Origin of the sequence: Ekhidna lutea (assembly GCF_900188325.1) — a bacterium.
GTDB classification, from domain to species: domain Bacteria; phylum Bacteroidota; class Bacteroidia; order Cytophagales; family Cyclobacteriaceae; genus Ekhidna; species Ekhidna lutea.
The window spans coordinates 192,501-250,171 of the sequence record NZ_FZPD01000004.1; the positions used below are offsets into that span (position 1 = coordinate 192,501).

Here is a 57,671-nt window from a genome sequence, read left to right on the forward strand (position 1 = left end):
GAAGAATACCATTGTTTATTTCTTGTGTGTACTTCATTCTGCACTTTTATAATTATGATGCCATTTTATTTTCGCAATTTTCTTTCTCACAACTACCATAAAGTATTAACGAGTGGTGCATAACCTTGAACTGTAATAGTTGACCAACGGTAGTTTGAATGTTTTGAATGCGCGGGTCACAGAACTCATGTACTTTATTACATTCGGTACATATAAGATGGTCATGCTGCCTAAAACCGTAAGCTTTCTCAAATTGCGCTAAGTTCTTACCGAATTGATGCTTTGTTACTAAATCACAATCCACAAGAAGATCCAACGTATTATAAACTGTGGCTCTACTAACTCTATAGTTTTTATCCTTCATGCTTACATATAGGGACTCTACATCGAAATGTCCTTCTTTAATGTAGATTTCTTCTAAGATTGCGAATCTTTCGGGTGTTTTTCGTAAGTTTTTATTCTCAAGGTGTGCCTGAAAAATTTTCTTTACCTCTTCCATTATGTTATGTCCCTGCATATCGCAAATATAATTTAAGCGGATCGATCAATTAGACCTGCTAACCTTTACAACACCATTCACTTTTTCAAGTTTCTTTGCTAAAATATCTAAGTGTGATGTGTCCTCAACATAAAGCCTGATTATTCCTTCGAAAATTCCTCCCTCTGTATTGATAGAGAGCGAACGCATGTTCACTTTGAGTTCTTCTGAAATAATATTTGATACGTCACTAACAAGACCCATTCGATCTGTGCCTATTATAGATAGTGTTGCTTCAAATGAATGTTTTCTAGATGACGCCCATTTTGCTTTAATTATTCTATAACCGTAATTGGATAAAAGCTCTGCTGCGTTAGGGCATGTAGTTCTATGTATTTTAATACCCTCGCTAACTGTCACAAAACCAAACACGTCATCCCCTGCGATTGGATTGCAACATTTTGCGAATTTGTAATCTATAATATCTAGATCTTCTCCCAATAATAGCAGGTCACTATCTGTCTTGCGTACTCTGCTTAGTTTTTCCTCAACTTCCTTTGCTCCTTTAACAGGCTTTTGCTCTACAACCTGCTTATCAGATTTTGCAAAGGACTTAATAAGCGAGTGATCAATCTTACCTGTGCCTATTAAGTAAAGCAAATCAGAGACACTTTTTACATTAAAGTAATTTGATATACTCTCGAGTACCGATTGCTTATAGACAATCTTTAGCTGTTTTAATTTTCTCTTAACGATCTCGCGTCCTTCATCAATAAATACTTTTCTCTCCTCCTTGAGTGCGTCTTTTATTTTAGACTTTGCCTTAGAGCTTACCACATATTGAAGCCAGCTTTCATTTGGTTTTTGCTTGCTTGAGGTTAAAATTTCAACCTGATCTCCATTTTTTAATTCAAAATTGAGTGGTACAAGCTTTTGGTTCACTTTCGCACCTAGGCAGTGCTCTCCTATCTCTGTGTGAATGTCAAACGCAAAGTCCAGAGCAGTTGCCCCTTGAGGGAGCGTTCTTAGATCGCCTTTTGGGGTAAAGACAAAGACTTCATCGCTATATAAGTTTGACCGAAAGTCATCTACGAATTCTATTGCATTGCCATCATTCTGCTCCAATATTTCCCTAACCTTAGATATCCACATTTCAAGGCCTGTTTCGTCTGTGGTTTTACCGTCTTTGTATTTCCAATGTGCTGCATATCCTTTCTCAGCAATTTCATCCATTCTTGTTGTCCTAACCTGAACTTCTACCCACTTGCCAGTATCGCTCATTACAGTTGTATGAAGTGACTCGTATCCATTGGCTTTGGGAATACTGATCCAATCTCTTAGTCTGTCTGGGTTTGGTTGATAATAATCAGTCACCAATGAATAAACCTGCCAACACAATGCCTTTTCATCTCTATACGGAACATCAAGAATTATCCTAATTGCAAATAAGTCATACACTTCCTCAAAAGGAACTCCTTGCTTTTTCATCTTATTCCAAATGGAATGAATAGATTTTGGTCTTCCTTTTATTTCGTATTCGACCTCTAACGAATTGAGTTTATCTTTTATGGGCCTAATGAAATTCCGGATAAACTTGTTTCGGGAATCTTTGGTCTCGTTAATCTTTCCTGCGATATCGTCGTAAACTTCCGGCTCACTGTATTTGAGGTACAAGTCTTCTAACTCTGATTTAAATGCATAGAGTCCAAGGCGATGTGCAAGGGGTGCATATAAGTAAATGGTTTCATTCGCGATTTTCAGCTGCTTATTTCTAGGCATGCTTTCGAGCGTTCTCATATTATGAAGCCTATCTGCAAGCTTTATAAGTATTACCCTTACATCGTCAGATAATGTAAGGAGCATCTTTCTGAAATTCTCTGCTTGCTGCGAGCTTCCATGATCAAATACTCCAGCAATTTTGGTAAGTCCATCAATAATAACAGCGACTTTCTTTCCAAATAATCTTTCGATATCTTCTAGCTCATAGTCTGTATCCTCAACAACATCGTGAAGAAGGGCTGCAACAATGGAGGTGGTTCCAAGTCCAATTTCAGATATACATATCTCTGCCACTTCCAAAGGATGGAATATATACGGTTCTCCTGATTTCCGACGCATACCACTATGTGCTTCCAAGGAGGTGTTAAATGCTTTTTTAATAATTTTTGCATCCCCGTCCTTAAGCACTGGCTTGGCTTTTCTCAGTAGCCGCCTGTATCGTCGTATAATCTCTTTTTTTTCTGATTCTAAATCTTCCTCTACTACCATAATAATTTTACAAAATTAAACCCTTGTTGAATCAAAAATATTACCTACTTTTGCCATCCGATTTTCAGAGCAAGAAAAAGTTCGAGCAATGAAATCTGCGGATGTGGCGAAATTGGTAGACGCACTAGACTTAGGATCTAGCGCCGCGAGGCATGGGGGTTCGAGTCCCTCCATCCGCACTGAAAAACAACCCTCTTTCCGGTACCCGATAAACGGGACGAGTAAGAGGGTTTTTATTTTATAAATACCAAACAATAGTAAGTTGGATATAACTTTTGACAAAACAGAAAAAACACAAGGTGTTATTAAAATTAGCGTAAACAAAGCTGATTTTCAACCAGGTGTTGATCAAAAAATCAAAGAGTACAGCAAGACTGCAAACATTAAAGGATTCCGAAAAGGAAAAGTACCTGAGGGAATGATCCGAAAAATGTATGGTAATGCGCTTATTGTTGAAGAAATCAACAAATTGGTGTCCGATAAGCTGAACTCCTACCTAAAAGAAAGTGACACTCAGTTTTTAGGTGAGCCCTTGCCTGTTCAAAAAGATGAGGAATTTGACTGGGAAAATCAGGAATCGTTTTTGTTTGAATATGAAATTGGATTTGCTGAGCCATTCGAAGTGAAAGTGGATAAGAAGGTGAAGTTGGATAAGCACTTTATTAAAGTAGATGATAAAGTGATTGACGAAACGATAGAAAATCTTCAGCGTCAGTTTGGAGAAATGGAAAATCCGGAAGTTTCGTCTGAAAAGGATACCCTTTACGGTCAGATAAAATCAAAAGATGGCGAGATCGATCAGGAAATCAGCATTGACCTAAGGGATGTTGAAAAAGCTTCATTGAAGAAGCTTGTGGGTATCAAAAACGGCACTGAGGTGGATATTGATCCAAAAAAGAGTTTCAAACATGATAATGTCTTGAAAAGCCAACTCAGGATTGATGATGAAGAGTTTAAAAAGCTTAAAAAATTAACTTTTACTCTGAAAGCAGTAAATCATCATAAACTTGCTCCAGTAAATCAAGAATTATTTGATAAGACCTTTGGTCAAGGTACTATTAAAGATGAAGCTGGCTTCAGGGATCGTGTTAAGGAGATTGTGTCTCAAAATTATAAGGGAGAGTCTGAGCAATTTTTTGATCATCAGGTGAGAGAAAAGCTTACAGAGTCAGCGAAAATCAACCTTCCAGATGAATTCCTTAAGAAGTGGTTAATTAGGACTAATGATAACATCACTCCTGAATTGATGGAACTTGAATACACTTCTTACGCTAAAGAATTAAAGTGGTCACTAATTCGAAATCAGATTGTAAAGAATCAGGAAATTAAGGTTGAGCACGAGGATGTTATTGCCGAAGCAAAAGAATTGATCAAGAAACAATTTGCGGGTTCTGGCATTGGGAACCAGATGGATGACCAGCTGGATACTTTCGCTAATAATTACTTACAAGGTGAGAATGGTGAAAACTATATGAAAGTTTTCAACCAAGTTCAATCTCAAAAGGTACTTGACCACATCAAAAGTGAGGTTACAGTGAAGGAAAAGACTGTTTCATTGGATGAATTCAGAAAACTATAGCAGTTAACTAAGTTTACAACTTTTCTATTACATTGAGGTTAAGATGATTGGAAAGAGTAAGCAAGAAAAACTAAGTGTGAGGATTGTTATCTTCTCCGCAGCTTATATATGCCATTTATTGCTCTTTGCACAGGGAAATCAGAGGACTCAAGCTACGATTACCCAAGCTGACACCTTGATTGAATTTGGTGTCACCAGCAAAGAAGTCAAGGTTGATCAATTAAAGTTTTATCAAAGTTTTAAAAACTTCAAAATCCACAACCTACAAGGAGAATACCTAGGAAAACTCCTTGATGGCAAATACCAACTTATTGTTAAGAACCAGCTTTTAGAGCAAGGACAGTTTAGTGACGGTTTAAAAGATGGAGAGTGGAAATATTGGTATGACAATGGTTTGATTAGAAGGCTGGAGGAATTCGAAAATGGCCTTCTCAATGGAGATTTTTCAGAATACGATCAAAATGGACAACACATCATGTCTGGAACATATAAGAATGGTACTTTGCACGGAAAAGTCCTTAGAGGAAAAACAAAAAGTATTATTCGTTTCTTTTGGCTAGGGCAAGAAGTAACAGAAAAGGAATTCAAAGAAAAAGATAGAAGCAGCTTATCTCTTTTTTTATTTAAAATCACAAAATCTCTTAAAGGATCAGGAAAAACCTCTGAGGACAAGGAAGAGACTGATCAAAACGGAAAGAAGGGGAAGTCCTAAATTCATTGGTGATGAAGCGCGTAAAAGCTGGTGCACTGTCCTTTGTCGTTGGCATTTCAATTGTTCTTTCCCTCTTAATTTCTGGTTTTATATTAATAAAAATCTATTCTGATAGGGAGTCTAAATTAGCACGAATTCGGCAGGATTTGCTAATTAACCTTAATTCAGGTTTTGAACTTGTTAAGGCCAAGCCTGAGGTAATTCAAAACAAAATAAATGAACTGGATCTTTTTGGAAGGGGCAAAGATTCCATCATCATAAAAAGTTCACCCTGGGGGTTTACAAACGTTGTTCAAATAACAGCCAAACGGGGGAAGTTTTTTGAACAAAAAGAAGCATTCATTAACAAGGTTAATCAGTTTGATGAAAGCACTATGTTTTTGGCAGATCATGGGGAACCTTTGACCTTATTAGGGAGATCTAAGATTGATGGCATCATTCAAGTGCCGGGTGGAAGGGTTTCAACAAGCAGTATTGGTGATCTATACTTTACAGGCACTCTCCCTAAAGAGAGTCAGACATTTCGAAGTAATCCAACTTTACCACAAATTGATCAATCGTTATTAGAGAATCTAACGAAGTTCGATTCAGAAACTGTTCCAATTAAAGAAATTCAAAAAAATAATGAGTTCAGTTTCAAAAACAATTCTGCCTTAAAGCTTCATTCGATTGATCCAATCATTTTGACTCAAAATTTTAAAGGTAAAATTATTATCGAATCAGAAAGTGAGATTGAAGTCCTTCTTACATCCAAACTTGAAGATGTCATTTTAATCGCTCCTAAAATTGTGCTACAAGATTTTGTAAGTGGATCGTTTCAGGCGATAGCGAGAGATACAATTCTTGTTGGAAGAGGTGTAAAGCTAAATTACCCATCTGCTTTGGCCGTAATTGGAAATAACAAAGGATATATCGATGTAAAATCTGGCTACTTAGAAGGGAGTCTGTTTATGCATAATTTTAAAGATGGAGATCTTAATTTAATGCGGATACAAAACACGGATATTTACGGCTCAATCTATACTAACGGCTATTTAGATTTTCAAGGTTCATTATATGGTTGTGTCACTTCCAATAAATTTGTTTTCAGTCGATTTGGTGAGATAAGGGAAAATACTATTTATAATGCAGAGATAAATTCTTTAACGCAGAATAGCTATTACAAAAATTTTGATTTTTTTAGTAATGATAGCCCAGCATCAGTGATAAAATGGTTAAAGTAAAGTCTTCCTCTATTATTGAAGTTGTTATTGCAATGATTATTCTTTCAATTGTATTTTCAGCAACACTTATATCAATAATTCATATAACCTCCTCATCAAGTAAAGAAATTGATTTAAAGATATGGCATGAATTAAAGTACAGCGCTGAACTTCTAAAGAATGGCAATATACCAACAAAGAATATCGAGGGCCTTTCAATTAATTGGAGTATTTCAAATTATGATAATCATGCTGGTTTAAAAAGAATTCATTTGACGGCTAGTCGGGATTCCACGATTGTAGACGAGTACTATGAGATTTGGTATGAGAAAGAATAAACTTTTGTCGTTTACAATTGGGGAATTGCTCATTGTAATGATCATAACCTCAATTATTTCTATTTCACTGTACTATTCTTATCTAGCAGTGTATCGACAGTTTATTTTGTTTGATCAAAAACAAACAATGCTTAATGATCTCTCTGGGTTTCACGATCAACTAAGCTATGATTTCAACTTGTCTGAAAAAGCAATTATCAATGGAGGTATACTAATGTTATTTTTTGAAGAAAAAGAAATTTCATATTCAATTAACAGCAATTCAATTGTTAGGACTCAGTCTTCTTTAAAAGAAGAGATTAAACTCGATATACACTCCAGAGGCTATAAGTTTAAAGGAGAAGCAGTTAATGGAAGCGGGTTAATCGATCGGCTAGAATTAAAATTTGACTACTTAAACCATGAATACAGATGGATTATATTGAAAGAATATGATGCACATACATTGGTTGATTATCATAAATCTTTATGAGCGGGCTGGATTTAAATAGAATCAATAAACAGGTTAGTCCAAAATCTAAGACTCAATCGAAAAACATATTAGACCTTCTCAATAAGGAAATTTCCTTGAGTAAGCCAATCACTGATAAAATAAAAGAAGCGTTTTATTCAGAATTAAATAGTATGCTGGTCGCTGGGATTGACCTAAAAAGTTGCATTGACCTTATTGCAGATGAAACTAAAAAAGAAAAGCAGAAAGATGTATTCAAGTTGATAAGTCAAGAAATGATCAAGGGCAACACATTAGCTCAAGCACTAAGAAAAACGAATAGTTTTGGGCCCTATGAGTATTTTAGCATTAAAATTGGTGAAGAAACGGGACAATTACCAAAAGTAACCCATGACTTAAGTATTTATTTTAAGAGAAAGCTTGATCAAAAAAGGCAACTTGTAACCGCACTCTCCTATCCTCTTTTAATATTGATTACTTCCTTGGGAGCAGTGAGTTTCATGATGTTTTTCATGGTTCCAATGTTTAGTGATGTATTCACAAGGTTTGGAGGCGAGCTACCTGCAGTAACTCAGCTAGTAATTGATTTTTCTGCTTTTCTTTCATCTCACTGGCTTATTCTATTATTTATAATAGTGCTATTAACAGCCATTCTAATTGCAATTAGAAAAAATGAAAAGTTCGTCCTTATTAAGGATAGGCTAATAATAAAACTCCCCTTCTTTGGTAAACTGTATTCGAGTTTGTACATGGCCCAGTTTTGCAACTCTATGGCCCTATTGATAAGCTCCAAAGTTTCATTAACTAATGCGATAGAGCTTATGGAGTCAATGATTAACTTTTCATTATTAAAAGAAGTAATGCCAGTAGTTAAGGATGATTTAATGAATGGTGAAAGTCTTCATAATAGTCTCTCTAAAAACTCCCTTTTTGATAAAAAAATGATCACAATGATCAAGATTGGCGAGGAAGTAACACAGCTTGACTCATTTTTTCAAAAACTAGGTGACCAATATTCTGAGGAAGTGAAATATCGAACTACACAGCTCAACACTTTTATGGAGCCAATGCTAATCATATTTCTTGGGGTTGTAGTTGGGTTTATTTTGATTACAATGTATTTGCCCATGTTCCAAATTTCAACGAATTTAGGGCTTTAAATGAGATGCAATGGGGCTGAAGAATAAGAAAGTAAAAGCATTTACATTATCCGAGCTATTGGTTGTTTTAGTAATAGTTGGTATCCTAATACTGATAGCACTACCGCAATTAATGCCACTAATTACACGTGCCAGAAGTGTTGAAGCTAAGCAAGCGCTAAAACACTTGCATACATTACAACGAACTCATTTTTTTGAGTATTCACGATACTCTAATAATATCCAGCAAATAGGTTTTGAACAAGAACCGTTGGTAACCTCTCAAGAAGGGGGCAATGCAAACTACATTGTTGAAATCATCAATGCCAGTCCTCAAACTTTTCAAGCTCGTGCTACTGCGGTGGTTGACTTTGATGGAGACGGTCAATTCAACGTTTGGGAAATAGATGAAAAAGGCCAATTAATTGAGGTCGTACCGGATTGATCTCAAGTTTCATATTATACCTCCTGGTTTTTATTTCTTTCCTATTGATTTTTTATCAGGATTTAAGAAATAGAGAGGTTGACTTATTTTTATTTCTAGTCTTAATAGGAGCTTCATTGACAATCAAGTGGGGATTCATTTTAAACAATTACTGGCACCTGATTTTTAATACCGTATTTATTTTAATAAATTTTGCCGCACTTTTTTTCTACTGTAGGGTCAGGTTTCCTAATAAGAAACTTTTTAAAAGTTTAATTGGACAAGGAGATATCCTGATGTGGTTTAGTTTAGTAGCTTTATTTGAATTTGAAAAATTTATTCTGCTATTTGTGTTGAGCCTGATATTCTCATTTTTGTGTCATTATCTATTGATTCAATTTAGATTTTATAATAACTCAACCGTACCTTTAGCGGGCTTTCAGTCCATATTTTTTTCTGCCGTTTTTGTTATCGAAACATTCATCCCTGCCAGTTAATGGACACATTAGAAGTAAATAAAGAATACCTTCAGGCTGTCGACCCTTCCATCGCATGGCATTACCAGATAATTCCCATTGAAATTCATAATGGCATTGAGGAATATGCCATAAATAAAGAAGCAGACTTAGAAGCAGCTAAACAGGAGCTTCAACTTATTTCCGGAAATGAGGTGAGACTAACTCCCTACCCCTCTGAAGTAATTGAGAAGGCTCTTAACAAGTACTATTTCAAATCAAAAAAAGAGAGCATTTCAGTCTTGGCTGAAGAAAATTTTGTGATGAAATTGATCGAAGATGCAAAGGAATTAAGTTGCAGTGATATTCATATTGAAAGATATGAAGACAACCGTCGAGTTAGATTTAGACTTGATGGACAGCTGGTAACCCGCTATACGATTCCAGCTGAGGATTACCCATCCATTATCAACAAGATTAAAATTTTAGCAAAACTTGATATTGCTGAAAAAAGATTGCCTCAAGATGGTCGAGTACTTTATCACACAGATCAATATCGTTTCGACATTCGAGTAAGCTCCTTACCAACACTACATGGTGAAAAAATAGTATTAAGATTACTAGGAAGCGATGCATCAGATCTTGACATTAATAAACTTGGATTTAACACAACAAATCTAAATTCTTATTTAGAAAGTGTTAAAAAACCCCATGGAATAGTGCTCATAAGCGGCCCTACAGGATCCGGTAAAACCACAACTCTTTATGCCACACTTGGACTATTAAATCAAGAACACAAAAACATCATAACCATAGAGGATCCAATCGAATACACCCTCGATGGTATTAATCAGGTACAGCTTAGAGAAAATATAGGGCTGGATTTTAGTAAAGCACTCCGCACATTTTTGCGACAAGACCCTGATATTATCATGGTCGGTGAGATTCGGGATCCGGACACTGCAAATATGGCGATCAGAGCTGCATTAACCGGGCATCTGGTGCTCTCAACAATCCATACAAATTCAGCATGGGGGATTGTCTCCAGGTTGATAGATATGGGGATACCTCCATATTTATTAGCCACCACCTTGAATGCTACTATTGCTCAAAGATTATTGAGAAAGTTATGCACTCATTGTAAGGAGAAGCGCAAATTCAATCAGCCGATTAAGAATCCTAATCTAAATCCACCTATCTATGAATATTTACCCAAGGGTTGTAGCCACTGCTTCCATACAGGGTACTCCGGAAGAATCGCCATTTATGAGGTAATTGCAATTGATGATGAGTTATCTTTGAGGATTAAAAACCGAGATCTAGAAATTAATAACCTACTTAAAAGTAAAGGAATCGGAACCTTAGCAAATAATGCCTATTATCTCTTCGAAAGTGGTGAAACCTCATACGAGGAAGTTTACCCAATTCTCAACTAATCATCAGATCGTGAGTCCAACAAAGCCTATTCTTCTTGCTCTTATATCGTTATTTTGTTCAATTAAAGCCAGCGGCCAGCAGAGCTTTCAAGAAAGACTTGAAGAAATAAGAATAGAGCTGGATGAAAAAAGTGATTCGAGTATTACTCAACTAAATGATCCGGTTACATTCGATATTTTCAATGCTCCAATCCAAGAGTTTCTTGGGATCATTGCAACCAATCATGAATTAAATCTGAGTGTAGATCCAAACATTAACATTATTGTTTCGAATCGCTTTTCCAATGCTATAGTAAAGGATGTATTCTACTTTTTATGTCAAACCTATGAGTTGGATATCACATTCATTAATAACATTATTTCCTTCAAAAAATTTATTCCGCCTGCATTACCCAAAAAACCATACAGTGAAAAACAACTTGATATTATTTTCAATGAGGCTGAGTCTCTTGTAAGTATTAATTTGATTGAGGACAGTCTTAAACATTTTACACGGCAGTTTACAAATAAAACCTCTGTGAATGTTGTATATAGCCCGGATCTTAAAAATGTCAGGATCAGTGGTTTCTTAAAAAATATTGAGCCTGAAGAGGCTCTTGAACAAATCGCATTTGCCAACAACCTAGAAATAGAATCTTCGGGCAAGGATTTTTATATGTTTCAAAAGCCAGGCGCAAATAAGTCAGGAGATAGAAAAACAGGAGTAGCCCGAACTTCAGATCGATTGGGTGGTGACTTTACTCTTGAAATTCAACGGGTTGGAGTTGATGAGATGGTTACCATCAATGCTGTTAATACACCTATTATTGAAATAATTAGTGAAATTTCAAACGAGTCAGATCAGGAATATATTCTGTTTTCTGAACCAGAGGGTATTATAACACTTAATGTAAGAGATATTCCCTTATTAGAATTCTTTGACTTTTTATTTAATGCCTCAGACCACACTTATAGAGAAGAAAGTGGAGTTTTTGTGATTGGGAGAAGAAACCTAGAAGGACTTAGAACTTCAAAGATTGTTAAGTTGAACAACCGATCTGTAGATGAAATAGATGCATACATCCCGCAGGAGCTAAAGGAAGGAGTGAATATTTCTATTTTCAAAGAGCTTAATGCCCTTATTCTTTCAGGAAATGCACCTCAAATAAAAGAGATTGAGTTATTCATTAAAGAGATTGATGAACTAGTACCCAATATTCTCATTGAAGTGATTGTGGTGGATGTGAGGAAAGGCTATAACCTACAAACAGGACTTCAGGCATTCCTGTCAGATTCTTCAAATTCAACTAAAACCACAGGTTCTGTTTTTCCAAGAGTTGATCTTTCTCTAGGAACCAATGCAATCAATGAAGCATTGGGAGCTGTCAATCTGGGTAAGGTGACACCTCGGTTTTACGCTCAGCTTAAAGCAATTGAAGATAATAATAACATCAATATCCGATCAACACCACAATTGGCAACCTTAAACGGTCATGAAGCGACCTTAACTATAGGCCAGTCAGTATTTTTTGTTCAACGAACACAGAATGTAAACCCCGGTGTTAATCCGGTTACGACTGTATCCGAGCAATACAGACAGGTTGAGGCAAACCTTTCAATATTAATTAACCCTATTGTTTCAGGAAATGAGCATGTGACGCTCTCTATTGATGCTGAGTTCTCCAGCTTTGTGCCACCTGAGATTGAGAATGCTCCTCCCGGAAATGCCACCAGAAGATTTACTTCTAAGATTCGTGTTAGAAATGAGGAAATGATTGTTTTAGGTGGTCTTGAAGAAATTACAAAATCGGAGACAAGCTCTGGTGTTCCTTTATTGTCAAGGATACCCGTACTTAGCTGGCTATTCAGTGCCAAGGGAAAGGAAACAGATAATGATAAGTTAATGGTATTTATCAAGCCCACTATCGTTTTTTAATGCGCTCGTTGATAAACCAAATTGCCACCAGGTTTTCGGACCGTGAGTCACTTGGCGTATTTATCCGATTGAAAGATGGTCATATTGGCAACATCGACTATGTGACATTAAAAAGTCACAAAAACCTTCTGGACATCACTGATTCATACCAGAATGTAGATGTTAAAGCTGTGGAATTTAGAAGACAGCCAATCTACTTATCTATTGATGGAGATGGGGTGATTCATAAGCTTGTTGAGAATCCTAATGACTCATCGCCCGAAGAATTAGTCAAGTCAAACTTGCCAAAAATTGATTTGAATAGTGTTTACTTTCAGTATAACCCTATTTCCAAAGATCAAGGGTATTTATCAATTATCCGAAGAACTGTATTTAAAGAAGTAATGGATCACTTTGATTCGTTTGACTCGTTCATAATAAACGTTACTTTAGGTCCATTTGCAACCAACATATTATTTACAATTCAGCCTGAAATTACCAGTGTTTCAGGTTCCGGCTACCAATTAGTTGCAGAAAACAGCTTGCTTACATCATTTAATTATACAGGTGTTAGTTCTGATGAATCCATCAATTTTGGAGAGCAAAATCTGAACCCTGAAATCCTTTTACCATATTTCTCTGCGATACAACATTTTATTCCAAGCCAAAATAATAACTCAGCTGAATGGGTAGAAATAGAAGAACAGCGGAAAGAGTTCCGATTCTATAATCTCTACAGAAAGATCATATTGTTTGCACCCACAAGTCTGTTTCTGGTACTCCTTATAAACTTTGCAATCTTTTCTTACTTTCAGTCAGCAAATAGTGAGCTTACCATAAGACACAGTATCCAGCTTTCAGAAGGAAATGAGTTTAAAAAACTGTCTAATGAAGTTAGTCAAAAGGAAAAAATGCTCAACTTATCAGAAACTAATTATGCACGTACAATAACCTATTATGCAGATCAATTGGGACTCAGCATAGTAGATGGAGTAAAATTAACAGAGCTAGAAATTTACCCTCTTGATCAAAAGAGTTTAACGAATAATCAGGAATACGTTTTTCTCACTGGTAAAATCCAGGTTAGAGGCTTATGCAATGAGCCCGAAAATTTAACTGAATGGATAAATCAATTAAATAAACTGAGCTGGATACAAAATATAAGCAGTCCAAAATATTCCTGGGATGTATTACTGAATAAGGGTGAGTTTGAGTTTGAAATTGAGATTATCTGATTATGCATAAGCTAAAGTCATATATCAAAAGTTATCGTAATAGATTTTACATCCTAAGCTTAATTCTTCTTTTAATCAGCATAGTTGCGTTTAAAATTGCCATCAAACCAAGCATAGCTGGGTACACCATTTATAACAACCTCAATCGTAACATAAGTGAGGCTGGAAGTATTACAGACATCTCGCAGCTTGAAGAATTGTCTCAGTTTTATAATGACTTCATATACCCTGGATCACAGGTGTCTTTCCAAAATGACCTGATCAACAAAACAGCTAAAATAACTTCCAGAAATGGCTCCAGACTGGTTTCATTTTCTGTAGTTGATGAGGTACAACATGAAGCCTGGCTGGAGAAAAATTACAAAATACGACTCTCTGGCACGTACACTGACATGCTGAAAACGGTCGATGAACTGCAAGATCAAATAGAAGGTGGGTTGCTCAAGAATCTAAAATTCGAAATGATCCTGGACCGACATACACGTAGAAACACACTTTTCTGCGAAGTGTATGTTCAATCGATAAGTCAATTATTAAACTGAAAGGCAGTGAAGGGAAAAAAGAATATCTACATTCTGCTACCTGCCGTGATAGTTGTTTGGGGACTAATTTTGTACAGGGTTATAAGTTCGCTATCAGGACCAGAACTCACTATTTCAAAAAAATACGATACGAACTATGAAGCTGTAACGAGAGACACAACCTCTTACACACTTTCTTATAATTATAGGGATCCATTCTTTACCTATCAGAAGAGAAAATACACCCCGAATAAGGTCAGTGAAACAAAAGAAGACAAAAAGAGACCCTCGAAATCTAAAAACAAATTAGTCTCAAAAATTGATTGGTCTCAAATAAAATATTTTGGTCTGATTGAGAATCAAAAAACAAATAATATAAAAGCATTGGTGTTGATAAAAGGAAACTACCATTATGTTGAAAAAAACGAAGACATTGAAAACTACAACGTCTTTTTTATATCCAAAGACTCAATTGGATTGCTGTCCGAAGGAGAAAAAAAATATTTTAAAAGATGATCTTGATGAAATCTAAACTTTCAAAAAAAACACTTTACTTCATCATTCCGGCATTGGTTTGGATGGGTATTTCATGCGATGAATTTATAGAGCCTGACATTTCCAACAAACAGGTAAACCTGATTGCGCCTGGTGATAATATCACTATAGATTCAAGTAGGGTTGTGTTCTTTTGGGATCATTTACCGGAAGCTCTTGATTACTCTTTTCAAATTGTAACAGGCAACTTTGACTCACCAGATATTTTAATTTTCGACACATTGATCGTAAACAATAAAATCACGCTCAATTTGGATTCTGGCACCTACCAATGGGGTGTGAGTGCTCTGAATAGCAACTATCAGACAGCCTATTCAGTCAGATCTTTGACGATAAATAATAAAAGTGCTGCAAAAGGGTCTATTAATCTATTATTCCCACAAAATCAGCAAACATTAGCTGACACCACTTTCCAATTTAACTGGAATACGAGTGCTAATATTGAGGAGTATGTATTTAAGATTTTGGAACTGCCTGAAAAAAATGCAGTCACTTCCAATTCTTTTATCCTAAGAAGCTTTCCTAAACAGAATGCTAGCTACCAATGGCAGGTGATCGGCTTGCTAGAAGGAAGAAACGAAACGATTGAATCACCAATTTATACGTTTACAATTGATCCCAATTAAAAAAGAGGATCCATAAATGGATCCTCTTTTTTAAACTACAGATAGATTAATACTAATCCTGCTTCAGTTCTTCCAATTGCTTTTGAAGCTCTATGTTTTGCTTCATTAGCTCATTCATCTGCTTTTGCATTTCTATTTGATGCAATACCAATTCCTCCACGGTTCGTAAAAGTCCCATTTGATTTTCACCAACGCTTATCCCCTCCTCTTCCATCTTTTTAGCTGACGGGATATATGGTAAGTGCTTATTCTTATTGATATATTTCTCTAAATCCTCCAGGCTAGGCAGCTTATAACTAGGTTCAAATACATAATCCGGACCAGGCACATTCAGATCAACTCTCACCTCTCTTGCATGCACTTCTCCGTTTACTGTTAAGAGTTCGTCTGGGTTAGATGTCCCAATACCCACTTTGCCATCTTCGTCGATTACCATCAAATTGTTAATTTCAGTATTTGTCTTTTGAAAAGTAATGCCATCATTATTTGCAGAGACAGAAAAGGTTCTTTGATTTTCTTCGTTTAACAAAACAAACCAATCTCTATATAATCCCTCTCCATTATTATCAGGAAGACCTGATAAGTCGGATTCAAAAAATATTTTTATTTGTGAATTTGAAGGAACAAATCTTATCGTATCAGTTCCCGTTCCTCCAGGACCTACAGAAATTTGTCCCAAAACTTCTTCAGTTGATCTATCTCTGATGCTAAATGTTGCCGTTCTATAAGTATAAATCCAGTCAAAAACATATAGATATTCTTCATTTAAAGGACCAACTAAATCAATTTCCCGAAAACTTTCCCCCGAAATAAGTCTAACCTTTTCACTATCTGATTGCTCTGGTCCTGTACTGCCTGTTCGTTCTCCGTTTCTATATCCGGAATAAATCCATCCAGCTGGATTGTTGGCGTAGTTAGTTTCCAGTACAATATCACCCGCTAACTCATCATTGTCTGCTGATTGAATTTTTGATGGAATACCCATCTCAGGCGATAAAGAGGATTGCGGAAGATAATTCACTGATCCATCAGCACTCATGACTAATAGGCTATCTGAAGGATTTCCTTCATCAAGTCCGCCATTCTTGCCTCGACCAAGTTTTAGTTTTGGCAAATACACCGTGTGAGATTCTGCATCTGCTTTGATAGCTTCACCACCCAGAATCACAGAAAAATCTGCTCCTTCTGGCATGTTATGATCAACACCTCCGATGACGGTTGAAAAATCAGCATGTATACCATGGCCATCTGTCTGAGCTGTAGAATTAGCGGTGAAAACCACATTGTGCCTTCCGGTTGATACAACAGTATCAGCATCAGAGTGATACGCCGGCCCTACAGGAGTTGTATAATTACCATCCAATTCAGTACCCGCATCACGTCCATACACAATGGAGCCAAATCCTTCATTTCTCACGTTGGTTCCCATTACTAAAGATCGTGAGGCTTTATTAACCGCTCTGTTACCTGCTATAATCCTGGAATCAGTAAGGTCATTACCTTGAATGGTAGCAAATGAGGATCCAACAATTGCAGCTCCAAAGATTCCAAATGATCCTCCAGGATTCTTGATGATCGAGTTTTTATACCCACCTGTAATTAAAAAATTATTTATCGTGTCATCTCCATTGGGATCGTTATTAATGATCGAGTGCTCTTCACCGGTCATGGTTCCCCATCTGACAGATCCGCCTGCAGCTCTGTTGATGGTGTGATTATTTCCTACGATGAAGTTGTGATCAAAACGTCCTGTCGCATTATCAATGATATTGATACCTGTACCATAAATAAAATTGTTGTCAGAATTGGCGTTTACCTGATTAAAAGTAGCTCCAGCTCCTTTATAGTTTCGATTCGCTATATCATAAGACATGTCTGAAGCAGCAAAACCGCCTAACCCATCTGATACATTTACATTACCCGCAGCACCAACAGAAGCGGATATCGAAGTTAAAATAGACGACTGAGGAACATAATTAACTGCTCCTTCCGAGTTCATCACCAACAAACTATCAGCAGACGTTCCCTGAGCAATTAACGCATCATTACCCTGACCTATTTTCAATTTCGGAATGTATACGGTGTTTGGATCCGTATTAGCAATCACCGTGTTACCACCAATGATAGCAGAGTTGTTGGCTCCAGTGGGGATATGATGATTAAGTCCCCCTAAAATGGCCGACCGAACAGCCATGGCACCATAACCGTCTATTTGGGCACTTGTATTTTCAGAAACGTTAAATGCCTGTGTACCTGCAGTTACATAAGGAACATTCGCAGGTTTTGTTGCGTCATTTGATCCCGGGAAGAAGGCATGCGCAAACGAACCTCCTCGTGGGCCATTCGAAATAGTTCTTGCTCCAATACCCCCTGCATAACTACCAAATGCACCGTTGGAGTTGTCACTACCCCAGGTAAGAGATGATGACCCGGAACCGAATACCCCTGGAATTCCTATTTCGTGTATGAAACCAAATGCCACGATGTGACCTCCTCGATTTATAGTGATATTATTACCATGAATCAATGAGTTATTCAAATTTGCTTCCGGAAGAACATGATTGTTACCCATGATAATGTTGTTTTGCATATTATCAGTAGGCAAGGATATTCCTGAAGAAGCACCTGATATTATGTTTCCTTCAAACGATGAAGGTGATCCACTAACTCCTGCTGGATTAACTAAAATGTTGTTGTTATTAACATCAACTTGAGTTGATGTTAACCCTCCGACTCCATCGGAAACATTCAGATTATTGGCAGGTCCCTGGCTAAGAGCCCCTGAGTTGCCATCCACTAAGTCATCTACATACTTTTTGGTGATTAAAGAGGTACCAACCAAGCCTGAATAATCTGCACCAATCCCGGTATCATCACTTTCGCCAAAACCTCTTAGCCTAAAACCAGAATCATTCGATGTATAATTATTAGAAGCTGAGGCTTCAATGTACTTTGGATTTGATCCTCCCGAACCTAGAATCTTCAACGCGGCATTACTGCTTGCATCGCCTGTTACCTGCAATCCTAACGCCGGCTGAAATCCTGCATCCGTGAGATATAAGCTTGCCTCTGTTCCAGTTCCACCTAGGTTTAATATGGATTGATAATCAGTACTTCCGTTATCAATAATACTAAATGAATGAGCACCATCTAAGTCAATAGCTACATTGGAAGATAACCTTCCACCAAGATCCACACCGGACCCATTGGCAGTTGTTCCATTTCCATTTGACAAATTAAATGAATTAGCTGCCACCTGGCTATCCACATATCCCTTAGTAGAGGCGTCCTGTGGATTCACCGGATCAGCAAGTCCTTGCAGCGAACTATTAGGGAAAACAAAATTACCTGCACCCGTAAATAACACGTCACTGGTAAGCTCGCCTCCAAGGTCAAGATTGCCTCCATTAGGTGTTAATCCATTTCCGGCTCCTGCCTGAGCTTGTAGACTTTGGAATGTCAGGTTTCCAGCACCGTCGGTTCCAATAACCTGACCTGCAATACCATCTGTAGCAGGATAGCTTAACCCATTTACATTCATGCTGTTGGTGATAACACCCTCGGAACGGATGTTTCCTTCTACATCAAGCTTTTCCCGTGCATCAGACCTTCCAATACCTACATTACCATCACCATCAAAGGCCAATTCCAAACGGGAATCTGTGACGTTTCTAAATCTTAAACCACCAGTTTCTCCTAAGAAAAGCTGATAAGTATCCAGGCCATCACGTGATATTCGCATAGCCCTATTTCCAAACTGGTTTATATGAAGTTGAGCGGAAGGGTTGTTAATGCCAATTCCTATATTTCCGTCACCATCAAAAGACATCTCATTCCTATCATCTGTGTTATTTCGAATTCTTAACCCTCTTTGAGAAAGGAATATTCTATAATCGTCTACTCCATCGCGAGTTAGCTTGATCGCCTGGCCATTTGTTTGATTGATGTGGAACAATGACGTTGGATTGTCTGTGCCAATACCCACATTGCCATTGTTATAGGAGATTTTATCTCCATTCTGTTGCCAGACACCAATGGGCAGCCCGTTGAAATAGTAGCTGGAAGCATTGATGCCGCCATTTACATCAAATGGGAAGGTTGGTGTACTGGTACGAATACCAACAAACACATCCGGATCGGTGTAAACAAAACTGCCGTCTGTACTCCAGCCAAATGGTTTATTTCCGTTACCGTTCCCATTTCCTCCCCCATTGCCGTTTCCATTCCCATTACCCTGGGAAAAGGCTACCAGCGAGAAACACGCCAGTATGGTGATTAGTAATACTTGCTTCTTCATGATTTGGTATTTATATCTTCGGTTTGGTTTCTAATATTTTTGGTTCTTATAGTTTTTTCTTATGTGAACACTAGTTGAAAAGACTAGCGCTATAAAGGTTTTTATTTCTTACTATTTTATGGTTTAAGTCTTTTGGACTTAAACCTCCTACTACATCTATTTCTTTTCTACAATTCATTTTCTCTTCTCTCTCTCTTCTCAAAGCACAAGTCAAAAAGACTTGCGCTATATTATGTTTACTAAATATGGCTTCAGTATTTTCACTTAAGCTTATATTATTCCTATATCTCCACTCCATCATAGATAGATTCAATTTTTAACGGACTAAATAATCCCGCATAGTTTCGTGCACTGGAATACCAATAATCCTCAGGTTCAGCCACTATTCCCATTTCTGCCGGGTTGTTGTGTATGTAAGCAAGCTTTTGATCGATCCACTCGCCGCTCAGTTCTATTGGATGATTATCCTGCTGCCAAAACTGGAATTGTGTGTTGTTTCCATTTTCTCTTCCTGCTCTCCTAAATAGATCGAGCATCCAGCTACTTCTGCTTTCCTGAATATTTTCTTTGATAGCCTTGATGACCTGCATCGCCGTATATTTCTTGAAATCTCTTAGTATCTCCGAAAAAGACATACCGTCTGCTTTGCGACTAATTATAAGATGGAGATGATTGGTCATAATGACATAGCCATGGACATTTAAGCCTTTTTCTTTCACGCAGTATTTTAAGCTATCAATAATAAGGTCTTTGTAGAGCGGTCTTGTAAATACATCTATCCAATAGACTACCGCTGTGCTGATGAAGTACAGGCCATCCGGGCTATGAAATTTGTATTTACTACTCATTTTTATTCTAATTATGGCTTAAGGCTTTTTCACTTAAGCGTCATTTTCTTATTCTATTATTTTATTCAATTTCCTTTCTTACTTTTTTATGGTTTAAGTCTTTTGGACTTAAACCTGTCAGCTTCTATTCTTTCTTTTCCAAAGCACAAGTCAAAAAGACTTGCGCTATAAGGGTTCTTATTTCTTACTATTTTATGGTTTAAGTCTTTTGGACTTAAACCTCCTACTACATCTATTTTCTTTTCTACAATTCATTTTCTCTTCTCTCTCTCTTCTCAAAGCACAAGTCAAAAAGACTTGCGCTATAAGGGCTATAAGGGAACTAGACTAACTCGACAATCATTTTTTTACCTAAAATGTATATTTCGTCAGATTGCATTTCTAACTGGTACAATTTGTTAGCGCCGTTATTATATTGCTTTAATAATTTGATCTCAAACAAATAAAGGCCATTAAATCTTCCATCTAAGCTCTCATAAACTTCAATCAACTCATGACCACCTCTTCTGATTAATCTAAATTTTGCTGTTAGTTTTTCTTTTACAGGTAATTGAAAAATGTTATCCTGAAATATCATAGTATTGGCTACATATGATCCTCCGGATTTATCTATACCAGAAATATCAGTTCCGTTCATATAAACACTTACTACAGTCCACGACCCTTCTAACAAGCTCTCCTTTGAGCCACATGAGATTAAAAAAAATAAAAGAATGATTTTCAACTTATTTTTCATCTTCCTGTTTATTCGAAATCTCTTCTATAACCTTATTACCGACTGATTTAAGTTCTTCAGATTCATTACCCTCACCTCCAAATAATACGATATTGATAATGGCACTTAAATCTCTGGTATTCATAAATTTTTCAGGAATAAATCCTTGAATTGACATTGCATCCTGAACATCACGTAATGCTAAATTTAAGGGTGACGGGGTTGTTATCAACTTTGGTCTCCATGCCCAAACATCATCTATTTTTTGTCTATCCCTTACTTGCAAGCTTAATTTATCTAGATCATCTCTTATAGTCATTGATAAATTAGTTTCCATTATAAAGTTTGCTGTGTTAAGAATAAATATAAATGATGCACCACCTCTACCTTTAGCGGGAGATGGGTGGGAAACCAATTCTTGATAATTTCTCTGACTAAACCTTTTATCTGTTTCGCCCGATTTAGTAACTGGGACCATTCTTATAACATTCGGTTCAGAATACTTTCTATAATTTGATTTAGATGGTCTATCCCATAAAATAATATCACTTGGACGACCAAAGCTGGCTTCTTTCCTGTCTGGCAAGTATTCAACACTTAAAACTTGACTTATCATTCCCTGACCATATCCAAAGCCGTTTTCATCCTGATATACTAAACCATAATAAGGGAATTTTTGCCTGAATCTACTCTTAAATACATCGCTAAAAGTTTCAAGCCTAATAAAAGCAGTTCCGTTTACGATACTTACTCTAGCTTCATCTTTACTTAAATATTCCAGTCCGTCTAAATCAATTCCATCAATTGGGCTATTGCTGGCAAATTGATATGGTGTTAACTCAGGATAACTCTTTGTCAAGGGATCCTCACTCAAAAACTTGCCTATTCCCGGATTGTAAATTCGGAAGCCATAGTCGTAGTTGGTGATGCTACCCCACTCACCACTCTGGTCTTTTTCTTTTCCATTGAAGCCGTAGCGATAGTTTCTACTGTTATAGTTCATGCCCGGTAGCTCCATTCCAAACGGATAGAAGAAGGATGCATGCATCACCTCCGGCCGGATGTTGCTAAACGTACCGGTACCAAAATCTACATCCGCCAGCTTCTTGTCAGAAACCACTCCTCTTACGTTACCCAGGTGATCTTTTAGTTCGTACTGCTTTCGGTTGGTCACCCGCACATGGGTCGCATCAGCAGGAGCCGGAGCAGCCTGCGATTCCGGTGGTACGTCATTCGGATCAGGTCCGGCATAGAATGTTTCACCTTCGGTAACAGTAAACCCTGGACCCAGGATAACTACATCCGTCGGCTCATCTATCAGGTAGCTGGTACCATCATTAAATATGACATCCTCTGTTCCATCTACCATCACCACCATCTGAATGGACGGCCTGAATTGACCTATCCTGTCGCTACCGTAAATCGGTAGTTCCCGAAGGGCGGTCTCAGCGCCATCACCTTCGTAGACCGCCATGATGTTACCGCCGGCATCACGCACGTAGTAGGTGTCTTTTATCGTACCATCTGCCTTTGCAAACTGTTTTCTTATACGGTTTCCGGCAGCATCGTAATGGAAGTTTACTACGTCTCCATTTGCATGTGTGATTTGATTTACTTTACCATATACCGTCCAGTCGATATCGGTAATATCGCTTTGTGTATCGGCTACCAGGTTACCAATCTCATCGTAAGTGTAATTTCCTGCTTCCTGGTCTTCCACATCGCTCAACCATGGAGAGCTCGCTACTGCATCATCCACTGAGGTTAATTGATTGTTTGCAGGATCGTAATTGTAGGTCAGCTCATCCATTGCACGCTCTGCCGGCGTGTCGCCATACGCCTGTCGGGTCAGGCTCATCAGGTTTCCATTCGGATCGTAGGTGTAAGCACTGGAATAATCCTCTGTGCTACTCCATGCGCTTCCAGTGAATGGAAGGAGTTCACTGGTTTTTATTCTATTTAGCTCATCATATTCAAACTGGTAACCGGTTAAATCTGAATAGGTTAGCGCCGTAGTAGGACTCAGGATATTATTGGTCCAGGTGCTAATGTTTCCATTGAATAGTTCCTTGCCTGGCTTAGCTGCTAAGTGATATGAAGATCCTGTATCGAATATAGAATTCTCATTCGTAAAGTCTCCTTCATAATAGCCCAGCTCCATACCAAAGGCATCTCTCGCCACAGTGGAAGCACCGTTTCCATCCTGCCCCGGATCGATAGAAGGATCCAGACTACCGTGGTTGATCCCTTTCAGCCACCCATGAATGGTATAGGCATAATCCACTCCCTGTACTTTGTCTTTACCCAGCTCCATGCGCTTAAGCGGACCGTGATTGAAATAATCGTATCGGGCGTCTTCTTCCCAGATATATCCATTGTTGGAGGTAAGTACACTAAGTATTCGATTGTCCTCATCATAGCTATACCGGTGGAAAAATGGTGAAGCTGCTCCCTGATTGAAGTTTACCTGCTTTACGTTTCCGCTGATCAGGTCATACTCATATCCGATGTAGTTTTTGTTTAGATCAGGAATATCCTGCACCAGCCATTTTACATTTCCGTGAGGATCATAACTGTAATGGGTCGTTGCAACTTTACCATCTTCATTGGTGATCCGGGCATAACTCACTCGGTTTCTCAAGTGCGTTTGCTCTTCTCCATAGTAGACTTCTCCTGAAGCTTCAGAATAAAACGTCCTGGTTTGTTCTGTTAAAGTTTCTGCAGCAGTTGGAAACTGATCATCAATCGGAAGATTGTTCCGGTCCTGATCCAGTAAAGTTTCATCGGTAAGGTCTCCAAATGACGTAGCTCCACCTCCTATTTCCGCTTGTCCGACCTCAGCCACTCTACCCAGCCTATCGTACTTGGTATAGGAGAAATGGTTTTCATTTAGTTGCTTCTCGTTTTGCGAGAATCGTAGCTGTCCCTGGTTATTATAAGCAAAATAGGTTTCCCCTCCGTCCGGGCTTTCCTGCCGAGTGAGCTGTCTCCAGTTGTCATAATCGTATTGCGTTACCAGGCTATGTGCTGGAGTCAACGATCGATCCATTGATCCTCCAAAATCGCCTGGCTCCAGGAAGTCTACTCCTTTTGGAGGTATGGTGCGGGTAAGATTACCAGCCCTGTCATAATAATATAGTGTGTAATGATATTGGTGAATATTGTAGCTTAAAGTGACTTCATCCTCCAGCAGCTCACCGGTACGGCAGTAGGCCTCAAACTCATCATTCAATACGGCGACATTGTTTTCGACACATATCTCCGCGGCTTGCCTCACTGCTCCTCCCATGGATTTACTGGCGATACTTGCCGTGCTCACAGTAATTGGCTCCTCCGGCTCCACTTCCTCTGCAAAGGTTTTCCACCTGAAGGCGATGTGATACTCTCGGGTAACTTCCGGTTGCTCTACCTCCTGTATTGGTCCCTCAATGAAGCATCCGTTAGCGTCTACCACTCTGATTTTATACGTACCGGGTTTGGCTTCATTTGAAGTGGTCATAGAAATAGCTTCACCCGCTGTAGCCTGAATGTTCCGATCAACGAACATGACTTCTTCTACTACCGGGCCGGGCACTTCTTCATACACTGGCTCACCAAACTCATTGACGGTGTACTGTACTTCAGTTGTTTGCTCCAGCCTGATCCACTCAAATCTATACGGTGGGGTACCTCCGGCATTGGAGAGCGTTGCAACCACATCACAGCTTAAATTGGTTGGGAATTGTGTGATAGCGACATCACCCAGAGGGTCCGGTTCTGTAATGGTATACGGAATTACATAAGGATCTCCACATCTGCTATCGAAAACTTCCAACACATAATCCCCTGCTGTGAGTCCAAATACACTAGACAAAGTTGAAATTTCCGAGCCACTATCATTTAGCCAGCTATATCGGTATGGTGGCACACCACCGGAAGCTAATGCCGAGGCTCTTCCATTATCTCCACCCGGGCAAGACACATTGGTGGTTTGGATGCTTGCATCCAAATCTGTTTGCTGGATATTAAATGCAATCCCTGAACGAGTACATGAAACATAATCAGGATTCGAACTTGTAATGGTTGCTTCGTAAAATCCTCCTTCCGCATCGATTGTAATTGGGCTGGTCAGGTTTGTCTCATTTATATAGGATGTACGCGTACCGTCAATTACATCAATTTGCTCTATTAAAATATCAAATTGACTAAAATCACCTGGAGTAATATTTGTTACAAGCATGGAAGCGTCAATGAAGATTTCGGCCGTCTGACCTTCCCCGCAAACAACAAAATCATTGGTTACACGAGCTCCTTCACTATTGATTTGATATGGCGCAGAGGTGGTGATTCTAGCTCTTTCATTTTCGAGATTAATGATAAATGATTTGTCACATTCGTTTGCCGTGGACGCATCCTCCAAAATTTGGAGCTCATATGCTGCTTGCGTATAATCAAGGATAAGATCACTGCCTGAACCATCTGTGGTGACCAGCTCTCCAAAATCTCCAGTGCCTGTTAGATATTCCAGCCCGTCATCAACTCCGATAATTCTAAAATTGAATGAACCGCCATCCTGCGGAAATAACCTGTTTAACGTAAACTGTACCAGGGCACTCTCACCACTGGCAACAGTAGCCCCACAGCTGATACTGCTTACTTGTATAGAGGCAAACGGACTTCCATCAATGACTTCAAATTCATCGGTGGTTACGCAGTTGGTCTCTGGATGAGTGGCACTAACTGTATATGTGCCCTGTCCAAAGATTGCCGGCAGGTCTTCAAATGTATTATTATTCACTGTCCCACTGAATACCACCATATTTGTTGAAGACAGTACCTCAAAATCAATTGGTGTTCCACTATTTGAGCCAGTCAATCTGATTGTGGCGGTTCCATCCGTGGCACCCGGACAGGTGATCCCTTCAACATCCGAAATAGCGATCGTTATAAACTCTTTGTGTGAAAGGTCAATAGCTGCTACAATATCTTCACAGTTTGTGTCATCTCTCAGCATCACACTGTAGGAGCCCGGCTGGCTGGCTGTAAAGCTTGCACTATTAGCAGATGATATGTTAGAGCCATTTCTTCGCCACTGATAATAGGTGAAATTATCAGGGATGCGAAGGATACGTGTGTCTCCTGGACAGAATGTCGGGTCTCCCCCATCAACGGTAATCGTTTCTGCGTCAGCGAAATTGTTTTCAATTACTTGTACTGTTGTGGTTCGTGCACAACCCAGTCCTGCAATTTCAACTTCATAGGTGCCAACTTCAGAAGTGGCATAAACCTTTCCAACATGCACCTCAGTTCCATCTTTGGACCATCGGTATGTCAGACCACCAGTCAATTCCGGTTTGGACGGGTGGAGTAATTGAGCTGTAAGATTTACGGTAGTTCCCGGACAAATGGTGGCTACATTATTCTCTTCATCGTAGGACCCAACCGTAGCAATTCCTGATACATCTGCAAAGTAGTCTGTATCATATTCTACCAATACGATATCCTGGGCATTGTAATCATCGGGACAGTTTCCAAATGTTTGCCACAAAAACTCATAGGTTCCTGCTACAGGCAAATCCACTGTTGTATTTTCATCATTGGGATTTCCAACGGTTACATTTATCGGGTCTATGCCATCGGGAACCGAATGAACAGACCATTCACCAGTGACAAACCCTGTTCCTGAAGCTGACAATGTGGTAGTTGCATCGCAAATCAGTTGATCCTGACCCGCATTTGCTGTCACACTTTCGGAAATGATCGATACCTCGATTTCGTTGGATACATATGTACAACCTTTATCTGTAGTGACCCGCACACTGAAAGTACCAGACTCAGTGGCAGTAAAAATATCGCTATTATTATTTGGTGGAAAAGGTGTTCCATCTTTTAACCATTCATAACTCACATAACCAGGATCATCTGCAAGTACAAAAGTGTTGTTTATTGAACTTGAAGGACAATATTCCGTCTCGTCGGTGGTGGAGATTACAGGGAAAATATGAGCATCTACATTGAATTCGAAATCCAGCAGGCAGTTTCCATTACTGGCTTCTACCCTGTATGTGTCCGTTCTGTCTTCGGGATTAAAGGTTGCTGAAGTGGCACCACTAATTAACCCTGAAGATTCTGAATACCACTGATACGTAAATCCAGCAGCATCAGGGGTGATGTTGGCTGTTAGTGTATAGTCTGTATTGGCACATGTCAAATCGCCAGAAATTGAATAATTGTTATAGGATATAATGACATTATCCGAATTAGAAACACAGTCATCTGATCCCGTGAAACGAAATTCGTATGTACCAAATACACCCTCCGTAAGAATGACTTCTGTTACATTTTGATCTGCATTGACAATATTGGCTGAGCCACCACCGGGTGAATTTATTAGTTGCCACAAAGCATCTACATGATCACCAGTTGCTGAGAGTGTAAGGGTATTAGCACATATCAGCTGATCCGCTCCTGCATCCACATTAATCACTCCATCATTTATAGTAATACTTAGAGCATCAGATTCATAGGTACAATTTGATTCAGATATGGCGCGAATGGTGTATTGACCTGCTGCATCGGCGGTAATCTGAGGGTCCGGATCACCTGAACTGTAGACGATTACACCAGAAATGGAAGTTCCATCCAAAAACCATTGATAACTAACATGATCGGCACTCATAGATGCTGTAATAACCGAGCTTATTGTTTCACCAATACAATATTCTGTTCTTCCATTGGTAGAAATAGTAGGTATGCTTTCACTTAAATTGGCTGGTATTTCAAATGATGAAAGTAGCGTTGTAGCTATCAACGGACAGGTTTGTGCATCTACCACACAGGTTGCCTGACCATTTTGAATCATCTCTACATTTCCAAGGAGTGGACCCGAAACCGCAGATGGGTTGCTCAGCAATACGACAATACCTATTTCGGTTGACCCGGATGCTGGCACATAATCAGGTGGAATTGAATAGGTAAGCGTCTGTACTCCACCTTGATTCGCTACAGTAGGCTCAGCAAGTCCACTGGCTGGCGTAGTAGACTGATATGTTACGTTTGAAGGAAGGGTGACAATCAGTTCATCAGTCATAGAAGAAGTCTCCAAAAGGTTGTCAACTGTAAGACTTATAGTACTTATTGGAGAGCAACTGGTAAATTCATCTGCGCTGATTGTTGATTGAAATTCATCAAACTCAAAGCCTTCAATGAACATCTTGCGTTGCTCTTTTAACTGCGCCAGTCCACCGCAGTTTGTTACCCCTTCAATGTAAAATTCAATTGGGATACCCGGATTAAAATCACATGTGTTTGAGAGTCTGAATCGGATTTTTACATTGTTGTTTGGGTCATATGATCCGGGAAGGATTGGGCCTATTACTTCTGTCATATCCCACCCAATTTGATCTCCATTAGAAAAGAACGCAGAGCTAGGGACATCCTGATATGTTGAGCTGGCGTTTGGTCCCAGTGCCGGATATAAATATTGAGGTGTATATGTATTATCATAAATAACACCCTCTGGTAATTCAGCGAATATTTTCAGATCGCTTACATCATTGTATCTGGTACTTGCTACCAATGCTTCGAATTCTACTGGCTGGCATAATTCTGTTCTTCTATCTCCAAGTTTATCAACAATAATTTGCAGGTTAGAAAGTCTTATTCGTTGAGAAAAAACTTCTTCTTTGAGAGGAATGTCACACCTTATTAGATCAGCAACGGTTTCTGTTGTTTGATCGACATTGGGATATTGGGTATCACATGAAAAACCGTAAACTACTTTGAATTCTTCAAGTGCATCTTCGTCACAATCAAAATAATCGGTAACAATGGTATACTGCTTACATGTGTTTCTAGGTAAGTAACCTACTTGTACCAAATAATTTTTTCCATTAGGATGCTGAACGGCATCCTCAATTGGTCCGAAAAAGTTATCTGGTAAGAAATCTCCATTTTCATCTTTTACACCGATGATTTTTAGGTTAGTATTTTGCGGTAACTCAACCGCCATAAACCAGTTGTTAGGTTGTTTAAATGAGCTACTCGAACAAAATTCAACTGGGTACTCAACCGGGTCATCAATTGCCTCTTTTATTTGCTCACCTTGCACGAAGCTTCCATTCAAATTTGGATTGATAATTGTTCTGGAAATATTAATAGAGGTCGAAAGATGTAACGAAGGATCGTCTATATACGACAATAATCCTACACCATGCTCACCCGTTAACCTGCCAAAGTTTGGTAATCCTACTTGATCTGTGCTTGAGCAATCTGGTGTCAGGTTATACTCTGGGATATTTTTTACATTCGACAAATAATCATTCTGACCATATACAATTGAAGTCGTAGGATCAAAAGGAGCTCTAATTCGATAAAAATCTTCTCCGTTAGCGTCAACATTAGTCTCTATAAATATTTCTCTACCACCCAAACTTCCCGGTTCAATAACTTCAGGCTCCCATTCTATGTCTGTGGGAAAATCAGCCTGAAAGTCTTTGATATAATAAAGCGGTCTGAACTCGTTAGGAAAATCCGGTTCTCTTATGTTATTATTCCACCTTAATCCACCTACAGCAAACTCACTAATCATAGGATTTTCGTACTCACAAAAAGGACTATTATATCCGTTACTATTAGTGAAAAATATTCTAGGCCTTAAATAACTAAACTCTGTAGTACTTATATTTTCACATTCATTAATATTATTTAAAACAATTGAAAAGTCATCAATGAGGTGATTCACACCCTCTGTGAACTTTTCATTATCAGGTTCAATAGGAAATATTTCATCAATAAGTACCAGTTCAGCTTCTATAATTAAGGATTGACCTTGTGTAAGAGTAGTTGGAATGCCATTATCAACTAAATTCAGTTGTGTCGTTATACTTACTTCAGAACTTAAGTCTCCTATTACAGGTTCTGAGATAGTATTGATCGGATAAACTACCCCATCAATAATTACATTCGAATAGGCTACAAATTTTAATCCCCTGACTTGACCACTATACGACTTTTGTTCTATAAAACTGAAAAAACTATATGAAATAGGAGAATGAGAATAAGTAATTTCCTGAATATTATCCAACGAAACATTCTTTTGAATTAAGATTTCTGCCGTTAGTTTCAAGGTGTCACCAGCATAGCCTCGGTCAATTCTTACTCCAGGAGTATCTTTTGTGACTTTAGGAATAGTTTTATCAATAAATAAATCCTTATATAGGTAAGGGTTATTGTATCTGTATGGTGAACCGCTTCCATACGAATAATTACTGGGGTCTGGAACCCATCCAAATGTCGTTCTTTCTAACTTAATAGAGCTAAACTCTAAGGAACAAGTACCGCTTCCGCCACCCCCATCTCCGGGATCATCACAAACTTCGGGACAAGATCCACCACAATCTATTCCCTCTTCATCCCCATTGGCTATACCATCACTACAGGATGGACAGCCTGTGATTCGATATTCGTAATTTCTATTGGCCAACAAATACCTATTTGTGGTGCATGATGGATCACAAGAAACATATGATTTAACATTAAGTGTGGTGAAAGTTGCTTGAACCTCGCAAGTTTGATCCCTTAGCGCAATCCTAAAAGATTGAGGTGCGTCGATTACTCCTCCGCTAAAAGAAGTAGGAATTTCAACTATCACGGTCTGACCTGAAGTAGAAAAAGTAATGTCCTCATAATCGGAGGAAGCATCTGGCTTTACCTCAACACCTGTAGCTATTACATCTGCTGGTAGCACAAACTCTGTATATAAAACCGGATTGCTACAATTAAAACTTTCGAGATATAGAGATCTTACAATAGGTATTGTCGCTTGAAAAGCATATCCATCTTCTACAATATTGTCCGGAATAGTATAGCTATAGGCTGTGCCTGTAGAAAAATTTCTACTTGAGTCTTTTGCATAAACATAAGTGTAATCAGCAGGACCAATGATTGGTGATTGGACATCACAATAGTTTTGCCCCCTAAGCTCCAACATGTGAAAGTTGGCATCACCATCCGAACTTTTGATGTCGTTTACAGTTGGAGATACGTAAGTAAATATGAAGTTGGAAGTACCTTCAATAAAATCATCATAAAATGAATCTCCATCTATGTCTTCAATTCCCCCTGCTCCATCAGGGTCAGATGTCAACTGATCCGCCAAATCGATGTTTCCTTCCGAGTCAATAAAGCCATCTAAATTAGTTCCTGCTAGCGAGGCGGAAACAATGTTATCTGATGATTTAATTTTGATATTGTAAAGCGTATTTATTGCTGGATCAGGACTCCCAACACCATTGTTGGTGTATGTTGCATTAACAACTAATGCATCATCACCACAAAAAGAACCAAACTGATCAATCACATACGATCCTACCACATCCGGACTACCCTCAGAATCTACGTTAATTATTGGCTCAAAAAATGTTTCGGTTGTTACATTACACCTTTCATCCTCGCACCCCCAGTCAGCACTAACTCTCGAAGTAATTGGTGACGAACATCCGATAACCCTTACATCCCATTTGAACCTCAGGGATTCATTAAGCTCGAATTCGTTTTGAATTCCAGTTGAAGGAAAATCAGATGCGGCTAATTCATATTCAAGGAATTCTACATCACTTGAAGAAGGAGTAATTTCCCTAACAACCTGGTCCGACCCATCTAATAAGAATAATTTTTCACTATCTAGTGAGGATACCCTTTCCAAGGTTATCAAAATTCTATCAGTAGAACCTAACCCGGTATTCCTAACAGAAAATTTTCTTTCTACAACATCAAAAAGTGTAACTCCATCCCTTTGATGGTCTTCCGTATCCACATCTAATTGTAGTTCAGCATAGGTAACAGAAATCGATTCAGAACCCCCTGGTTCATCATTGGATTTTGTAATTCCATCCTGTCTGTATGATATATTGGTTTGGACTACCACAAAACCATTTTCCGGATTCTCAAAGTTGGATTGAATGTAATCGATAAGGCTACAATTGGATTCAACAAAATATTGAATATTGTGAAGATCAGTAACTGCTTCTGATACTGAGAAAATTGGATTATTAAGGTCACTTATATCATTCTCCACCATGCCAATTGCACTAGACGGAGTATATAAGACCCCTGGAGGAAGTTGAAGAGAAATAACTATTTGATCAATTGGATTGCCGGATGTTACCTCGACCTCCAGGTCAATAGGTATAGCATCACCGCATACAACAGAGACGCCATCAACAAAAGTTGTCAAAGTCACTCCATCTGCATTTTGCGCATTTATGTAGCTAAAGAGCCCAATGCTTAAAATAAATAGTACCGTTCTAAGTAGGTTGGTTAGGTTTTTCACGGATTAATTATTTATCTAATTCTTTCTATAATAGGATTTGTAGATACACCACTTATATCAGTAGCAGTAATGCTGACACTTAATTGATCATAGTAATTGTTGATGTCCAGGTTAAGCACATCTCCAACAATTATTAGGTTATTATCAACTCTTACTTTCGAATTTTCACTGATCAGAAAATACCTTTCATTTTCCTTTTTTATCTGATAATCCAGCTGTGATATAGGTGACCTATTTCTATCATTAAGAGTAATCACAAGTCTATCCAGCTGGGACAAATTCGAGCAAACCAAAGAGATTGACAGCTCTACTACAGCTAGGGTTTCATTTGTTTCAATTTCAACTAAAGAGATCGTTGGATTCCCGAGTGCAAGTGATGTGCTCTGACCAGTCGTCCAATGTGGCAACACAGTACATAAAAAAATCGTGAGGTAGATTACTAGATTCTTGTATTTCATTATACTCTATTCAAATAATTTGACTTCTCAATCAAAATCAATTTTCAGGTTCTACTTGAACATAAATGCATTTTACAGGGGATACTGCCTGATCACCCGGATCAAACCCTTTAAGCTTTGCCGCCCCATCTACTTCATATCTCTCTTTAGGAACATATGTGCTGCCACGCGAACTATTTGGGGCAGTAGCTTGATAGGCTTCATACTGCCAAGTAACCGGAGCATCATCACAAAATGATTTAATGTCCAACTCAAAATCCCAGCTTTCAACCTGTTTGAGTAATGTATACTCATACCATGACAGGTTTTTTATGGTACGATCCACATCATCCTTTAAGTCACAAAGCTTGATGCCAGTTGTGCCAATTTCAGCACAAAGACTGTTATCATCATAGTTGTAGGAGCTACTAGTATTGCCTTCCGGATCACCCATTATTTCGATAGATGTTGCCGGATTTGGATACCCTCCCACTCCATAGTGAGTTTCAAGGCTTAATTGGCTATTGTAATTCGGATTTGCCTGATCGTGAATGCTTACTTCGCTCACCGGAACATCCAGCGGTCTACTTGAACTCTCCTCACACGAGTAAGTTGTCATTACACATTGCTCCTGACATGAAATGACCAATTGATCAAGTATCGCTTCCACATCTTCAATTGGAATTACATTGTGGGTAGACACATGATCTGTTCGACACCCATCAATGATGTAGCAGTTCTCATTAAAAAGTTCAAATAATTTTGACTGAAATCGGTTTCTTAAATTTTCACATCCACTCTGACATTCAGAAATTCTGTTTTCAATTTCCAGTTCAAAGTATGCGAAATTGTCTCGGGTGCTACCGTCTTCATTTGTTAGTTTGATTTGCGTATACTCACTTTGAAAGCCTGAAATTTGATCGTAAATTTCTTGATTGATTAAATCAGCCAGGTCATTGTCAATTTGTATCTGATCGTCTCCCGTATAAGCATACCAGCTTGCATTCTCATCTTCCAGGTCTTCACATCTTAAATCGAGCCCAGTTACTGCCCGATCGTCATAAGTTGCATCAGGATCATATGAAGCAACCATGTCATAAAATGCCAGCCGTTGAGGAGCAGACCAATCCAAATGTGTCTCTTCACATTCCAAACGTCCCGTGCCTAGAAAATCATCCACTATCAGTTTTGTTCCACCGGGGTAGTTGGTATCTTCAAAACATCCGGTCGCTCCAGGTCCAGGTGATTCGGAGCAACATGGTACTTTAATGGGCTGTCCTAACCCATCCAAAACGATATATCCATCTACATCAACCTGATAGCAGTCATTCGGATCTACATAGCACACAGACTGCTCAATAACCTGGTAAGGTGCCAGACCTGTCCGGTCATCAACCTTGCCATGCTCATCATAAATGAAATATTTGAATGCATAGATTGGATTTTTAATCATCGGGAAAACACTTTTCCTCTTTCTTGCGGTGGTTGGCTCCACGAATACCCCATCTTCCTTTATCCTTTTTATCGGATCCCAATCTGAAATAGGCACATACTTATATTCATAATCATCAGTATTACTTGGCTGTACCTTCATTAGATTAGAAGCAGATCCGTCACCATAGAAATAAGCACTGTAGGTAATACTATTCACCTCAACAGGTACAGGCATGCGAGAGCCATCTCTATTCTCCACTACATATTCAAAGTCATTGGTCAACCTATTATTATCAACCTGATCTTCTGCCAGAGGCTCACCATCAAATGGTGTCTGAATTTTTGCAAATTGATATCCGGTGCACTGCAAGAATTCATCTACTAAATGAAACTGACCTAAAACTGGATCTATCTCTCCTTCTCCCTCTCCATTCAATTGAAGTCCACGCATCCTCTTGGAAATCTTCCTTTTTGCAATCCAACGAGTCAGGAAGAAACCTCCTCCTTTAAAATTGCTATTGAAGTGACCATCGTGAACACTAGGATCATCATCGTTCCGTCCATCGAACGTATTGGATACATTGTTTCTGTCTCCGTCCTGATAAAAGTCAAAAGTTGACTGACAAATTTCCTCTTTCAACCTTGATAAAACACCAATCCAGCAATTGATCAAATCATCACATTCGTACGGTGATTCCTCCACTCCTTCACCCAGATCATAGGTGTCTGTCAGCATATGATAAATCATCATATTGAAGGTTCCCTCAACTTGCCAGCCATCCATGTAACCAGCTACTTTTTCACCTTCTTCATTCAACCCGCGATAGACCAGATTTTTGAGTGCTTCTCTACTTGAGAAATCTCGATTTTCACCTATACAGTCATCAAAGAAGGCAAGCATGTAGCCCTCAAAATCAGGGAAGAATTCCTGCTCCACATCTTTATCTGTATCAAATAAATCGTAGTAATAAACTACATTATAATTTCCATCGTTATCAGCATCGACCGGGAATTGAATTTCTTCTAATATCTCTTCACAATCCAGTTCTGGGAGCCATTTGACAGGTATTTCTATCCATGGGCAACATGGCGTATTTAAAAACATTTGAATCGGATTACCATCAGTATTTGGATTGTAAGGATCCGGATTAAACACAATCGAATAGTCATTAATTGATTGCTCATAAAGCAATCTGAAGTCTTCGTATGCGGCATCATTAAAATCAACTGTGAAACCACCAAAGCCTGAATAATTGAAAAGCGTATTCGCGTTGGTTTTATCTTCCATGCTCACTGCAAGTCCGTAAATCGCTTGGTTGAAGTCTTTGATTTGTTGAACAGTCTCTATACTTTCCAACCAGTCAGCTACAAGGTTTGTGATAGGGTACACCCCATTTTCAATCGTTTCCCTGTTTTGCTCCTGGTTGGCCTCAGCTCCGGCAGAAGAAAGTACTTTTTCAATGATATAGGATCCCGGCTCTACATTCTCAAGGACGATCGGATCGACTATCTTGAATTGGTCGCCTCCAACATCCTGACACCCTATTGCTCCTAAATCTACATTCTCATGGATAGTCTGAGAGGAAATAATATCTCCTTGTTCACCTAATTTGTGCAACAAAACGTTTAGCTGGAAATTGCAGTCTATGGTTGTCTCAATACATAATGAGCTTAGTTGCTGGCATTTGATGCTATAACCGACGTTTAAGTTGGTGGGTACCGCCAGAGCAAGTCTCTTGGATGAAACAAATGATCCTTCTTTTTTAAGATTCGCCGTAATCTTATCTTCTAACTCTTGCGTATAGGGATTTGAATTATCCAATGGATGAAGGTTATCATCATCCTCAGAAAACACCAGACTGGTAGCGATGACGTTTCCTTCTTTGGAGGTGTAGGTCACCGAGGTAGTATTGTTGGGATCAATTGTGACTGTTTTCAATACACTTTCACTTGCTGGAGCTTCGTCACCAAAGATTGCGATCAGTTCCCCTTCTGTTGGTGTTGCATAAAGATATCTTGTTGTTCTGCCGCCTGCTGTTTCATCTACGGAGTGAATCTTACCAACACCCGATTGCTCTTTTACCCGATTTGTTCCATCATTATAGTATATGGTACGCGTATAGCCATAGCCTTCCGCGTTAGCGATGGATTTATCCGGATTGTTTGAATAATATGAAAAATCGCCATTTTCATCAACCGGATCAGGAGACCTGAGCTTATCTTCCATATCAAAATGCTTTGCCTGAAATACCTCGTCAGCACCTGCAGCTTGCATGAATTGTGTTCTATAACTAGCTTGTTTTTGAGGAACGGGTACAGGAATGGAAGTAATAGCTGGTCTACCAACCTGATCGTAAACCGTCTGCTGTATTAATGTGATATTCTTGGAAGGCAAATAGGTTTGTTCCTGCTTTACTTTCAAAAGTCCGTCAGCATAGGTGATATTTTCCTTTATCTTGGTGTCTTCAGTAAATACCCGAGAGTATATCCAATTAACATTATCCTCCGAATCCTCAAAATAGAAATATCGAATATCATTATCTGATTCAGACAGCTCCACTCCGGTTCCATATAGAAACTCTGACCATTCGCCCCAATTTCCACTATTCCCCGATCCTCCAGGCAAATAACCACCTACTGGTCTGATCCGGGCGGCATAAAACCCGGTCCCTCCAGCAAGCTGATATTGAAATTCCTTGTTATTAGGGTCAAATAAGTCAATATCAATAGTAGTGGCTCTTCTCCAATCAACCGAAGTGATAATGTTATTTTCATCCGGCTTGGTTGAGCTTATATTGTGTAATCTTAATACTTGAAGCTGATAGTGAGAAACATGAATATTATCAGTCCAATTGAATGTTGCCGACTTTGTGGCTGAACTTACATCAATTCCTGTGATCATTGACTGCAAATCACCTATATCAAACAAAAGGTTAACTTCATAACCAACCTGCAACCTGATGTATGAATCAAGGTTTGAATTTGAACTAAAGGTGCTGTCTAAGGTTATTTGAACTTCATCAAATAGAAGTGATTCATAACCATCTGTATCTTCTTTGTAAGAATTAAAATCAAGGATCACATATGCCTCCGGTTGATTCTCAACAATGGTCAACGTATATCCAGCTTCATCAAATATGTTGGGATCAACAGCCACGCCATCATTCAAAGCAGTTAGCGTAAAATTTGCATCAATTTGAAAATCCTCACTTCCAAATAAATATTCGGAACCCAAGTCAAGGCTTACTTTAAAAAAACCGTTCTTTATTCTTTTCTCAACGGGGTAATCTTCAAAATCAATAGAGAGGTTGTGAGATGCACCCGCTGAAAATGAGATACTTTCAACCTTCTCAAAGTGCTCAACGTTTTGTGAATACAGTAGCTGGCCGGTTCCAAATGCAACTAAAATACTAGCAATTAAATATTTCATAATAGATAGAATGTCTTTCTAATCAATATTTCTATTGTCAATAATTTGGTAATTCTTATATCTCTCATTGAGCTGGCCCTCTTTCATAAATACATAATCTGTCACCGGCCTATTCTTCCAACTTTTTACATCTAAATCCATATTCACATATGTGATTCGCTGAAGTAAAAATTGATGATTAGATGAAAAATTAACACTTACCTCTTTTAATTTTTTATTATCACTGAACTCGAACTCAACTTCTGTTACCATATCATTCTTTACTATCTCAGCACTAGGTTTCAGTGTGACTATCATGTTGATATTCGAATCAACCTTTTTATCTGTACACGTAACTCCCTGATTGGTCTTCAGAATCTCTTCTTGTAATTGAGTGACCTTTTCAAATTGTTCTGCGTGATTAACCTTGATTGGTTCTCTTCTTATTATCTTCTTCTGAGGATGCACGATCATGAACGCATCACTATTGTCCTGATAAACCGAGATGGTTGAACTCTCAAAGACATATTGCTCAGTATTCACATAAAGTGTACTGTTCAGATTTACATCGCTTCCGCCCTCTTTAAGCGGATTATCCTTATAAAACATCTCCATCTCAAGAAAATAGGTTTTACCCTCTACCAGCTCTGAAAAAGATTTCATTCGTTCAAAATGACCTTCGAGGTATTGAATACACGGCTCTTGAGTGGATACAGCTCCGCTTAATAAATATGCTATTAGAAATGCTTTCATTCCGAATCTGATCTTTGTTCTTTAGGGAGATTATATTGAGTTTCCGTGACTGTTTTGAGCCCTCTTTCCGTTTCAATACTTCTACTCACGAGCTGACCCTCATCATTGTATTGATAGTAAATTCCAAAGTGTTGATCATCGAATTCCGTCAACAACCTCAGGGATGTAGTCTCATAGACATAACAATTTCCTTCGGCATCAAACGGTTGAAACCTGACATCATCAATAAAAACATTGGTGTTCAGAGTTGCATCCGTCTTATTTAATACTATTGATAATTCGTTATCAATTCCTATTGACTGAAAAGTTGAACCTGGAATTTTTGATGATAATAAAACCCAATCACCAGTTTGTGCTACTTTAACTAGTGGCATGCTTTCAGCTCCTATTTCCAGATTTAAATCATCAGGAACTAGATTGTTTTCAAAATAAAACCAACCCATAAAAACGCCTCCACTTTGAATAAGATGGTCATTTACTTTTAAGCCATCTACAACTACGTCCTCCAGTTCAACCTGTGCAGAGTTATTCCCTGAGTGTGCCAATGCATTTGTTTCTGTTGCATATTCATAATCTTCAAAAAAGATGGTATTGTATTCTCCATTGGCTACCACCATTGAAGGTAAATGCTGAATAGCAGAAGGTTTAAAAATCGCCGCACTGTGTATATCCAGTACATCCTTTTCTTCTATTGGCTCACCGTTTGGGTTATAGAGAACTACCTCAGAGCTTCTTATCCAATTATTATCCTGCTGATCCTGATTATTGAAATCTCTGTTCCAATCAAATTGCGAACTGACATTGAAAGTACCTGAGCTATAGACCTTTTCAGATGCACTGGATGTATATAGATTATCCGCTTTATATACGTAACTTCTTTTTGGCCGCCAGATTTGATTCAACTCAGTCAAATCAGATGAAGACAGCTCGTATTGTTCGATCACCCGATTATTCGGCCACTCTTCTGTCCATGTGGAATTAAACCAATCGTTGCTGAATGTTTGCACAGATGCACTAAGCAAGTTCACCGGGTTATCAAACCAATTTGACCACCCCGTTTCTGGCTCTTTTCCATAGATGGTAAATGTTGCAGTATTTGAATTCAGTAAGTTTTTGAATTCATCAACATCTAGATTTTCAATTCTCGCTGTTGATTTAGGACCCATCGCCTCATACTCTTCCATCCATGCAGCTGGAATAGTTAACTGATAAATTGAACCATCATGTTTCTCAGAGTTTCCGGCTAGTTGCAAATTGTGATAACCATCCGTATTTCTAACAAGAATTGGCTTACCATTTTGCGAGTTGAATGCAACATTTTCTTGTGTGTGATAAATTCCATCCTGATAAGTTGTTACACTTTTTGGAATCACAGGATACTGAATGATTTTGGTTGTAGCGTGTGTTGCCAATATGTTTTCTTGCATTGAAAATGATGGCCAAAGCGTTACGAAGATTGGTGGGAAAAGCGAGACTGTCACACTGATGTCCAACTCCACACTAAAATCAATCGCTTTATCCTTGATCTTTCTGGACTCAAAGGCCATTTCCATTTCCTTGCCCGGCAAATCCTCATATTCCTCAATGGAATTGGTGGCCTTATCCCATCTAAACATTCTAACCGATTCCCCCGGCTTAAAATATTCGTACTGTTGCTGGGAAACCACATACGCCTTTTCTTCAAAGTATTGTCCAGATGATTCGTCTAAACTAAACTGACCAGCATAGTTTGAAACACTTTTGGTCTGGCCATGCATGTTGTTCATGAGGAACCTGAATCCCTGGCTGGTAAATGCTTTCGTAGTGGTGTAATTAAATACGCCGGCGGGAATGGTTAGAAAATCCCTTTGCGTATCCAATGTGGATCTACTTACTCCTCTCTTATCATTCGTGTCAATTGCACTATAAACTCCATCATATGGAAATTCATTTGCTGTGTGAAACTCGTGTACGGTAAACCCATCCCCTGAAGGTCCAGAGTTAATATTTTTCACGACCACTCTACTATGGCCAATGGATGGAGCTGGGAGGATTGATTCTCCTAAAGGTCCTTCAGATTGTTTTTTATCTTCTCCTGCAGTAATTCTACTAAAAAATCCCTGATCACCTCTTGCAATAAAATTAACTAAAGGGTTTTCTTCACGAGCGGCAGACGGCTCGTTAGTTGCTACGCCACTACTTGTAATACCATCTTCTTTAACATAAATATATTCAGTTCCATAGAGGGACGGATCTCCTGATTCGAGTCCCTGATCGTAAAACAACAATCTCTTTACCCTAGCTCCTGTCGCTTTTTTAGCAACTGTCATCGGTAATTTTAGAAAAGAGGATGCATGGTCTATGGTCAGACAAACATCATCTTTGTCATCGAGCTGATAGAAAAATAACTTTCCATCTGTACTCATTTGTAGCATCATTTGGATACTTAAAGGACCAATTCCATTATCACCGTTATTAGCTCTACCAATTATTGCGTTTTCATATTTCCTTTCATAGTCACTTTCAATACAGCTGGAGTTGTCGAGTTTACCTTGTTTTTGGTTTGAAACCAGCTCAAAACATGCCTGTCTTGGAATAGAACCTCTCGACCCACTAGAGCCTCCAACATTAGCTAATGTGATATCTATTACATTCTTTCCGTTTCTGTTATTTACAGTGGCTGATTCAAAATTAGCATACCCGGAAATATACTCTGAGCGACAGTCATCAAGAGATGGGTTTCTACCTTTTAGTGCGTAGAGAAACTTAAAGTATATTTTATCCCCTGTTCGGGTAAAATGATCTTCGATTTTATCTCTGAGTTTATTGACCATCGCGCCATCCTCAGGATTTATCCCCATATCCTCTACATTAATGGAGTAGATAGGGTCTGAGTTGTAGCCTTGCTCGTCTCCTATATCAACAAGACTCGCCATTGCCATTGCATCACGATCTTGAACTTTGGTATAATCCTTCTCTTCATATTGAACATTGATTTTACCTCCAGATGGAAGTACAATCTGCTTCAAATGCCAGGCAGCAGGATCAAAGAGTTTTTCATAATAATCGGTTTGCCACCTGGCACTTTGGTCAACCCATGGAATCCCACGTTCTTTTCTGTCTTCTGCATTACCCATTGGATTTCCCCAAGGACCCAATAAATAAGGTGAATAAATGGGGTTTTGGATGGATTCCGGTAGTTTCTCAAAATCTTTAAATATTTCCTGACCAGCTAAGAAATCAGAAGCCTGAGGGTAGTTATACTCAAATTTGTATGGACTAATTCTGGCAGGGTGTGTACCATTATACTCAAACCAAACTTTTTTAAGGGTAAGTTTCCCTATATCGTCGACCCCTGTAACATTTGAGGCACTAGTAAAGTCAAAGTTACTATCTACATTATTTGGCACATTGGGTACCAGGCTGTAATCATAGTCGAATCTTACAACTTTCAGTGGCTTTTCCCAAACCGGGTTTCCACTTGGGTCCTTAGGAAACAAAACTATTTTATCCAGGTATTCAAGGTTGGTGTCTCCTTTTCGATCTCCATTGCTGGATGCCGGATCCGACTGGTTTGTAATATCTGGAGCTCCCAGTCCATCTTTCCGATTCAATGCAGGATTGTCCACCTCATTACCTTTAAGGAAATACAAGTTCAATCCTCTTAATTCGGTAGCCTGTTCACTGGTAATATCACCATCACCTTCCAGTGTATTTACTAAATCTGTTTTATTGGTGATAAAATAAGCCCGATGTGTTTTTGTATCAATGGACTTTAAATATTTGATCTCTTTTTCCCCAGTTACAATTGACCCTAAATCATCCTTTGTATCTGAAATAGCATTCTGGTTGTATAGCAGTCCTGCATATGGAGTTCTGTATCGGTACCATTTGGATTGACCTTCACCATACAAGCTCCTGTACTGGAATGAAGTCCAACCTCCAAAATCTCCAACAGAAGGTCCATTGTCATCCACATCAACGTAATTGGGGGATGTGATAGCGGTCAGCAGAAAGTTATTTACATAACTTTCATTTCTTATTTCTCCCAGAACAGACTTATGCACATCTTGATTCAGTGATTTTACTTCATAGTCACTACCATCCTTACCTAACTGCAATTCGTCAAATGTCAAGTATCTATTATAGACCTGTGTTCCTCTTTCAATATCAACACTTAAATTGGTCTCGTTTCTCACCCTTAGCGGCTCTGAATATGCGTAGGTTACCCCTCCTTCGTTGGTGATTTCAAAACCGTCAAGCTTACCGCTTGTGTTGCTTTCTTTAATAAAAGAAGATTGACCTGTTTCGCTTTTGATTAAACTATAATCGGTTCTTCCATCGCCCTCAGCCTGAGGCTCAATTGCGACTGCACTTCTGAAACCTGGTATGAAACTATTAAGTTGAGTAATCGCTGTTTCAATATCATCCTTAGAAGTGTACGCTATTTTTCCGCCCTGATCAGTTGTAAATCTGAAATGGGTTTCATCTGATGAAGAGAAAGGTTGCGTCCCTCCCCATGAGCTCATTTCGGTTTTTTGTGAGCCCGCACCAATGTCTACCCCTACTCCGATATTCCCACCAAGAGCCAATTCAGAGCCCAGCTGAAATATGCCAATGTTACTTTCCATATCATTTGGTTTGAAGGTCCCAATGGTGTGATGATACGCTCTAAATCCTCCCTGTATACCTTCTCCTGTGGCAATAAACTGATCTGCATTTGAAAAGGGCATTCCGATAAATACATCCCTTTTATTGAAGGTTGATCCCTTTTCAACATAATAATCCATTACGCCTGATGATGTAGCAGCACTGGAGTTTAGAAAGCCATAGGCTGAACGTGGGGTCAAATAATCATTGTACTGAAAAGAAACTCCTCCCTGAAACCCTGTTTCAAATCCTACAGGTAAAAAGGGATTAAACTGAATACTTGCACTCCAATTGAATGATCTTCCAGTGTATTCGTTGAAGCTAGGTGGTGGAGACGACTCTGCCGGTAAAATGCTGGCATACGAACTTGTCTTAATACCTAATCCAAAGCTACTTTTACCACTGCTGCTATTTTCATTTCTAAAAACTTTGCCTTTACCACCGGTACGCCTCTCATGATAGGTTTTCAGGTCTTTTTCTATCGTCGGATCATTCTTGATTTTTTCTTTACCAATGTCTTTTAAACTATTTAAAAAGGCTATTGGATTAATCGATGGTCTGAATGTAAAACCATCATTATCAATATTGAAGTTTAAACCAATTCCTTTAGCAGAAATACCTAAACCTAAATTTCTTTGATATCCATAATAGTTATTAAACCTTAAGGAGTTAGATATAGATGCACCAATCGGCACATCTACAGAGAACGCTTCTACCCCAGCTGATGCTCCGACATTTACTGTCCAGTTTGGCCTGGTTTTATTGTAATACTTCACCTCAGCTCCATTGTAATCGTCAGGGAACCCTCTAACAGACCGGTTAATTACACCAGGGTTTAGTGACCATCCTAAACCAACCCATGAAGCCTCCTGTTCAGAGGTTACGCCACTATTGTAAGAGAGTGAAAGCGCATAACCACCACCATCCACACCTGGAATTTCAATCACCGGAATATTGTAGTTGAAGTCTCCCGTAAACAAGTTCACCATTTCTGTAGTAGACACAGGAGTGAAGGTGGAGAACTCCGGCTGATTTGGCCCGCTAGTAAGCGCAAGCACTCCAACCGGGAAAATAATTTCAGCCAAAAAATTAACCAGAAGGTATATGCTTAACACCTTGATAAATCGTGAGTTTCTTATTTTCATAGTGAACTTAATCTAACCTTGAATAAGGCTCTTATGCTTCAAAAATAATTTATCCTTTGTATGACTTTATGAAATAAAACACCCAATGAACGAACGATAGATTTAACAGGACGAATCATTGTTTTCAGTGAACGAACGTGAAGTTTTTCAAAAATCAAAATGCTCATTTAATGTTTTTGATAGTTAATTATCGGACGTTTAAGCTTGGAATTTTTTGAATATCAGATCTCTTAAAAACGAAATGACTTATACCCGTTTTGAAAATTTCATCGACAAATACAATGTCTAGTTTTTCAGCACTAAGAAGCTTTTTACTTTTATCAGTAAAGACAAGAAATACACTGTTGACTTTGCTCGTCCCATAGGCTCTTTCGTAGTGAAATAATGAGGGACTGATCTTATCATTACTTGTTTTAAGTGAGATGAGCTCACCAATTCGAAAGCTTAATTGTTCAATTCGCCGATTATAGTCTTCTTTATCAGAAACATTTTTGTAAACAACATCTTTATTCTCCAGCCTGGACTCAAAACTGATTAGAAAGCTTTCCTGATTAGAATAAACCTGCACAAGTGAATCGAAAGCCGCTTTTTCAAATTCCACATCCAATTCTTTTATAGCGAGAACCTCCGGAGGTAGATATTTCACAGTCAATTTCAAGTCATCAATTATCCTCTCCTTAATCAATCCATTCTCTTCATCATTGATCCATACGTGAAGGTCATTAACATCATATCTACCTGTGCAGGATAAAGCAATCACGGAAAAGGCAAACAATTTGAGGATTGATTTCATTTAATTATCGTAGGCTTTATTCAATCCCTCCAGGATTTCTTCGGTTATATCCAGTTCTTTTCTTCCATACATAATATTCCCCTCTAAATTGGAGCCTAGAACTAAGTCCAAATTGTTTCGTTCCGAATATTCTGCTATGTATGAATTGATTTGCTCAAGTGCGCCTTGAAACAAAGGATTTTCGAGAAGATTACGATTATTATTGATCCAAACCTGTGTAGATATGAGCTCACTCTCCAGCACTTTTAATTCTTTCGAATTACTCTCTTTTGCCTTAGCATAAAGATTGGTTAGAGAATCAAGCTTTTGATTTTGGGCTTGTAATTGCTGGAAATGATATTCCCTTATTTCTTCAATACCCTTATAATTCTCTATCAAAACATTATTTCTCACAAAAGCCAATTTTTCTTTATCAGCACAAGAGAAACATGTCAGTAGAAGGGTGAGAAGAAACAGAACTGGTGACTGGTTCTTTTTCAATCTAAAACAAATAGGTTAGGTGTAAATAAAACAGTGCAAGGATAATGATTTTTAACAAATTCAAAAAAATAAAACCTTTTTAGTCACAACTCAATGAGAGATCGATTATAAATCAAACTAAAAGCAAATTCAAAATGTTGATACAACTATCTACCGGGATAAGTGTAGAATCATTAAAAGACAGATTACCTATTTTTGCAAAGAATCTTGAATTATTACACAATGATAAATACTGAGGAATTCAGAAAATATGCCGTAAAAGGCCAAAATATTAGCGGTACAGCTGTTGATGACTATGTGCATCATGTAGAAAATATGACTCGAGCGGTTATTGAGGAGAGACCAACAAATTTTCGTGAAATAGATGTGTTTTCACGACTCATTATGGATCGTATTATTTTCCTTGGTATGCAGGTGGAAGAAAATATTGCCAATATTATTACTGCACAGTTGTTATTTCTTGAGTCTGTAGATTCTAAAAAAGACATCTTATTATATGTGAATAGCCCCGGAGGCTCAGTTTATGCAGGTTTAGGCATGTATGACACCATGCAATATGTAAGTCCGGACGTGGCTACTATCTGCACCGGCATGGCAGCTTCTATGGGCGCAGTGCTTTTATCGGGTGGAGCTGCAGGGAAGCGATCGGCCCTTCCGCACGCGAGAGTGATGATTCACCAACCAAGTGGCGGAATGCAGGGTCAATCAAGAGATATGGAGATTACCCTTAAGCAGATGCAAGAGCTAAGAAAAGACCTTTACGGCATCTTGTCTAAGCATTCCGGTAAATCACTTAAAGACATTGAAAAAGATTCTGATCGCGATTATTGGATGAGAGCATCAGAAGCAAAAGAATACGGCCTCATCGATGAGGTTTTAGAGAAAAAATAAATAGCCATGGCTCAAGTGACCTGTAGTTTTTGCGGAAGAAATAAAAAAGATGTGGATCTGATGATCTCCGGCATACATGCGCACATTTGCGATAAATGTATTGCCCAGGCTCAGCAGATATTGAATGAGGAACTAAAAACTACCTCAGAAAATGAGAGTCCTAACTTTAAGCTCATCAAGCCTACGGATATGAAATCGCATCTTGATGAATTTGTTATTGGTCAGGATGAAGCTAAAAAATACATATCTGTAGCTGTTTATAATCATTACAAACGTCTGATGCAGACGGATGAAAAAGATGATGTGGTGATTGAAAAATCAAACATTATCATGGTTGGTCAAACAGGTACAGGTAAAACGTACTTAGCAAGAACTTTAGCAAAAATTCTACAGGTGCCTTTTTGCATTGCCGATGCAACAGTGTTAACTGAAGCCGGTTATGTTGGAGAAGATGTAGAAAGTATTCTTACAAGACTTCTTCAATCTGCAAACTACGATGTGGAAGCAGCTGAAAGAGGGATTGTTTACATAGATGAGATTGACAAGATTGCCCGAAAATCTGATAATCCTTCAATTACCAGAGATGTGAGTGGTGAGGGCGTACAGCAAGCTTTACTTAAGCTGCTTGAGGGCACGACAGTAAATGTGCCTCCTCAAGGAGGGCGAAAGCACCCGGATCAGAAAATGATCAATGTGAATACTGAGAATATTCTATTTATCTGCGGTGGTGCTTTTGATGGAATTGAGCGACATATTGCTAATAGACTGAACACTCGTCCTATTGGTTTTGCTAATGATAATGAGTTTAAGTCTGGGGTGATCGACAAAGACAACCTTTTGCAGTATATCACTGCTCAGGACATTAAAAGCTTTGGACTGATACCCGAGCTAATTGGGCGATTACCTGTATTGACTCACCTGGATCCATTGAATAATGACGCCCTCAAGCAAATTCTAACTGAGCCGAAAAATGCGCTTGTTAAACAGTACACGAAGCTGTTTGACATGGAAGATGTAAAGCTCGATCTTCATGAAGATGCACTTGATTATATTGTTGAGAAAGCGATGGAATTTAAACTTGGAGCCAGAGGTCTAAGGTCTATTTGTGAGGCCATTGTCACTGACGCAATGTTTGAGCTGCCATCAAATAAAGACATCAAAGAAATCGTGATTGACCGAACGTATGCGGCTGAGAAGTTTGAGAAATCAAAGTTCAATAAGCTGAGAGCTGCTTAAGTCTATTCTTCAAGCCATTCAATAATATCTCTAGCTGACTCTCGAGCAAAGTGCTGCGTTCCAAGCAGAGATTTAAAGTCTTGATAATTCCCAAGCATGCTTGCGCTTTGCTGGTGATCCTTCAAAATCAGTAATACTTCACCTGCAATTGAAGGAGTATCTTTCAAGGAATAATTACTAACAACTTCTTTGTTTAGTATTCTATTGATAATAGAATGAGTGTTATTTGACTTGCTAAAAAGGGAATTGTGAAAGACATTGACAGTGGGGCTATTGGTAAAAACCGATAAGATATTACTTAGTTGATCCATCGATAGCGTCATATTTGATTTCTGGATAGCTATAATTGATTTTTCTAGATCCTCTGAAGGATTAACCAATCTGAATTTTACGTCAACCAACTGCTTTGAAAGCGCTTTCAATAATTTATTCGCTCTTTTTTCATCACTCTTGAAGCAGTAACAAATTGTAATTAGTGATGCATTATTTGTGTCACTATCATTAATAACGTGAGTGGATTTAACAAAATCTGATAATAAGTTAACATGCTTTACAGAATCAGAGGGCACATCGTAATAAATCTTGTCTGCTATGATTTTTCTTTCATAGCTATCCAATAAGGATTGATAAAAATAACAGCATCTTATTCCATATTTCTTTGCCGTTTTTGAAAGTCCAGATGATTTATTTGTCCCAACGATGAGAAGCAGATCTGGCTTAACACCATCTTTGAGGTAGGCTAATGCCTCTCTATAACCATCTGCAATCTTTATCTCACTCCGAACGTCAAACCTTTTTAGTTCATTGATAAGGATATCAGCTAACTTCTGGCAAACAACATTTTCAGCAAAAACAATGTACTTCATCTAATCTCCGTAGTAATCAACAAAATTACGAGGAGTTTCATATAGCCGGAGGTGATTCAATCTCGCATTCCTATCAATTCTATTCACTTCTGGGTAAAGAATTTTCCAAAATTCAATAATTAAGTTTTCGCAGCTTGCGATCTTATCTTTCATAAAGGGAACATCAAGGTTAAGATTTTTATGATCCACTTTTACAATTACCTTGTCCTGAACCAAACTATTGAGCTTCTCAGGATTAATTACAAACCCACTTTCATTATCTGGCTCCCCTTTAACTCCTACAATCAATTCAAAATTATGCCCATGCCAGTTCTCATTGGCACAAGGTCCGAAAACCTTTTTGTTCTGTTCTTCAGTCCAAGATGGGTTGAATAGCTTATGTGAGGAAGAAAAGTGGTGTTTTTGTTTAATCACTATCATCTACAAAAACGCTTAAATAGAATCATACGAATCAAAAAGGGGTGCTATTAAACACCCCCTTCTCACAAAGATTTATAAATTAAAATCAATTTTTAGATTCAAGGTAAGCTTTTTTAGAAATTGTGCTGTCAGATGATATTTTATATACTTCTACAAAATCATCTTTATCCATGTCCTCTGAGATATTACCTGGAATTCTTGTTATCTGAATAGCTCCATCATCTAGCCAACTTACACTTCCCCGATCAACTGTTCCTTGCTTGATTACATTATTATTCTTGTCAAGAATCTTGTATTCAAGCCCTTTTGGATTATTGTCTTTTAAATTGCTTTCAATTTCTGAGGTGCAAAGAGCATAATTTTTAGAAGCATTCCAATCACAATCTGCATATTCATTACTTACTGAATTTCCTGTTGTTTTCTTATTACAAGAAATCAGCGTAAGAACCGAGATAAAAAAAACTATTCTTATTCTATTCATTTTTTTATTAATCTCTTGTTCAAAATTTGCTCGGTTGTACGAATTGAAACATTGTAAATACCAACCGGCAGATCAGATATGATGTAATAATTATTGAATTTCTGGGGAATCATTGCCTTACCATCCATGCTATATAGAACTACCGAAATTACTTTATCAGAATGTTCAATTTCGAATTTTTCCGAAACAGGATTTGGGTAAATATTTATTAATACATCATCTGTTAGTCCTAGAACTGTACTAATTGAATATGGTTCTGAAACTGAAACACAGTTACCAAAGGTAACTTCAACAGTATACTCACCTGCTTCAGTAGCTGTATATTCTATTTCTGTTGCTCCGTCTATTTCGTTTCCGTTCAAATACCACTGATATGAATCACCAGGAGATGCCTTTAGTTGATTTTTGGTTAATTCTATAATTACGACCGGAGGATTCTCTTTTGCCTCTACTGAAATCAGATCACCTGAAACTTGACAATCATTTTGATTTGCAGCTACAACACGATATTCATATGTACCGCTCTCCAAGGCTCCTGATGAAATTGTAATTGTGCCATCATTACCAGCAACGCTCTCTCCTACAAAATCCTTATCATCTAAACTGTATAAAGAATAATTAACGTCTACTTTTGAATTGGTTATTTCAATCAATGCTTCTTCTTGAGCGCACAAATCAAAGACATCCTCAGAAACAATCGGGGCATCTGGAAATGCAAATATTTCAACGCTGGCGCTAACACTAATATCCCCACTTCCTGTACTCCCTGTTAATTGGATAGTTTTTTCGCCTTCTGTAGCATATAATACCTCATGAGGTCCATATCCAACTGCAGAAGAAGGAGTCGCTCCAGCTCCAAAATCCCAGGTATATAAATCGACTTGACCAACAGACTCATTTTCAACTATCAAAACTTCACCTAGACATATATCTGCCAAGGCCTTTATTCCTAAATCTGGTGTAGTTTCTGATGGAGCAGTAATACTAAAATCATCTATTGCAACACCCGCTTCTTCAGTACCCGGGTCAGTTTTAAAAACAAAGCGAAATGAAACATTACTGTTGTTACTTAAGTCAGAGGTTGTCATAGATTTTCTAACAAACTCATCACCAGTGTCTCCACTGAAAAAATTCTCCCCAGGAGTCCAAACCACAGCAGATGCTAAGGCTTGTTGATTATACCATGTATCAGCATCTAAATAATCACCTAGTTTTTTCCAGCTGAGTCCTTGATCTGTTGAATATTCGATCGTAAAGCCTTCCCACTCATCTTCAATTTCATATTTAGTGTAAAATTCAATGGTATACTCACCACTTATGCTGAAATCAAATGATGGAGAGTATAAATAAGCTTCGCCATTGGCTTCATATTGTGCTTCATCCAATCCTGTTACCCATGCATTCTCTCCAGAATTAGTTCCGCTTTTTCCACTAACAGTAGAACTTCCTAATTCAAACCCTGTACCGGCAATGGTTACGGCATTAAAGTGAGAGGTGTTGACATCAAAATTTCCGCCATCACTTAAAGAGTAGCTTGTTGATAGGTTTGGCAAAACTGTGATGGTCTTACTAGTAGTTAAAGCTGCATCTCCATTTATTTCTAATGAAACTGTAAAAGCTCCTGAAGAACCATATGTATGAGATGGGTTTTGAAGTGTAGAGGTAGTACCATCTCCAAAATCCCAAAGATAGGAGTCCGCTTTTACTGAACCATCATAAAATTTGATTTCCGAACCTTCATACGCCAAATCAACCGTGGTAAACAACGGAGTAGAAACTGTCGCCCACATATCGCTGGTATATAATCCTCGGCCATGTGTGGCAACCGCAATCAATCCGTCAGCCTCGCGCATTTGAAGCATGTCGCATCTCACGTTTGCTAGTCCGTCATTAGCGACCGTCCATACCGGACTTGCATCAGAAATGGCGGATGTTGTCCATACCCCAAGTTCTGTGGCCAGCATTACCTCTTCATAATTGGACGGATTGAAGATTGCGCCTCTGATTGGCATATCTGGCAAGTTTCCTTCTTTGCTATTCCAGGTAGTACCACCATCTTGAGTAAAGAAAACAGACTCAATGCCATAGTTTGAAGCCGTGGCGATTAGATGATCATTATCTGATCCAACATCTATCGATGAAATGTATACATTTTCCGGTATAGTACTTGTTGAAATTTTTGTTGCGGTTGGAGTAGTGCTAGCATCAGTTACCTTATAGATCTCGCCTAGTCCGGTACCAACAAATACAATGCTATTATCATATTTCGAAACCGTGACTGCTGAAATTACCCCTTCATTCAAGCTCAATTGCAATTCTTCAGCCTCAATATCACCCGATGCTGGAATTTCATATTTTATCATTTGATCACCATCCCCTGCAGCATAAAGAATATTATCATCATCTGCATAGTCTGCTGGATTAATGAATCGACCTACAGAACTTCCAAATTCAACTCTTGAATTAGAATCCCAAAAATCTCTTGTAATCCAATAGCTATTGTAGACATAGCTTGTAATCTGAATGTCACTATCATCTTTATCAATAAAACAAAAGGCTCCATCTCCACCGGTTATTTCATTGGTGCTATTTATGCCTGCATTGAAGAATTGATGAGACCCATTATCCTGCGCTCCAGCCAAAAAATAATTTGAACCAGCTGTATTTTCAACCGCACAAGCGTAAAATTGAGCTACATTGTAATCATTGTTTCGTGCGGTAAATATTGGGCCACCATCCTCAATACTTCTGCTAAATGTCTCAGTAAAGTAAATCCCTCCATCTGTTGATGCAATTGCAAAATCTGGATGACCTGGTCTGAAAATAAAGTTATGCTGATCTGCATGTACATAATCATCACATGCTCCAGTCCAATACGAAATCAAATCCCAATTTTCACCCCCATCCGTGGACTTGCTAATGTCTATTCCACCTGCGATTAAAGTATTTTTATCAACTGGGTCAACGGCAAGAATTAAGTCATACCATGCCTGGCCTCTTGTAAAATCATTTGAACTCTCATTACAATTTTGATCAATATAAGCAGGAATTGTTACCGACTTCCAACTTTCTCCTGCATCATAACTTCTGTAAAAGCCCCCGACATTACTTCCTTGAGCAGCTACAGCATAAACAGTGTTAGGATGGTTTGGGTGAACACCTATTTCTATTCTGTTTTTTCCGGATTCAGGAGTTATTTCGTCCCAGGTAAGCCCATCATCTATTGATTTCCACATTTTTCCAGTGGTACTAATTCCTGTTGATGCGTAAATTATATTGCCTACAATTTCAATATCTGCTCCTCTATCTTCTGCAACAACCTGCTCCCAAGTATCTCCACCATCTACAGACCTGAGAATCCCTCCTGAATTTCTAGTAGCAGCTAGAACAGTAGATTCTTCTGTAACAACAATTTTCTGCACATAATAAAATTCAGCATTGTCTTTTGTTGATGCTATTTGAGTCCAACTTACACCTGCATCTGTAGATTTCCATATTCCATTTCCTCGGGCAGCATCTGCATTGCCCCAACCTTCACCAGTTCCGAAATAAAACACTTCCGTGTTGTTGGGGTCATATGCAATTGAATTAATCGCAATATTTCCGAAAAAATCATTGACCGCACTCCATGAAGAATATTGATCAGTAATGTCGTTATTATACCAAAGTCCACCACCTACACCGGCAGCCCATACTTTTTTATTAAATGAATCATTAGGATCAAACATGATAGCACGCGTTCTTCCGCCAAAATTATTCGGTCCTCTTTCCGTCCATTCGGAAGAGGCCGCACGAGACCTTGTCATTAAATTATTAGCATAATCTTTTGCCGTGAAAAGTCTTTCTGATGGCGGGAATCCCAAAGCCGGGTCCTTGGTCATTTCAAAATCATGGAGGTCCGCTAAATCTGGCCTATCATACTTCTCTAGTTCATTCAATTCAGTTTTGGACATGTCCAAATATTCCTGAAATGGATGACTTGGCTTCTGTAGGACAGAAAATATGGCTGTCCCTGTTAATAATGCAGCTAAGAAGGAAAGTAATCCTAGCTTTTTAAATCCTCTCATACTTAGTTATGTTAATTATAATAATTCATTCAATTTTATCATTAGCTGGCTCAGATCATACTCTGTATCGAGTTGAGGCTTGTTTTTCTTAATATAATCGTATGCTGCCGGGCTTCTTTCTTCAAAATAATTTCTAATTCCTTTCTTATTCAATTTCACCTTAGTTAAAGGGCCTTCTCCTTCTTTCAAGTAATAATTTGGATCAATTTTCACCCTATCTGTTTTACTTCCTGTATCAAATTGAGCGTTATAGTCAGCAGGAATAACTTGATATGTGAAATGGACAAAAGATGAGTATTTATCCCCTATATGATTGATCTTAAAAACTTTAAGGCCACCCTCACTTTCCATACTTATGAATTCTGCTGGTTGAAGCTGATTGGGGATTAAAAGCTTTAGTGAATTTATTGCTTTTATGTCGATCTCCTTAACAACATTTTGATGTCTGAATTCCAATGTGTTTCTAACAACATTAATTTTTATTGGTATTTCTTTAACATCTACTTTATCAGAGCCCTTTAAGTTTATAGAACCGTAATACCATTCAGCATATAGGTAGTTGTCGTTTGGAAATGATTCAGGGACTGAACTAAAAGCTTCAATAGTCGAGCCTGAGTAAGTGCCTCCGGTTATCTGCCCTGTGTTCCGTTGTATTTGACCGCTAAGGAATGTGGATATAAATAGGAATAATGTCGAAATAAGATAAGTTTTGCGAAAATACATGTAGCTTAATAATTATTTTGAATCAAGGCATGCAAGTTAAAAAGATAATAGCAATAATCTTTTTTTACAGTACACTTTTATCCCCGTCATTCAGCCAATTTTTAGATATCAATGACGGGGGAAATATTATTCTTCATTCGCATATATCACCGAACCTTTTAGGTGGTGGAGTTGCAATCATCGACTTCAATAATGATGGTTGGGAGGATGTCTATTTGACCGGAGGTTCTGAAAGTGATGCACTATTAATGAACAAAGGGAACCTCGAATTTGAAGACTCGAGCATTTCTAGTTTTATCTTTCAGTATACTCGATTGTACCACACTAATTCAGTGTCAACAGGTGATATTAATAATGACGGTTTTACTGATCTCTTTATAGGCACGATTAAGGAAGAGTCCTCTCTTCTCTTGCTCAACACCGGAAAAGGATCATTTCAGAATATTACAGCTTCTTCCGGAATTGCTCCTTTCAAAGAGTGGGCAATGGGGGCGGTGTTCATTGATGTAAATAATGATGGTTATCAGGACATTTATGTTATTAACTACATAGAAGAGTTTAACTCAATCTTAGATGAAAACAATGAAGTCATCGGTTTTGATCATGATTGTGCGCCTAACAGATTATTCATAAATAAAGGTGATTTAACATTTAGTGAAGAGGGGGCATTATATAACGTTGACAGCAAAGGATGTGGGCTAGCTGTACTTACAACCGACATTAACAATGACAATATGCAAGACATTTTTGTTGGAAACGATTTTGGAGAATGGGTATATCCTAATGAGTTATTTGTTTCACAACCGGCTTCTAATAGTTTCAACGAGTTAGCTAATAGCTACAATTTATCGGATAGTATATATTCCATGGGAATTGGCGTTGCTGATATAAATGATGATAGTCAAGATGACTTTATAGTGACTAATATTGGAAAAAGTAGCTTTAAACTATCAGACGCTAGTAGCTCAGAATATGAAGATCTTAATCCTTCAGGGTTAATCAACAATCAAACTGGATGGGGAGCTTTAATTTTTGATGCAGACAATGACATTGACTCAGAAGTTTACATTTCAAATGGTTTCATAAACACTGCCGATTTTATAGGAAACGATGCATCAGATTCTAACAGATTTTATTTAAATGCAAACGGAAGTTTCATCGAGTCTACATCAGCATTTGTCATTGATAAAAATGCGAAATCACGTGGATCAGCAGTATGTGATTTAAACAATGATGGTTTTTTGGACATTGTCAATGTTAATATTGACAGAACTCATTTTGACCTAAACTCCAATGTAAATTTTTACATTAATCAAGCCAATCAAGCCAATAACTGGCTGTCTTTGCTGTTGGAAACCAAGGACTTAAAAAGTCCAGTTGGAGCAACTGTAACTGCTTACTATCAAGATCAAGCCATTACAAAAAGGTATTTTTCAGGTGGAAGCCATGCAAGTTCATCTTCCAAAAGGATCCATTTTGGACTGAATAAAGTAACTAAGATTGATTCAATGAAAGTTCAATGGCCAGATGGGGATAAGTCTGTATTTTTCAATATTTCTGCCAATAAACATTTAAAAATTAAACAATCCGAGAATCCAACTCAGTTAGACTGTTCGAGTGCAAATTGGGGATGTGTACATACTAAGCCTCTTTCTTCAGATGTAATCAGTCTTGACTTTTCTGTTTATCCAAATCCTTCGACAGGAGCTATTTCCATTGAATCAATGCTAAATCAACCCATTAAAATTTTTGATAGCTCTGGTCGTTTGATAGCGCTTTATACTATCCCTAATGGAGCACAAAAAGTACATGCAACAATTGAAAAGCGTGGCATATACATTATACGGATTGGTTATGAATCTAAAAAAATACTTATTTATTAAGTATCAATGATAGGGTACAACCATGGTCTGATTTCCAAGGGAATCATAATAATACCAATCTCCTCTTCTGACTCCATTCTCATAAAGCCCTTTTTCTTTTAACACTCCATTTTCATGATATAATTCCCATATGCCCTGTTTAATCTTCTCATTATTCTCATGAAAGGCACCTTTTGATCTAAGATTGCCATTTCGATGATAATAAACACCTTCCTTAACTCTTCCCAATGAGTCAAAGACAAGATCTGCAGTAGGTTGCCCGTTTTCATAGAAAAAAGAACCTTCAATTCTCTTTTCTTCATCAAAAAGAAATCGTGATCGTAAAAACCCTTCTTCAGTCCATCTCATTTCAAGGCCATGTCTCATCCCTTCCGCATAATGCACAAGAAGACCAACTCCCCCGTCCTCATAAAAACCGATTGCCTTTCCATTCAATTCACCATTCTTATAAATGAATGTGGACTTAATAGCTCCAGAAGGATATAGTTTACGCAGGAAAAAAGTACTGTCACTCGTGCCTCCTTCAAAATATAGCACCTTTTCCATTGGCTCACCAGTTTCATAAAAAACTGATGTTTCCCATTTAGGATCACTTTTGCAAGAGAGCAAAAAAAAGAAGCAGCTAAAAGCTGCTCCTTTAATCATATTTACGTGTTTTTGATTCACTATTTGATATTAGAAATTTTAGTTTCTAGTATGTCTTGTAGCTTCATCAATATCATTCAGATTGTCATACCAAGTCACTATTAGTACCTCAGTAGCTGAATCCCAAGATCCAGGAACTGAACCAGTCTGACCTACAGCAAATTGAGCATCTGGAGCTCCAGTTACTGTAATTACATCACAAAGGTCATTAATGTTTCCAGGATTATTTGGTTCAAAACCGAAGGCTCCATAGAATCCGCCAGTAATATCTGTCATGGCATAGTTTCCTTGGTCATCCAATTTCGTAATCTCAACAGTTGTATTTGTTCCGGTAACTCCAAATGCACCATTCTGAGTAACACCAGTCCAAGTTCCTTCTGTTGGAATTGCAGATGGACATGAGAAAGGAATAGAGGTTGATACCGCAGGATTTAACACACCATCATCACTCGGCGCATTTCCATCGATATTAACAACATATGTTAATGTCCAGAAATCTCCAGGTGCCAGGCCATCCTGAGTATAAACAGTTCCATTGACTGGTACATCTGCAAAAAGCTCATTCAAGCTCTGAGTGAAAACATCTCCCGTAACAGTGTACGTCACCGCTGCAGAAGTAGCACCAATCGTTTCATCGTCTGTTTTATCTACATCCTCGATAGTAAGCGTTTTAGTTACTTCGACGCTACTAATCGTTGATCCTTCCGCTTCGAACTTTCCAAGATCTATTGAAATCTCGGTAGTTCCGTTAAAAAGAAACGGGACATTTGTAGATGGATCAATATTCGCAAATTGTCTACCAGACAAGTCTGCGTCTGCATCTCCACCAACAAGAATGTCAGGATTCTGTTCCTCACAAGCAACAAATGCTACTAGGAGGAATAAGATTGCTATT

General features: G+C 38.3%; 36 protein-coding genes and 1 tRNA gene (2 of these 37 cut by a window edge). 17 read left to right on the plus strand and 20 right to left on the minus strand.

Annotation, left to right across the window (positions count from 1 at the left end; all coding sequences use genetic code 11):
* The 3 genes in view from CHB71_RS12035 to CHB71_RS12045 are tightly spaced (at most 45 nt apart) and all read right to left on the minus strand, a layout consistent with a single transcriptional unit that may run on beyond the window.
* On the minus strand, window positions 1-37 hold the beginning of the coding sequence (locus tag CHB71_RS12035; RefSeq protein WP_089357173.1) for an STAS domain-containing protein. The gene continues 302 nt to the left of window position 1, outside the view; 37 of the gene's 339 nt are visible here — the first part of the coding sequence; the start codon lies at window positions 35-37; the stop codon falls past the left edge of the window.
* A 15-nt stretch (window positions 38-52) separates the two neighbouring features.
* The gene (locus CHB71_RS12040; RefSeq protein ID WP_245811262.1) at window positions 53-499 is read right to left on the minus strand and encodes a Fur family transcriptional regulator; all 447 of its coding nucleotides are present in this window, start codon (window positions 497-499) and stop codon (window positions 53-55) included.
* A 45-nt stretch (window positions 500-544) separates the two neighbouring features.
* On the minus strand, window positions 545-2,746 hold the full coding sequence (locus CHB71_RS12045) for a RelA/SpoT family protein (RefSeq protein WP_089357175.1): 2,202 nt from the start codon (window positions 2,744-2,746) through the stop codon (window positions 545-547).
* A gap of 97 nt (window positions 2,747-2,843) precedes the next feature.
* On the opposite strand from CHB71_RS12045, the gene CHB71_RS12050 reads away from it, so the two are divergent.
* The 14 genes from CHB71_RS12050 (at window position 2,844) to CHB71_RS12120 (ending at window position 15,313) form a co-directional block, all read left to right on the plus strand.
* A tRNA-Leu gene (locus tag CHB71_RS12050) sits at window positions 2,844-2,925 on the plus strand.
* 83 nt (window positions 2,926-3,008) lie between these two features.
* The gene (locus tag CHB71_RS12055; RefSeq protein WP_179213399.1) at window positions 3,009-4,325 is read left to right on the plus strand and encodes a trigger factor; all 1,317 of its coding nucleotides are present in this window, start codon (window positions 3,009-3,011) and stop codon (window positions 4,323-4,325) included.
* 43 nt (window positions 4,326-4,368) lie between these two features.
* On the plus strand, window positions 4,369-5,037 hold the full coding sequence (locus CHB71_RS12060) for a toxin-antitoxin system YwqK family antitoxin (RefSeq protein ID WP_089357177.1): 669 nt from the start codon (window positions 4,369-4,371) through the stop codon (window positions 5,035-5,037).
* 11 nt (window positions 5,038-5,048) lie between these two features.
* Entirely contained in the window at window positions 5,049-6,260 is a 1,212-nt protein-coding gene (locus CHB71_RS12065; protein ID WP_089357178.1) for a hypothetical protein, read from the plus strand.
* Window positions 6,248-6,577: a hypothetical protein gene (locus tag CHB71_RS12070; RefSeq protein ID WP_089357179.1), complete on the plus strand. Its 330-nt coding sequence runs from the start codon at window positions 6,248-6,250 to the stop codon at window positions 6,575-6,577. The genes CHB71_RS12065 and CHB71_RS12070 overlap by 13 nt, the downstream gene beginning before the upstream one ends.
* Window positions 6,564-7,049, plus strand: a complete 486-nt coding sequence (locus CHB71_RS12075) for a hypothetical protein (protein ID WP_089357180.1) — start codon at window positions 6,564-6,566, stop codon at window positions 7,047-7,049. The genes CHB71_RS12070 and CHB71_RS12075 overlap by 14 nt, the downstream gene beginning before the upstream one ends.
* Window positions 7,046-8,188: a type II secretion system F family protein gene (locus CHB71_RS12080; RefSeq protein ID WP_089357181.1), complete on the plus strand. Its 1,143-nt coding sequence runs from the start codon at window positions 7,046-7,048 to the stop codon at window positions 8,186-8,188. The genes CHB71_RS12075 and CHB71_RS12080 overlap by 4 nt, the downstream gene beginning before the upstream one ends.
* A gap of 10 nt (window positions 8,189-8,198) precedes the next feature.
* Window positions 8,199-8,612 (plus strand): type IV pilin protein, encoded by a 414-nt coding sequence (locus CHB71_RS12085; protein WP_089357182.1) that lies wholly within the window; start codon window positions 8,199-8,201, stop codon window positions 8,610-8,612.
* A 475-nt stretch (window positions 8,613-9,087) separates the two neighbouring features.
* Entirely contained in the window at window positions 9,088-10,482 is a 1,395-nt protein-coding gene (locus tag CHB71_RS12095) for a GspE/PulE family protein (protein ID WP_089357184.1), read from the plus strand.
* 10 nt (window positions 10,483-10,492) lie between these two features.
* On the plus strand, window positions 10,493-12,397 hold the full coding sequence (locus CHB71_RS12100) for a type II secretion system protein GspD (RefSeq protein WP_179213400.1): 1,905 nt from the start codon (window positions 10,493-10,495) through the stop codon (window positions 12,395-12,397).
* The gene (locus CHB71_RS12105) at window positions 12,397-13,611 is read left to right on the plus strand and encodes a hypothetical protein (protein WP_089357186.1); all 1,215 of its coding nucleotides are present in this window, start codon (window positions 12,397-12,399) and stop codon (window positions 13,609-13,611) included. The genes CHB71_RS12100 and CHB71_RS12105 overlap by 1 nt, the downstream gene beginning before the upstream one ends.
* 2 nt (window positions 13,612-13,613) lie before the next feature.
* Window positions 13,614-14,153, plus strand: a complete 540-nt coding sequence (locus CHB71_RS12110) for a hypothetical protein (protein ID WP_089357187.1) — start codon at window positions 13,614-13,616, stop codon at window positions 14,151-14,153.
* A 6-nt stretch (window positions 14,154-14,159) separates the two neighbouring features.
* A complete protein-coding gene (locus CHB71_RS12115) occupies window positions 14,160-14,648 on the plus strand; it encodes a hypothetical protein (protein WP_089357188.1) in 489 nt (162 codons plus the stop codon).
* Window positions 14,649-14,653: 5 nt separating this feature from the next.
* Window positions 14,654-15,313, plus strand: coding sequence for a hypothetical protein (locus CHB71_RS12120; RefSeq protein ID WP_144017411.1), 660 nt, complete (start codon window positions 14,654-14,656; stop codon window positions 15,311-15,313).
* Window positions 15,314-15,365: 52 nt separating this feature from the next.
* Here CHB71_RS12120 and CHB71_RS12125 read toward each other — a convergent pair whose 3' ends face one another.
* The 10 genes from CHB71_RS12125 to CHB71_RS12175 form a co-directional block, all read right to left on the minus strand.
* Window positions 15,366-19,610, minus strand: coding sequence for a beta strand repeat-containing protein (locus CHB71_RS12125; protein ID WP_089357190.1), 4,245 nt, complete (start codon window positions 19,608-19,610; stop codon window positions 15,366-15,368).
* A 281-nt stretch (window positions 19,611-19,891) separates the two neighbouring features.
* Complete coding sequence (locus CHB71_RS12135) at window positions 19,892-20,458, minus strand: REP-associated tyrosine transposase (RefSeq protein WP_089357192.1); 567 nt, start codon at window positions 20,456-20,458, stop codon at window positions 19,892-19,894.
* A 322-nt stretch (window positions 20,459-20,780) separates the two neighbouring features.
* Window positions 20,781-21,194 (minus strand): hypothetical protein, encoded by a 414-nt coding sequence (locus CHB71_RS12140; protein WP_089357193.1) that lies wholly within the window; start codon window positions 21,192-21,194, stop codon window positions 20,781-20,783.
* Window positions 21,184-32,484: an RHS repeat-associated core domain-containing protein gene (locus CHB71_RS12145; RefSeq protein WP_089357194.1), complete on the minus strand. Its 11,301-nt coding sequence runs from the start codon at window positions 32,482-32,484 to the stop codon at window positions 21,184-21,186. Before CHB71_RS12145 ends, CHB71_RS12140 begins: the two co-directional genes overlap by 11 nt.
* Before the next feature lie 11 nt (window positions 32,485-32,495).
* Window positions 32,496-32,942, minus strand: a complete 447-nt coding sequence (locus tag CHB71_RS12150; RefSeq protein WP_089357195.1) for a hypothetical protein — start codon at window positions 32,940-32,942, stop codon at window positions 32,496-32,498.
* A 37-nt stretch (window positions 32,943-32,979) separates the two neighbouring features.
* Window positions 32,980-37,785 (minus strand): DUF6443 domain-containing protein, encoded by a 4,806-nt coding sequence (locus tag CHB71_RS12155; protein WP_089357196.1) that lies wholly within the window; start codon window positions 37,783-37,785, stop codon window positions 32,980-32,982.
* Window positions 37,786-37,803: 18 nt separating this feature from the next.
* A complete protein-coding gene (locus tag CHB71_RS12160; RefSeq protein WP_089357197.1) occupies window positions 37,804-38,517 on the minus strand; it encodes a hypothetical protein in 714 nt (237 codons plus the stop codon).
* Window positions 38,514-44,291 (minus strand): hypothetical protein, encoded by a 5,778-nt coding sequence (locus CHB71_RS12165; RefSeq protein ID WP_089357198.1) that lies wholly within the window; start codon window positions 44,289-44,291, stop codon window positions 38,514-38,516. The genes CHB71_RS12160 and CHB71_RS12165 overlap by 4 nt, the downstream gene beginning before the upstream one ends.
* Window positions 44,292-44,478: 187 nt before the next feature.
* A complete protein-coding gene (locus tag CHB71_RS12170; RefSeq protein ID WP_089357199.1) occupies window positions 44,479-45,084 on the minus strand; it encodes a hypothetical protein in 606 nt (201 codons plus the stop codon).
* Complete coding sequence (locus CHB71_RS12175) at window positions 45,085-45,477, minus strand: OmpH family outer membrane protein (RefSeq protein WP_179213401.1); 393 nt, start codon at window positions 45,475-45,477, stop codon at window positions 45,085-45,087. It abuts the gene before it with no gap.
* Window positions 45,478-45,786: 309 nt separating this feature from the next.
* On the opposite strand from CHB71_RS12175, the gene CHB71_RS12180 reads away from it, so the two are divergent.
* Both CHB71_RS12180 and clpX read left to right on the plus strand, forming a co-directional pair.
* Window positions 45,787-46,455, plus strand: a complete 669-nt coding sequence (locus CHB71_RS12180; RefSeq protein WP_089357201.1) for a ClpP family protease — start codon at window positions 45,787-45,789, stop codon at window positions 46,453-46,455.
* Window positions 46,456-46,461: 6 nt separating this feature from the next.
* Complete coding sequence (clpX, locus tag CHB71_RS12185; protein ID WP_089357202.1) at window positions 46,462-47,691, plus strand: ATP-dependent Clp protease ATP-binding subunit ClpX; 1,230 nt, start codon at window positions 46,462-46,464, stop codon at window positions 47,689-47,691.
* A gap of 2 nt (window positions 47,692-47,693) precedes the next feature.
* Here clpX and CHB71_RS12190 read toward each other — a convergent pair whose 3' ends face one another.
* From CHB71_RS12190 to CHB71_RS12210, 5 genes are all read right to left on the minus strand, one after another.
* Window positions 47,694-48,557: a hypothetical protein gene (locus tag CHB71_RS12190; protein ID WP_089357203.1), complete on the minus strand. Its 864-nt coding sequence runs from the start codon at window positions 48,555-48,557 to the stop codon at window positions 47,694-47,696.
* On the minus strand, window positions 48,558-48,977 hold the full coding sequence (locus CHB71_RS12195) for a 6-pyruvoyl trahydropterin synthase family protein (protein ID WP_089357204.1): 420 nt from the start codon (window positions 48,975-48,977) through the stop codon (window positions 48,558-48,560).
* 85 nt (window positions 48,978-49,062) lie between these two features.
* Window positions 49,063-49,458, minus strand: coding sequence for a hypothetical protein (locus tag CHB71_RS12200; RefSeq protein WP_089357205.1), 396 nt, complete (start codon window positions 49,456-49,458; stop codon window positions 49,063-49,065).
* The gene (locus tag CHB71_RS19140; RefSeq protein ID WP_089357206.1) at window positions 49,455-53,525 is read right to left on the minus strand and encodes a PKD domain-containing protein; all 4,071 of its coding nucleotides are present in this window, start codon (window positions 53,523-53,525) and stop codon (window positions 49,455-49,457) included. The genes CHB71_RS12200 and CHB71_RS19140 overlap by 4 nt, the downstream gene beginning before the upstream one ends.
* A gap of 15 nt (window positions 53,526-53,540) precedes the next feature.
* Complete coding sequence (locus CHB71_RS12210) at window positions 53,541-54,248, minus strand: hypothetical protein (RefSeq protein WP_089357207.1); 708 nt, start codon at window positions 54,246-54,248, stop codon at window positions 53,541-53,543.
* A 29-nt stretch (window positions 54,249-54,277) separates the two neighbouring features.
* Here CHB71_RS12210 and CHB71_RS12215 point away from each other — a divergent pair, with 29 nt between their 5' ends.
* The gene (locus CHB71_RS12215; RefSeq protein WP_089357208.1) at window positions 54,278-56,131 is read left to right on the plus strand and encodes an FG-GAP-like repeat-containing protein; all 1,854 of its coding nucleotides are present in this window, start codon (window positions 54,278-54,280) and stop codon (window positions 56,129-56,131) included.
* Window positions 56,132-56,134: 3 nt separating this feature from the next.
* Here CHB71_RS12215 and CHB71_RS12220 read toward each other — a convergent pair whose 3' ends face one another.
* Together CHB71_RS12220 and CHB71_RS12225 are read right to left on the minus strand one after the other, a co-directional pair.
* Complete coding sequence (locus CHB71_RS12220) at window positions 56,135-56,677, minus strand: toxin-antitoxin system YwqK family antitoxin (RefSeq protein ID WP_221406722.1); 543 nt, start codon at window positions 56,675-56,677, stop codon at window positions 56,135-56,137.
* A 138-nt stretch (window positions 56,678-56,815) separates the two neighbouring features.
* Window positions 56,816-57,671: the 3' portion of a hypothetical protein gene (locus CHB71_RS12225; RefSeq protein ID WP_089357210.1), read on the minus strand. 17 nt of this gene lie beyond the right edge of the window; only the last 856 of its 873 coding nucleotides appear in the window; its start codon lies off the right edge, out of view; its stop codon occupies window positions 56,816-56,818.

What these genes read in the sequence shown, in the direction of transcription:
- CHB71_RS12040 (WP_245811262.1), bottom strand. Translation starts at nt 499, where the DNA reads ATGGAAGAGGTAAAGAAAATTTTTCAGGCACACCTTGAGAATAAAAAC.
- CHB71_RS12045 (WP_089357175.1), bottom strand. Translation starts at nt 2,746, where the DNA reads ATGGTAGTAGAGGAAGATTTAGAATCAGAAAAAAAAGAGATTATACGA.
- CHB71_RS12060 (WP_089357177.1), top strand. Translation starts at nt 4,369, where the DNA reads ATGATTGGAAAGAGTAAGCAAGAAAAACTAAGTGTGAGGATTGTTATC.
- CHB71_RS12065 (WP_089357178.1), top strand. Translation starts at nt 5,049, where the DNA reads ATGAAGCGCGTAAAAGCTGGTGCACTGTCCTTTGTCGTTGGCATTTCA.
- CHB71_RS12070 (WP_089357179.1), top strand. Translation starts at nt 6,248, where the DNA reads ATGGTTAAAGTAAAGTCTTCCTCTATTATTGAAGTTGTTATTGCAATG.
- CHB71_RS12075 (WP_089357180.1), top strand. Translation starts at nt 6,564, where the DNA reads ATGAGAAAGAATAAACTTTTGTCGTTTACAATTGGGGAATTGCTCATT.
- CHB71_RS12080 (WP_089357181.1), top strand. Translation starts at nt 7,046, where the DNA reads ATGAGCGGGCTGGATTTAAATAGAATCAATAAACAGGTTAGTCCAAAA.
- CHB71_RS12085 (WP_089357182.1), top strand. Translation starts at nt 8,199, where the DNA reads ATGGGGCTGAAGAATAAGAAAGTAAAAGCATTTACATTATCCGAGCTA.
- CHB71_RS12095 (WP_089357184.1), top strand. Translation starts at nt 9,088, where the DNA reads ATGGACACATTAGAAGTAAATAAAGAATACCTTCAGGCTGTCGACCCT.
- CHB71_RS12105 (WP_089357186.1), top strand. Translation starts at nt 12,397, where the DNA reads ATGCGCTCGTTGATAAACCAAATTGCCACCAGGTTTTCGGACCGTGAG.
- CHB71_RS12110 (WP_089357187.1), top strand. Translation starts at nt 13,614, where the DNA reads ATGCATAAGCTAAAGTCATATATCAAAAGTTATCGTAATAGATTTTAC.
- CHB71_RS12120 (WP_144017411.1), top strand. Translation starts at nt 14,654, where the DNA reads ATGAAATCTAAACTTTCAAAAAAAACACTTTACTTCATCATTCCGGCA.
- CHB71_RS12125 (WP_089357190.1), bottom strand. Translation starts at nt 19,610, where the DNA reads ATGAAGAAGCAAGTATTACTAATCACCATACTGGCGTGTTTCTCGCTG.
- CHB71_RS12135 (WP_089357192.1), bottom strand. Translation starts at nt 20,458, where the DNA reads ATGAGTAGTAAATACAAATTTCATAGCCCGGATGGCCTGTACTTCATC.
- CHB71_RS12140 (WP_089357193.1), bottom strand. Translation starts at nt 21,194, where the DNA reads ATGAAAAATAAGTTGAAAATCATTCTTTTATTTTTTTTAATCTCATGT.
- CHB71_RS12150 (WP_089357195.1), bottom strand. Translation starts at nt 32,942, where the DNA reads ATGAAATACAAGAATCTAGTAATCTACCTCACGATTTTTTTATGTACT.
- CHB71_RS12155 (WP_089357196.1), bottom strand. Translation starts at nt 37,785, where the DNA reads ATGAAATATTTAATTGCTAGTATTTTAGTTGCATTTGGAACCGGCCAG.
- CHB71_RS12160 (WP_089357197.1), bottom strand. Translation starts at nt 38,517, where the DNA reads ATGAAAGCATTTCTAATAGCATATTTATTAAGCGGAGCTGTATCCACT.
- CHB71_RS12165 (WP_089357198.1), bottom strand. Translation starts at nt 44,291, where the DNA reads ATGAAAATAAGAAACTCACGATTTATCAAGGTGTTAAGCATATACCTT.
- CHB71_RS12170 (WP_089357199.1), bottom strand. Translation starts at nt 45,084, where the DNA reads ATGAAATCAATCCTCAAATTGTTTGCCTTTTCCGTGATTGCTTTATCC.
- CHB71_RS12180 (WP_089357201.1), top strand. Translation starts at nt 45,787, where the DNA reads ATGATAAATACTGAGGAATTCAGAAAATATGCCGTAAAAGGCCAAAAT.
- clpX (WP_089357202.1), top strand. Translation starts at nt 46,462, where the DNA reads ATGGCTCAAGTGACCTGTAGTTTTTGCGGAAGAAATAAAAAAGATGTG.
- CHB71_RS12190 (WP_089357203.1), bottom strand. Translation starts at nt 48,557, where the DNA reads ATGAAGTACATTGTTTTTGCTGAAAATGTTGTTTGCCAGAAGTTAGCT.
- CHB71_RS12195 (WP_089357204.1), bottom strand. Translation starts at nt 48,977, where the DNA reads ATGATAGTGATTAAACAAAAACACCACTTTTCTTCCTCACATAAGCTA.
- CHB71_RS12200 (WP_089357205.1), bottom strand. Translation starts at nt 49,458, where the DNA reads ATGAATAGAATAAGAATAGTTTTTTTTATCTCGGTTCTTACGCTGATT.
- CHB71_RS19140 (WP_089357206.1), bottom strand. Translation starts at nt 53,525, where the DNA reads ATGAGAGGATTTAAAAAGCTAGGATTACTTTCCTTCTTAGCTGCATTA.
- CHB71_RS12210 (WP_089357207.1), bottom strand. Translation starts at nt 54,248, where the DNA reads ATGTATTTTCGCAAAACTTATCTTATTTCGACATTATTCCTATTTATA.
- CHB71_RS12215 (WP_089357208.1), top strand. Translation starts at nt 54,278, where the DNA reads ATGCAAGTTAAAAAGATAATAGCAATAATCTTTTTTTACAGTACACTT.
- CHB71_RS12220 (WP_221406722.1), bottom strand. Translation starts at nt 56,677, where the DNA reads ATGGAAAAGGTGCTATATTTTGAAGGAGGCACGAGTGACAGTACTTTT.